This is a genomic window from Actinomadura nitritigenes (assembly GCF_017573545.1).
GTDB lineage: Bacteria > Actinomycetota > Actinomycetes > Streptosporangiales > Streptosporangiaceae > Spirillospora > Spirillospora nitritigenes.
The window spans coordinates 1-57,208 of the sequence record NZ_JAGEOK010000014.1; the positions used below are offsets into that span (position 1 = coordinate 1).

Sequence of the window (57,208 nt, forward strand, 5' to 3'; positions counted from 1 at the left end):
TCATGCGGCTCGCGCCGCGCAAGCGGCCGCACCACCTGCTGCGGATGCTGCGGCGGGCGCGGGCGGCGCTCGGCCCGTCCGCCGGGCTGCGCGCGGTGATCGTCGGCGACGGGCCCGAACGCCGCTCGGTCGACCGCTACCTGCGCCGGCACGCCATGACCGGCTGGGTGGAGCTGCCCGGACGGCTGGAACGCGACCAGATCCGGGCGCTGTTCCGGCGCGCCGACCTGTTCGTCGCGCCCGCCGTGCTGGAATCGTTCGGGATCGCCGCACTCGAGGCGCGGTGCGCGGGCCTGCCCGTCATCGCCCGGACCGAAGGCGGCATCGGGGAGTTCGTCACCGACGGCCAGGACGGTCTCCTGGCCGCGAGCGACGGCGCCATGGCCGAGGCGATCGTGCGGCTGGCGTCCGACGAGGCGCTGCGGGCCCGGATGACCGCCCGTGCCCGCGCGGTCCAGCCGCCGGTGACCTGGCCGGGCGTGCTGCGCCGCACCGAGGACCTGTACGGACTGGCCGTCGAACGGCTGGACAGGGCGCCCGGCGGGCGGCCCGGAGGAAGCGTGGGACGGGCCGTACACACCCGAAGCAGAGACGAACTACGATCGCTGTAGTAGATTGTGGCCGGATGGTCGGTGTGCCCCGTTTACACCGGGCTGAGCAGCGCAAATCCAGGCTGTGGACGCAGCGGACGCCTCGCGCGCGGACGGGCCGCCGACCGATCGAGAAGGCCAGAAAGGCCGACCACCCGACCCTCGTCACCAGGGACCGGCGATGTCCTCATCCGAAAGCCCTGCCCGATCCGGCAACCCCGTCCTCAGCATCATCGTGCCCGTCTACGGGGTGGAGGGCTATGTACGCCAGTGCCTCGAATCGATCCTCGACACGTCCGTCGCCGCCCTGGAAGTCATCGCCGTAGACGACTCCTCTCCTGACAACTGCGGCGCGATCCTCGACGAGATGGCCGCTGCCGATTCCCGGCTCCGCGTCCGGCATCTGGACCGCAACGTCGGGCTCGGGCAGGCCCGCAACATCGGCCTCGACATGGCGGCCGGCGACTACGTCTGGTTCTTCGACAGCGACGACCACGCCACGGACGGAGCCGTCCGGGCGGTCCTCGACCGTCTGAAGGCGGCCCGGCCCGACGTGCTGATCGTCGGCCACGAGCGCGAGCTGTGGGACGGCACCCGCGTACCGAACTCCGGCGGCCGCTATTTCCGAGACCCGCCCGCGCCCGACACCTTCACCTGTGCGGAACGCCCGAGCGTCCTGCGGATCATGATGGCGGTCTGGAACAAGGTGATCCGCCGCGAGTACCTGCTGGAACTCGGCCCGCGTTTCAGCGAAGGGTATTACGAGGACCTCAACGTCTCGTTCCCGCTGCTGATGGCGGCCGAGCGGCTGAGTCTGCTGGACCGGGTCTGCTACGTCTACCGGCAGCGCCGCTCCGGCGGTATCACGAGCAGCGCGAGCCGCCGCCACTTCGACGCCTTCGACCAGTACGAGCGGGTCTTCGCGTTCATGGACGCCCGTCCCGGCACCGAGCCGTTCCGCGGGCTGATGTTCGATCGGGTGATCGGGCACGCGCTGATGATCCTGGAACGCGGCGACCGGATCTCCCCGCCGGACCGGGCGGAGTTCTTCGGTCGGCTCACCGATTTCTATCGCCGGCGACGCCCGGCCGGGAGTCGTGTGCCGGGCGGGCGGCTGAAGACCGTGAAATACCGGCTGATCGACCGGGGCGCGTACGGGCCGTACCGGGCGGCCGTCGCACTCGTTGAGGCTCGGCGGCGGGCTAGGACGCTGCCGCAGGCGGCCGTCCGGTCCGCGCGGCGCGGCGGGCGCGTGGGCAGGCGGCTGCTCGGCCGTCTCTACTACCGCGTGCAACTGCGCATGCCGATCGAGGAGAACCTGGTCGTGTACGCCGCGTACTGGTATCGCGGTGTCTCATGCAATCCGGCCGCCATCTACGAGAAGGCTGCGGAGATCGCGCCGCACCTGGGAGGTGTGTGGGTCATAAAGCCCGGGGGCCCTGGCCCCGTCCCGGACGGTGTGGATCATGTCACGCCCGGTACCCTGCGGTATTGGCGGGTGATGGCACGGGCGAAGTACTTCGTCAACAACGTCACGTTCCCGAACGCGGTCGTCAAGCGTGCTGGGCAGGTGCACGTGATGACGCAGCACGGCACGCCGCTGAAGAAGATGGGGCTGGACCAGATGCCCTTCCCCGTGGGCGCCAAGGGCTTGGACTTCAGGGCGCAGCTCGCCCGCGCGGACCGCTGGGACTTCCTGGTGTCGTCCAATCCGCTGTCCAGCGAGGCGTGGCGCCGGGGGTTCCCGTGCCGCTACGAGATGCTGGAGATCGGATATCCGCGCAACGACCGGCTCGCGGTGGCGACCTTGGACGAGCGGGCCCGGCTGCGCACTCGCCTCGGCGTCCCCGAGGGCAAGAAGGCGGTCCTGTACGCCCCGACGCACCGGGAGTACCGCGACGGCTACCGGCCCATGTTCGACGTCGAGCGGTTCACGCGCGAACTCGGCGACCAGTACGTCCTGCTCCTGCGCCCGCACTACTACTATCCGGCGGCGAGGAACGGCCAGCATCAGGAGCTGGTAATGGATGTCTCGGCTCACGCCTCGGTCGAGGACCTGTGCATCGCCTCCGACGTGCTGCTGACCGACTACTCCTCGATCATGTTCGACTATGCCGTCCTGGAGGACCGGCCGATCGTCGTTCTCGCCAATGACTGGGAGACCTACCGGCTCACCAGGGGAGTCAACTTCGACGTCACGGCGTCGCCGCCCGGAGTCGTCGCCCGCACCGAGGACGAGCTGATCGGGGCGTTCCGGACCGGCGCGCCGTGGAGCGACACCGCGGCCAAGGCCCGCGACGCGTTCCGTGCCCGATTCTGCCCCTGGGACGATGGCCACGCGGCGCAGAGGGCCGTCACCCGGGTCTTCCTCGGCGGCGACTGAGCGCCCCTCGCCTGGGCGACCCGGTCGAGCGGCTGGAGCGGTGGACGAGTCGCGCCACTGATCAGCTTTTCAACGTGGCGGAAGGGCCCGCCTCGACGTTAGCCCTCGCCGGCGTTGCACGCGGCGCGGGCCGAGCCGCCGCCAGGGTCCGGTGTTAGCGGCGGGCGGTGTGGTGGCGGCTGATGTTGCCTTCGAGGAGTGCAGTGGAGTGGGCGACGCCGATGGAGTGCTCCGGCAGCAGTCCGTCGGCCTTCTTCAGGTCCTGGAGCGACTGGTCGATGGCGGTCTGTGCGGCGAACAGGCAGGGGGTGCTGTAGATGGCGACGTCCACGCCGAGGGTGGTGAGGTCGGTCAGTGAGAGCCGCGGCGACTTGCCGCCGGCGATCTGGTTGAACAGCAGCGGCTTGTCGCCGATCACTTCGCGGATTCGCCGGATGGCGTGGGCGCTGTGCACGCCGTCGACCAGGATCACGTCGGCGTCGGTGGCGGCCAGCGCCGCCGCGCGGCGCAGGATCTCCTCGTCCTCGGTGGCGTCGGTGCGGGCGACGACGACCAGGTCGCGGCGGGTCGCCAGGACCATCTCGAGCTTGGCCAGGTACTCCTCCAGCGGCAGGATCAGTTTGCCGTCCGCGTGCCCGCAGCGCCGTGGGCGCTTCTGGTCCTCGAGGATGACGCCGGAGGCGCCGATGGCCTCGAGATGCCGGACGACGTGGCAGGCCACCTCGGAGTCGACGTAGCCATCGTCGATGTCGACGAGCAGGTGGTGGTGCGGGAAGGCCAGGCGGAGCCGGGACACGAACGCGACCATGTCGGGCCAGGCGATGAAGCCGATGTCGGGCAGGCCGTAGTGGGAGGCGGCGAACCCGAAGCCGGAGACGAACAGCCCGTCGAAGTGCTGTGCGGCGATGGTTGCGGAGAACATGTCGAACACCCCGACGAGCGGCGTGACTCCTGCCGCTTCGACGTCCTGGCGGAGCCGGTGCCCGGCGCCGCGGGTCGGTGTTGTCGTCGTGGTCATGATTGGTCCCCCGGATATGTCGGTTACCGACGATTGAGGCCGACACAAAGAGCGGCACTTACGGTGAGCATACGGACGCTCAGCGTGAACGTCTACACGCTTGTAGACTTCTTCTGCAGTCTGATCCCGCGCCGCCCATTCGCCCGCCGACAGCGACACAACGGCGAAGTCCCGCTCGTTGTACGGGCACAAGGGGGTGCAGGCATGGGAGAGGGTGCAGGCATGGGAGAGGCCCCGGACCGCGCAGACGCGGGCTTGCGACGTCGGGCTTTCACCGGTTCCTCGATGACCCGTCTGCTGTTCGGGCTGGCGACCGCCATGGCGGTTCTGGTCATCGGGTTCTTGCACCGGACCGCGGTCGACGCCGGCGGTTCACGCGCTCCCCGACTCAGCCGCGGCGGCCGACGAGGCCAAGGGGCAAGAAATGGGGGAGCCGGGCTCGTGCGGGGTATGCGAGGCGGGACTCCACACCCCGGCGGGTACGCGGCCCCGCCCTCCCGAGTCATCCGGGAAACCGCAGGTCGGACTAGTGAGCACTGGAGGGGCGGGCCGCGGTGAACGCGGTCAGCCCTGGCCCTATCCACCCCCTTCACCGGACACTTTCGCGGACCATCTATATGAGACGGCGTCCGCGCAGGTCGAGCCGGTCCGCTTAGGGCGGTGCGGCCGTCGCCCGATGAGGGATCCCCTTACGAACAGTCGTCAAGAACGTCTGTCCCCCGGGGTCGGGTAGCCCGGGTCTGAGACGCCCCGGGGTACCGGACCCCTCGTCGATGGATGGCGAGGACGTTGGGTAGCGGGCCTTGGTGTTGCGCCAGCGCAGGTAGGCGTGGAGGGCCCGGGTCTGCCCGGTGACCGGCGCCTGCTTCTGACGCATCCGCCGCCACCGCGACGACCAGCGTGGGGCAACAGCGGGGCGGTCGAAGCCATTGGCGCCGGCTTCGACCGCCCGCAGGAGTTCGCGGACACATTGGGCGGTCTGTCAGCCCATGTCCGTCAGGAGGGCGTTCAGTTCCTTCTCCTGCTGCGCAGGAGACATCGGCGGGTTCGAGTGATCGATGCCGAAGGTCTTGAGCACCTTGTCCATCTGGGCGTCGATGGAGGTCCAGCCGGTCTGGTCCAGCGGCTGCAGCGACGCCTGGTCGGCGTCCCACAGGTCGCGCAGCGACTTGGCGGCCGCGTGCGCGCCCTTCGCGTTCCCCGAGCGTGCGTCCTTGAGCGAGGTCGAGGCGAGGGTCCGCAGCGCGGAGACCTTGGCAGGCGGGAACTTCTTCACCGCCACGCCCGGAGCCATCTGGACGGCGGAGGTGTTGTCGGTCTCCGGCGCCGGACCGACGTGCGGCTGGCTGTGGGCCCAGACCAGCAGGCCCGTGGTGGCGACGGCGAGCAGTCCGAAGCCGGCCAGTGCGACGTGCTCCTTGCGCGGGTCGCCGGTGGCGTGGGCGGCGTGGGCGGCGTGGGCGGCCTCGTGGGTCTCGGTCACGTCCGAGCGCGTCACCGTCAGGTAGACCACCGTCGCCAGGATGAGGCTGAGGAAGATCAGGCTGGTGGTGAAGGTGCCCAGCGCGAGACCGGTCGGCTCGCCCGGCTGAGCGACCTTCGGGGAGGCCAGCCAGTCGCCGATGTTGGCGCCCAGCGGGCGGGTCAGGATGTAGGCGAGCCAGAAGGACAGCACCGGGTTCGCGCCGAACTTCCACAGCGCCGTGATCGCCGCGATGAGGCCGAGCGGCAGCAATACTGAGGCGCCCGGGCTCCAGCCGGTGAGTTCGAGGGTCCAGTCGCCTGTCGCGGTGCCGAGTGCGAAGGTGACGAGAACGGCGAGCCAGTAGAACGACTCACGTGGCAGCGTGGTGACCGAGTGGATCGAGAGGGTGCGCTCGCGCAGCCACCACACGCCGAAGACCAAGGCGAGCAGGACCGAGAACACTGCGGAGCTGATCCACAGCGGCACGTTGAGCTGGTCGGTGAGGATGTCGGTGTACAGGGTGCCCGTGACGCTGACAACGACCACGGTCAGCCAGTAGGGGAACGGGACGTACCGCTTCAGCCGCAGCTGGACGGCCAGGACCACCACGAAGACCGCGGTGAAGATCCATGCCGTGTTCACCAGGCCGACGCCCAGCTTCATGTTGATCCAGTCGGCGAAGCTCTCACCCACGGTGGTGCACAGGATCTTGATCACCCAGAACCAGATGGTGACCTCGGGGACCTTGTTGAGCATGAGGCGCCCGCTGCGCGTTCGGGCTTCTGTTGTCGTTGTCATGCAGGGAGGTTTACGGGGGGGAACCTGCAAGCAACCTGACTACGTGGCCGCGCGCGCGGCCGGGAGTGTCACCTCGACGTGACCGCGGCCGTCCGCGATCGCGCGGACCTCCACACCGGCCGAGGCGGCGATGCGCCGGACCACCGGCAGCCCCAGCCCCAGCCCGTACCCGCCGCCGCCGGTCACACCCGCTTCGAAGACCCGGTCGACGTCCGCGTGATCGAATCCGGGGCCGTCGTCCAGGACATCGACCACGACTGCCTCGTCCTGGTTGCGCGCGGTGATCCACACACGGGACTTCGCATGCCGCAGGCCATTCTCCAGCAGGGGTGACAGCAGTGACACGGCGACGTCGGACGCCACGGCCACCTCGACCTTCGCCGGGAAGGCGATCTCGACCGCGCGGGAGCCGATCGCCTGCCGCGCGGCGGAGCGCAGATCGCACCGGGTCTCGTCGTCGGTCCGTGCGCGCGCGGCGCGCAGAATCGTCGTGATCGCCGTATCGAGGCGGTCGACCTCGCTCAGCACCACCTCCGCCACCACCGGCTCGCCGGACAGCTGGGCCAGTTGCGCCTCGCCTCGCAGGACCGTGAGCGGTGTCCGCAGTTCGTGGGCGATTTCATCGGTGAGCCGGCGCTCGTCCGCCAGCGCATTGTCGACGCGCTCCAGGAGGCGGTCCAGGGTCTGTCCCAGTTCCCCGAACTCGTCGCGGGGGACTCCGAGGTTGAAGCGGCGCCCGGGTTCGTGATGGCCCCAGTCGTCGGCGAGGGCGGCCATCTCGTGCACGACCCGCAACGCGCGGTGCACTACGAGATGCGCGACACCGCCGGCCAGGAGGATCGTGAGACCGCCCAGAATCAACGACAAGGTCAGACTGCGCTGCTCGGATATCTCGTAGGGCGTGAGGTCCACCCGGACAACCACCATGACGTGGTGGCCGTCGATGGGGACCTGCCGCGCGTACAGGAGGTGGTCGCCCACCGTCGCGGTCCGCGATCGCTCCGAGTTCGCCAGCTCCTCGACGCGGCCGACCACGCTCGCCGGTACCTTCCCGTCGATCAGGCGGCCGTCGGCATACACCCAGGCGACCTCGTCCAGCGCCTCGCTGCCGTTCTCCGTGAGCACGACACGGCCGCCCTTGGCGCTGACGTTCGCCGCGACCGCCTCGGCGCGGGTCCGGGCCAGATCGTGCGCGTCGGCGTCCGTCACCCTGCTCAGCAGCACGTACGAGACCACCACCAGGACCGCGACCACGGCGGTGGCGATCAGCACAGTGAGCGCGACGACGCTTCTGCGGAATCCCGTCACCGCCATCGGTAGCCCACGCCGCGGACGGTCACCATACGCTCGGCCACACCCAGCGGACCGAGCTTGGCCCGCAGCCGGCGCACATAGGAGTCGAGGGTGTTCTCGCTGACCTGCGCCCCGTGCGGCCAGCCGGCGGCGATGAGAGCGTGGCGGCGTACAGCGTCGCCCTGCGAGGCGATCAGGCGGCCCAGCAGCCGGAACTCGGTCGGGGTCAGGCCCTCGCTCACCGAGCCGTAGGTCACCACGTGCTTCGCCGGATCGAGGACGACCTCGCGCGGTGCGGACGCCACAGCGGCCCGGCGCAGCAGCGCTCGGACCCGGACCAGCAGTTCAGGGATGTCGAAGGGTTTGGTCATGTAGTCGTCGGCGCCGGCCTCGAAACCGCCCACCTTGTGATGCAGGCCGTCCAACGCTGTGAGCATCAACACCGGCACGTCGACACCGCGAGCCCGAAGGGCCAGGCAGACATCGCGGCCGTCGGCGTCCGGCAGCCCGAGATCCAGGACGACCAGCTGGGGCGCCGGTGCGAGCTGCCGCAGCAGGCTGTCGGCCGTGGCGGCGACGGAAACGGTGTGGCCGTCGTACTCCAAGGCGCGCTTGAGGACGCCACGGACCGCCGCGTCGTCTTCGCACACCATGATGAAACCCACGTGCTGACCCTATAAAGAGTCCGGCCCCCGTTTGCCATCTGCCCTGATCAGCCGCCTGACGGTCGAAAAGAGCTGGCCTTCGCGCAGCCCTCGCCACCCAGCCCTCATCGCAGCCAAGACGGCTCCCCGCTCGGGTCCATGCGATGAGCCCCAAAGTAGATCGATCGCCGCAGGTCACGGACGGTACGCGCTGGCCCGGCGGCCGGGACATTTCGGTCCGGGCGCGCGGGGATAAGTCGGGCGGCGGCCCCTGGCGCGGTCGGATAACGCCGCATGGTCGCCTCATACATGGTCGGAAACCCGGAAGCGGCGCAGGTCAGACCGTGGCCGGACCCGGGGTTGAGGATCCTACGGACAGCCGTTGGCACTGAGAATGATCTTGAGGGTAGGTGTTCCGTCGGCAAACGCAGGCGATGTCATGCGGGCCGCCTGTTGAGTGGTCGAATCGTCCATCGCGTCGGTGGGATGGTGGTTCGGTTTCCGTGGCGTGTCAGTAGGTGGTGGCGGCTTCGACGTGATCCTGTGTGCGAGATCCGGCCGGAGTGGTTCCAGGCCCTCCGCTCCCGAACGTTTCCCCGGCCGCCAGGTAGGTCTTGATCGCGCTGCGGGCTTTGCCAGGGTGTCGGGCTCTGCCGCGACCTGATGGACATCCACGCCGTCCGGGACTGGTGCCAGGCCCGCGGCGTCGTGCTACGAGTCCTGCCCGGGCCGCTGTCCAACTTCCACGACCTGGCCGCCGACGACGCCACCACCGCCCTGATCATCAACGTGATTACTGCCGTCGGGCAGTTCCAGCGCGACCTGCAAAACGAACTGACCGCCGAAAGGATCGGCGCGGCCGAAGCCCAAGGCCGCTACCACGGCCGCCCACCCGCACTCACCGGACACCAACTCGAGGAAGTACGGGCGGCGTTCCGCGACAAAGGCGCCTCGATCGCGAGGCTCGCGCGCGGTCACGGGGTGAGCCGGGTCGCCGTGCGCACCGCACTGGCCGACCTGCTGCCCGACCCAAGGACCCCGCCCCCCAGTCCTGATCGACAGATCGGCCACCCGCATCCGAACGGTGGACGGCGGCAACTCCGCCCGAACGAGTGATCGCGGGCACGGCATGAGGGTCCTCGCCGCGCCGAAGAGTCAGGACCCGGGTGTGGTGCTGTTGGGCACGCTTGTCGACTCCGGCGGTGAGCTCGCGCTCGCCGCCGCGCAACTGTCCGACGTAACCGCGACGCTGACCGCCCCTGCGACCCGCCCCCTCCCCCGTACGGCCGAGTCGCATCGTGCGGTGATGCGCGCCCGGCTGGGGGTGACGTGCCATCCGGGAAAGGCCCGCAAGATCGCTGATCGGGCGATCTTGAAGGCCGCGCGGGTGAAGAACAACCCGCCGGCTTGGACCAACGTGGCGTTGGAGTACTTGGTGCAGGCCTCACTGGAGCTGCTGGCGTTCTCGACGCTGAGATGGCCACCCGCGCACTCACCGATGGTGCCCGGTAGGGTCACACCCGCCATCCTCCGGGGCAACCGGGCGAGCGTGTGATCAGCGGATTTCCCGATTCGCCGGTCCCGGGCTTGACCTTGACACGGTGATAAGGTTTCCACTTGCGTGCGGAGGTGGTCCAGATCAACACGACCAACGGAACAGCCCCGCAACACACCCGCGTGGCCGACGCCCTGAGCGCCGAGGACTCGTCGGTCCGGCTTCGAGCGGCCCTGGCGGTCGGCTCCAATCCCGACCTTGCGTTCTTGGAGACGCTCGTCGAGCGGTGCGCGGTCGAGCCGGACTTCTTTGTGCGAGACATGCTGTCCTGGGCGCTGACCCGTCTCTCGCCGGAGATCACCCTGCCCCGGATCCGCCAGGAGCTCGGCTCCGAGCGCACCCAGGCTCGTAGCCAGGCGCTGCACACGCTCTCCAAGATCGGTGACAGGAGGGCGTGGGACTGGATCACCCGCGACATGCTGCGCGACGCCGACGATGAGGTCGCGCGGACCGCGTGGCGCGTCGCGGTCGCCTTCGTGCCCGAGGACGAGAAGGAGGACCTGGTCGACGAACTGGTCCTGCAGCTCGGGCGCGGTGACCGCAGCGTGCAGCTGAGCCTGAGCCGGGCCTTCGTCGACCTCGGCGAGGTGATCAAGCCCGCCCTGGAGAAGGCCGCGGAGAACCCCGACCCGGCGGTAGCCGCGCACGCACGTGCCACCGAGCTGCTCCGGCACAACCCGGAGACCGGTTTCGACGCGGCCATCGAAGAGGCGAAGCGCGTGGCAATACTCGGCGCGGAACGGGCTACCGCCGCTGCGGCTGCGTCAGGAGGCGCCGAGCCCACAGAGACGACCGAGTCGACGGAGGCTGCCAAGGGCGCAGAGGCTTCGGAGACCGCGGATTGCTGATCGGCGATGTGGCCCGCCACTCCGGGGTGAGCACCCGGATGCTCCGGCACTACGACGCCCTGGGGCTGGTACGACCGACGGGGCGCACCGCCGGCGGCTACCGCGAGTACTCCGCCGAGGACGTCCGCAGGATCTTCCAGGTGGAGAGCTTGCGGTCCCTCGGGCTCTCGCTCAAGCAGATCGGGCGCGCGCTGGAGGACCCGGCCTTCACACCATCCGCCCTGGTCAGCGACCTCATCCGGTGGACGCAGGACCGCTTGGCTCGGGAACAGGAGCTGCTCGAGCGGCTCCACGCGATCGACGCGTCGGCACCCACCGACTGGCAGGGCGCCCTGCGCATCGTCGAACTCATGCGGGAGCTCAACTCGAGCAGCGCAGCGCGCAGGCAGCAGGCCGTTCTGGCCCGGTCGGAGGGCGTGTCGGTTCCCGCGGAGCTGTTGGCCGGGGCGGTCCTGGCCGAATCCGACCCGCACGTCGCGGGCGCCCTGCGCTGGGCGCTCGCCCGATCGGGCGGCGAAGTCCTGGCGGCGCTGCACGCCGGCACGCGCTCGAAGGACGTCGACGTCCGGCGGCGCGCGGTGCAGGCGATCGCCGAGATGCCCGAGGTTGCAGGTGCCACCGCAGTTCTCGCGGACGCCCTTGGGGACCCGGATACGACGGTGCGCAGGCACGCCGCTCTTGCTTTGGGCAGGCATGGCGTGACCGCAGCCGTTCCCACACTCCTCAGAATGGTGGTCGAAGGATTTGACGACGTCACCGCAGCGGAGGTCCTGGGAACGCTGTCAAAGGACCCCAAGCGCGCGGACCGGATCATGACCGCACTGGTCGACGAACTCTCCGCGCCCACCGCGGACTCCGCGACGCGGATCCGCCTCATCCAGGCGCTGGTCGAGCTCTCGGGAACCACCGTGCAGGAAGTCCTACGCCAACTGGCCCACGACGACGACCGCACTGTCGCCCTCGTCGCCTCGGCCCTCGTCGGAATCCTTCAACAGCGGTCTCCCGAAGACCGATCCGACGAGGATTCCTGAAAGCGCGCCACCGAGGCCGCCGCGACTCAATCCCGGCGGCTTCGGGTGCTTGCGGACCCTGGAGCATCGGTGGAAAGGCCCTCCGCCGCCCGGGTTCTCGCACCGCGGACTCCCTCTGGTTGCACACGGCTCGCAGCCCCGGTCCCTGCCCTGTCGGGGCGTGGGGGCGCAGGCGTTGGTGAACGTCGAAACGGGACGGCTCCGAGGAGCTCGTGGCCAGAGGTCAGGAGGTGTCGGTGTCCTCCCAGACGTCGTCGTCTTGAGCGAGGTCGTCGCCTTCCACGAGGACGACGGTGCGCGGGGGCGGTGGGCCGAGCCGACCACGGCCGGCGCGGAAGGCCAGCAGCAGCGACAGCCACGCCGCGCCGAGAAGGAACCCGCCGATCACGTCGCTGAGCCAGTGGACGCCCAGGTAGAGCCGCGACGTCCCGACCAGGACGATCACTACCGCGCAAGCCCAGGCTAGCGCCAGGCGAGTCCGCCGCCGCAGGGTCCCGCTCCCGACCGCGAGGACGGCCAGCAGTCCCCAACCGGTCATGGCCTGGACGCTGTGCCCGGACGGGAACGCGTATCCCCCGGCACGGGTGATCATGTCCGCCGCCGGCGGCCGCGCCCGACCGGAGATCACCTTGCCGGTCTCACCAAGGATCACAGCCCCCGCGAAAGCGGCCCACACGAACAGGGGAGTGCTCAAGGAACGGCGGCTCCAGACCAGGTAACCGCCGATGGCCAGCAGCAGCGGTACCAGCACCGCCGTCGAGCCGAGCCAGGTGAGCGTCTCCATCGGCCCGGTGACCGCCCCGTATCGATGGCCGACGAACCAGGCGTGCACCGGCCGATCCCAGCGGCCCGTGTGCTTCGCCGCGACTTCCACGCTCAGGGCTGCCAGAGCGAGCGCGAACCCGAGCGAGAGCACGGTCAGCGCGGCCGCGGGCGTCTCAGCAGCGGCGCTGGCCCGCTTGAGCACCCCCATCACCGGTGGGCTGCCCCGTCGCGATGATGCCGCCTGGACGGTGCACCGGCGCGTCGGCTCCGGCGCACCTCCAGCACGACCGGCAGGAGCGACACCACCACGATGACCCCCACGATGGGAAGCAGATAGCGATCGACCCCCGGGATGCTCGACCCGAGCAGATAGCCGGCGACGGTCACCCCGACCGCCCAGAGCAGCCCTCCGGCGACCTGCCAGAGTGCGAACGTCCTGGCGGGCACGTCCAACGCCCCGGCCAGCGGATTGAGCACGGTCCGCACCACCGGGACGAATCGGGCCAGCACGATGGCCCTGCCATATCCGTACCGGGCCAGGAAGTGCTGCGCCCTGGTCATACCTTCCAGCAAATGTCGGTTGGTCGTCCGGGCCAGCAATGTCCGGCCGCCTCGCCTGCCCAGCCAGAACCCGGTCTGGGCCCCGGTGAGTGCACCCGCCACCGCCGCCACCAGCACCAGTGTCAGCGACAGATGGACTTTGTCGCCCGCGTTCGCGGTGCACAGCAGTCCAGCGGTGAACAACAACGAGTCGCCAGGAAGGAAGAATCCGACCAGGAGCCCCGTCTCAGCGAACAGCACAAGGAACACACCGAAGGCCCCCGCCGAGGACAGCAGCGACGTCGAGTCAAGAGGATTGAGGGCTGCGTACACACCGATCCTTGGGCTCGCCGACCATATTTCTACACGAACGTAGTAGTCCATGGAACAACACCAGGTAAGCAGGCTTCTTACCCGCGCTCAGCCATCGCGAACGAAGCGGCACCGCTGGCATCCTGATGACGACGGCGCGCTGAAGCACCATGTATGACGAGTAGTTGCCTCGTCGGCGCCCATCGGATCCAAGACAGCTTCAGGATCAACCGCCGTCACCACGGGATGACCGAGCATCGGTTGACCAGGCATGCCCGCTGATGCGGCACCCAGCCGCGACCCGTTCATGGAGATCGCCGCCACGGCCACCCGCAAACAGATGCCCTACCTTGGGTTCCTGGCCGACCCCTCTTCGCCGGATGCGAGACCAGGCTCACGCCGATCGGAACACCGGACCAGGACCGCCCAGTTTTCCCGGCAGAAGGCGCTGCGCCCGTTCGACTCGACTCCAACGTCGACCCGCCACCATCTACACCCTGGCCACCTGCGAGTGTCCGCGACACGTTGAGCTCATATGGGCGCCGATCCCAACCCCGGCCTTCATCGCCGGTCGGAGGGTTTGCAACTCGCAGCAGATGGAGCCGTACGACATCCCCGCGCGCCCCCCATCGCCCCTGCGAGGGTTCGCGATGTCGGCGGGCACTCGCGACCGCAGTCATCCAGATCAGGTCTCATTGCCCGCTCAGGTAGCGTCGACGAAGTCGTCGTCATGGCGCGCAGTCCGTCACGATCAGGCCAGAGGGGCGGTCTCCTCCACCCGCCCCTCCGGCGTTCGATGCGTCTAGAGCGATTGGATGTGGGTTCGCAGCGCCATGATCGTTTCCTGCGCCGACAGCAACTCGATCGGCCGGCGAGGAAGTCTTCGCGGGCCGTCGACTTCGATGTAGTGAGTCGGGCCGTAGGCCCAGGGGCCGGAGATGAGCGTGACGACGTTCGGATTCGTTCCGGCCTGGAGGATCTCGTGGACGACATCGCTGTCTTGGCCGGGGCTTGCGAACCAGGCGATCGGCGCGGACGCACGGGAGAGATCATGGATCTCGGTCGCCGCTTCCGGCTTGGTCTTCGACTCTATGAGTTCGATGGCGTCTTCGAGCGCTTCGGCCAGGTAGATCCGATCTCCCAGGGCTTCCAGGTGATCGTCGGCGAGGTGGCCTACCAGGCGGATGAAGTCGGCATCCTCAATGACGACCTGCGCGATGCCGTCCTTGCAGGTAAGCGCCTCGACCAACGCCGCTCGTTCGAGACCTGGAGCTCCGGGTCCGATCACTCCTGCTCCTGTTGGAGCACCGAAGAGACTCATGAGTAGTTCGTCGGGCCGGTTGCATTCGGTGTCCGGCCTGGGGTGTTTGTGGATGGAACGGCGCTGGACGTGCGTACGGAAGCGGCCGATGGCCGCCGGAGCGGACGGCCAGGACGGAAGGCGTGACCTTGCGGCGTCGATGAGCGAAGGCCGCTGCCGTGCCGGAGCTTTGGCGCTGGCCAGAGTGCGCACGGAGTCGTTCGTCATGTTCACTCCCGGTCGGTTGCTGGAGCTGCCAGAGCAGATGAAACCGAAGACCCGCAGGTCACGAGGTGAGCAAAACCCGCCGTGGTCGCAATTGACCAGCGGGGACGAAGGCTCGTAAGCATCCAGACGCACCGGGGTTGCGTTGAGGACGGCCTTGGCGGCTGCGCGGACGAGCGTGGTGACTTCTGCTCATTGACGCGAAACACTCACCCGCAAGGTATGTCACTCTTACGATTCGAGCCGCTACTCTCTGCGTTCGGAGGTGATCGAGTGGGCTCTGAGGTGGAGCAGAAGGCGACGCGGTTGTTGAAGGGCATCGTGTCGGATGAGTTGCTGACCTCGTACACGCGGTTGCTGGCGGAGGGGTCCTGCCCGCGGGACGAGGCGCCGGATCTGCTCGGCGGGGCGGGGCAGGTCAAGGAACTGACGGAGTCGGGGATGGCCCACATCCAGTCGTCCGGGCCAGCCCTGCCGCAGCGGCTTGTGCCCGTTCCCCCTGACCTCGCGCTGCAGGGGACGCTGGCGGATCTGACGCGTCGACTGGTGGCCGATCAGGAGCGCCTGCTGGACGGGCAGCGGCGCATCGCCGAGTCGCATCCGTGGACGAGTTCGGCGGCTACCGAGTCCGCAGACCGTCTGGTGCGGATCATCACCGACCGGGAAGAGATCGGCACCGTCTCGCGCGCCCTCATCAGGGCGGCCCGCCATGACTGGATGACGCTGGACAACCAGTCGATGGAGCGGCCGATAGACGAGTTGACCGCCGTTCCGCCTCCGCAGTCCTTCGACGGCCACGTCCGCTGCCGTGCGATCTACGAGAGCAGTTGTGCCGGGCATCCCGTCGGTCTCAGGTCGATCGAGATCGCGGTCGAGGCCGGCGAGGAGGCTCGCCTGCTGCCCCGGATCGGCATGAAGATGAAGCTCGCCGATGAGTCGATCGCGATGCTGCCGCTGACCCCGACCGGAATGTCCGGGGCGCTGCTGATCCGCTCCTCGGTCATTGCCGGGGCACTGCGCGAGTACTTCGAAATGTTGTGGGAACGCGCGGTGCCGTTCGGGGCCGCCTGCGCCGAGAGCCCGCTGAACGAGAAAGAGCAGAAGGTCCTCAGCCTGCTCGTCGAAGGGGTCTCCGACACCATCATTGCGAAGCGGACGGGAATGGGGCTGTCCACGGTGCGGCGGCACTCGGCGACCATCCGGGCGAAACTCGGGCACAACAATCACCACTTCGCCGCCGGCGTCGCCGCCGCCCGCCGCGGCTGGATCAAGTGATCTTCGCAACCCAGGGAAAGGTCGCCATGCCCGACTACCGGGACTTCGTACCCCGACAGAACTTCCAACCGACCCTGGCGCTGTCCCCGGACGCGAGCACCGTGGCCTATTCCAGCAACGCCAGCGGGCACTTCGACCTGTGGACCGTCCCGGTCGATGGCGGCGAACCGCAACAACTGACCAGACTGGCCGATCAGGCCGTCCGACAGATCGCATGGGCCCCGGACGGCAAGAGCCTAGTGTTCACTGCCGACCGTGAGGGAGATGAGCAGTACCGGCTGTACCGCATCGGGTTGGGCGACGAAGGCCCCATCGAGATCAGTTCAGGACACGACTGCCAGCGCTTTTTGGCGACCTCGCCATTCGACGCCGACGGTCGCTTCCTTGTCTACGCGGCCAACGACCGTGACGCCACCGTGCAGGACGTCATCATCCGGGACCTTGCCGAGGACCTTGAGCGGCGTATCCAGCCACCTGTGGGAGTGGTGTTCGAGCCGGTCGAGATCTCCCCGAACGGGCAGTGGCTGCTCGCCGGCGGCTTCCGTTCCAACAGCCAGGTGGACGCCTACCTGATCGACCTCCAGGACGCGTCAGCCGAGCCGGTGTGCGTCACTGCCGAACACGGGGATGGGTTCTTCGCCCCGGCCCCTTGGGCGGCCGACTCCTCTGGCTTCTATCTGCGCACCGACCTGTGGGGCGAATACACCTCCGCTGCCTTCTACCGTCTCGACACCCGAGCGCTGGAACCGGTCGCCCGGCACGATTGGGACGTCGAGCACATCGACGTCGCCGGCGACACATTGGTGTGGTCGGTCAACGAGGACGGGCGGTCCGTCCTCCATGCTCGTCACGGCCAGAACACAGCGCGGCTTCCTACCATGCCACCGGGCGTGATCGCGGCTCTGACGACCGGCCCCGCAGCCGAGCCGATCGTCGTCCTCCTCAATACCGCCACCCGGCCCACCGAGATCGCCGTCCTGGATCCGGTGAAGGGATTCCGGTATCTCACCGATGCCCGCCCGCCCGCGCTCAGTGTCTTCGAGCCGGTCGAGCCGGAACCTGTCATCTATCCGGCATCGGCGGGAAGAACCGTGCACGCTCTTCTGTACCGGCCGGCATCTCCAGGGCCGCACCCGGTGTTGCTGTCGATCCATGGCGGCCCCGAAGCGCAGGAGCGCCCCATGTATCTGCGCTCGGGCCTGTACCAGCACCTGCTCAGCCGGGGCATCGCCGTCTTCGCGCCCAACATCGCCGGGTCCACCGGATACGGGGCAGCGCACCAGAAGCTCATCTACCGCGACTGGGGCGGCCCCGACCTCGACGACCTCGACCACGCCGTCCGCTACCTGCAAGCCGCCCCTGGAATCGACGGTGACCGAATCGCCGCCATGGGCGGCTCATACGGCGGTTTCGCAGCACTTTCCTGCTTGGCAAGGCTTCCCTACCGATGGGCCGCCGGCGTCTCGCTCTGCGGACCGACGAACCTGGTCACTCTCGCCCGCGCATGCCCGCCGACCTGGAAAAACTTCGTCGCCACCGTCCTCGGCGACCCCGAAACCCACGCCGATCACCTGACCCAACGCTCACCGATCACCTACGTCGACGCCATCACCGCGCCGCTGTTCGTCCTGCAAGGCGCACGTGACCCGCGCGTCCCCCGGGCAGAGGCCGACCAGTTCGTCGCACGTCTGCGCGAACACGGTGTCGATGTTCGCTACGACGTCTTCGAAGACGAAGGCCATGGATTTACCAAACGCGAAAACGAGCTGCGCGCCTACGAAGAGGTCGCACGCTTTCTCTGCAGCCACCTTCGATAGACGGGCGACTGTCACCACGGCAAATCCTTCCACTAATCTTTACAAGAGCGAGAAAAGTGGAGAGCCAACGTAAAGCTTTATTGGCTACCGTTTAGCGGTGCTCAAGTTCCTGTCGCCCTTGGCCTTGTTCAAGGACTCGAAAATAGCGCCGCTGTTCATTGCGCGGCTCGTCTCCAGTGCCGGGGTCGGATTCGGTGAACTGGCTCTGGCCTGGGGCGTCATGGGCCTCGGATACGGCCCTGGCGGGCTGTCTCTCGTCCTTGCCTGCAATTCACTTCCCGCACTTCTCATCATCTTCACCGGCGTCGCTGGTGATCGCTTCAGGCGCCACCACATCCTCATCACCGCCGAAATCATCACCTGTATCGCATGGCTGGGGCTCGGCACCTGCTTCCTGACCAGGCAAGCACCACTTCCTCTGCTGTGCGCCCTGGGATTCCTGTCGGGCATCGCCACGGCGATGTTCCTGCCGACCATCCGAGGAATCATCGCCGACCTGCTGGCGGGCAACGGGCGGCTCGGCGGCAACGCGATCATCAACCAGACCGAATCCGTCGGCCTGCTCATCGGCCTCGCCTCATCCGGGCTGGTCGTCACCGCCCTCGGACCCGGCTGGGCGGCGTCCACGCGAGGTGTCCTGTGCGCGGTGAGCGCGCTGTTCCTGAGCCGTCTCAACACACCGCGCTGGCAGCAAGCCAAGCGCAGCGTCCTGCGTGACCTGCGCGTCGGCTGGCGCGAGTTCACCGCGCACCGCTGGGTCTGGATCATGACGCTGCAGTACACCGTCGTGATCATCGCGATGGTCTGCTACGACGCCGTCGCCGGTCCGGTCTACATGGCCCACGGTCATGGCGGCGCGCGAGCCTGGGGCGTCATCTCTGCCTGCGAGTACGCCGGCGCCCTGGCCGGCGCGTTCATCGGCGCCCGCTGGACACCGTCCCGGCTGATCCTTTCCGCCGCGGCACTCCCCGCCGCCGGAGCGATTCCCATGGTTCTCATGGGCGTCGAAACCCCATGGATACTTCTGGCAGGTGCCGCCGTCCTCCCCGGCGCATGCGAAGCGATCTATTACGTCCTGTGGACGACCTCGCTCCAGGACACCTTCACCCCTGACGTCCTCGTCCGCGTGAACAGCTGGAACATCATCGCCAGCTACGCCCTGATGCCAGTGACTCTCCTGACCGCCGGCCCCCTGGTCGAGCGCCTCGGCCCCCAGCCCGCCGCCCTCGGCGCCAGCCTCATCACCGTGCTCGCAACTGGCTGTTCCCTTCTGATCCTGCGCCTCCGCGGCATCACAAGCTCCCAGCCTGCCGCCCTGCCTCTTTCCGCTCCGGCATACGTCGAGGCACCTCCTCGTGGTGATTGACATGGGAGTGGGCGGCGGCAGGCCGCCACGCCGAGTGTGAGAGTGGCGCCGACGCGTCACCCCGTGCACTATGGAGCGCAAACAGCTTCACATGCTCTCACGTGGAGCGAGACCGTCCCCCGTTACCTACAGAGAGGAAGTCCGCATGGCCCCTGCAACGACGAACCGGAGGACCTCATGGTCGATCACGAGACCCCCACGAACGAACGCACGGAACTTCTTGCGGGCGAGCTGCATGAACGCGCCCGCGCACTCAAGCACCTGACCCAGGGGCCGCCTGGTCTGACGAGACCCGAGGCCGCCTACACCATCCTCGGCAACCTGGCCCAGACCGCGTTCCGGCTCCTTCAGACCGCCGAGCAACTGGACGCCTTCCTCAACCGGGAGCTCGACGCCGGACGGCTCGGACACCATCGTGGCGACGACCCGGTCCCGACCGTCCTGAAAGCGCACGATGCGCTTGCCAAGGCCGGCGAGCATTCCATGGACCTCGGCGAGTCCTTCCGCCAGGCTCAGGGGGCGCTCGCCGACATCTACGGAACCGGGACCGAGCCGGAAGCACAGCAGCGCACCCAGGGCGAAACCGAGACGTTGCCTGACGAGCGGGCTGAGGGCGCCGCGTCCGACATCCGGCCGGCGGCCAAGGACTTCCCGCACAGCATCGGCGACGTGCTGTCCGGCCCGCCCGCAGCCCCATCCTCACCAGATCCTCGTCCGCACCCCAAGCCACCGCATCCACGCAGGGAGATGTAACCCGCGTGGTCGGATGCCCTGCCCGGGCGGGGCAAGGGCATGTCGGCGCGTCAAACGTCGGGCCCTGTTCCTGGTGACCACCCGTGGCGTTCTGAACGCGCGGACCTCCCTCAGTGAACGGAAGCAGCGTCGCCTTTCCCGGGCCTGGGCGAGTCGCCCGAGGGTGTCGAACCCGACGCCCTCGGGCGCTCCCCTGGCCGGGCTGGCGAGGTTGGACCGCGGGTCCGCATTGTCCGCGAGGGGCTCCGCTGGCGCGGGGCAAGAAATGGACTTCCTAAGGATGTCGCTGCTGGCCGGGCGCGGTCAGCAGTGCGGTAAGCGGATCGAGCGCGATCCGGAGTGAAGGAGCTGATGACACAAGACCGAACGACTCGGACACCGAAGGCGGCGACACGGCGCAACCGCAGAGCGTTGCAAAGTCCTCGACGAAGCCGGGCGTTGTTCATCGCGCTATCGGATGAGGAGTACGCCTCGCTGGCGAGAGCGGCCGCGAGCGAGAAGCTGGCGACGGGCGCGTGGGCGGCGTTGACGCTTCTGGCCGCGGTGGAGGGGAAGAGGCGCGCGGATTCGGTGGAACTGCGGGAGGTGCTGCAGGCCGTGTTGCAGGCACGAGGCCAGGCGCAGCGGATCGGGGTCAACCTCAACCAGGCGGTCGCCGCTTGGAATTCGGGGGACCTGTCTCCGACGCTGCGCTGGTATGCCCGGGCCGCGGCGCAGACGGTCCGGAAGCTCGATGATCTGGCCGACGAGCTGAGGAGCCGGCTGCCGTGACGGCATCGGCGTCGGTATCGGCGGCGAGTCCTACAAGTTGATCGGGAAGGTGCTGCGTGGCGTCCGGGTCCAGGGGCTGCTCCGCTACCTCTATGGCCCGGGCGCCAACGGCGAGCATCACAACCCGCACATCGTGGCGGCCTTCAGCGATCCGGCGGACCTGGAGCCGATGATCGGGCCCAATGGCCGCCGCGACCTGCGCCGCCTGGACGGTCTGCTAGTTCAGCCGATGGCGGTGCTCGGTGAGCGCAACTACCGCAAGCCCGTCTGGCACTGCGCCGTCCGGGCCGCTCCCGAAGATCCGATCCTGACCGATGCCCAATGGGCGCACGTCGCGACTGAAATCATGCACCGGACGGGCCTGGCCCCGGATGGGGACGTCGAGGCCGTCCGCTGGATCGCCGTCCGCCACGCCGCCGACCATGTCCACATCGTGGCCACGCTTGCCCGCTCGGACGGCGTCCGTCCAGAGGTGTGGAACGACGGGTATCGGGTCCGGGACGCCTGCCGGGCGATGGAGCAGCGATACGGATTGCGGTCGACGGCGCCGGCGGACCGGACGGCGGCCCGCCGTCCCAAGCGCGGTGAGACCGAGAAGGCCGTCCGCCGCGGCAAGGCAGTGCCATCCCGTACGCTCCTGCACCGCACAGTCCAGACGGCCGCAGCCGGCGCACGCAGCGAAGAAGAGTTCTTCGACCGCCTCAAGGCCGAAGGCGTCTTGGTACGGCAGCGGTACAGCCAGCGGACGACCGGCCAGGTCACCGGGTACGCGGTGGCCCTGGCCGACGACGTGAACGCCAAAGGCCAGCCGATCTGGTACGGCGGCGGCAAGCTCGCCGCCGACCTCACCTTGCCTCGGCTCCGGCGCCGCTGGACAAGCGCGGACGGCTCTGTCCGCGCGCCGTCCGCTGCCGGTCTGCTGGAGGGACGGCATCTGTCCGCGCGGACAAAACGTGTCCTGCTGCGGACAGCCGTCCGCCGCGCCGCGGACAAGTCCCGGACGAGCACCGAGTTCTTGCAGCGCCTCCAGGACGACGGCCTCTGGGTGAAGCCTCGCTACAGCCAGCTCGATCCCGGCCAGATCACCGGCTACGCCGTCGCGTTCCCTACCGAGCACGGCGGAGAGGAACCGGCCTGGATCCCCGGCAGCCGCCTCGCCGACGACCTCTCCCTATCTCGTCTCCGGCAATGCTGGTCAGGGCACGTCACAGACCACACGCCGATCATCGAGCACGACGAGCTGACGCCAGAGGAGCGGCAAGCGTTCTACGACGATGCATCCCGTGCCGCCTCCTACGCCATCGCGCAGATCTACCGGCATCTGGCAACGAACCCGTACGCAGCTCAGGATGCCTGCTGGGCGGCCTCCGACGCTCTGCACGTAGCTGCCAAGGCCACGGGCAACCGGCATCTGCGCCGCGCTGCCGATGCCTATGATCGCGCGGCCCGCGCGCCGTACGGCCGCATCCCGCGACCGACTCCCGCGGGCAATGCCCTGCGCACCGCAGCCCGGCTGCTCGCCCTCACCGGCTCCGCGAGAAACCGGACGACAGTGTCCATTATGGTGCTCGTCGCCAACCTCATCACCCTGCTCGACACCATCGCCGAACTCCGCCGACTCCAGCACCGCCAGGCCCAAGCCGACGCCGCACGAAGAGCAGCCGCCCACGTCCGCGAAGCGAGACGCGCCACCGGCATCCCTGTGCCCCGGCAAAGCGAACCGACGGCCACGCCGTCGCAGGTGAGCCTGGCCATGGCTGGCTTCCCGATGCCCTGGGCTCCAATGCACCCCGCCGTCACCGGTAGGCCGGCGGCAACGAACCCTGCTCGCCCCGTCCGAGACAGAAGGAGCCTCTGAACGAGCTCAGTGTCCCGGATTCCACCGGTTGGCCGGTGTCAGCGACGACTCATTCTGGATCGTCGGTCGGTGGGGCCACCAGCACCTTCGGCTTCGTGCGGGGCTGGTTCCAAATCTGGAGGAGGCACCCGGACGGCTTGGTGTGGAAACGGAGGCGGTAATCCCCGTGCCCCGCGGGGAGCGGTGGTAGCGGCAGCTCGCGTCCGGCGAGCTCGTGGAGGACGGCGCGGCCGGTGTGGAACCGGCAGCTCAGTTCCACGATCCGGTCGTAGGTGTGGTCGGGTTCCGGGGGCGTGGGAGAGATCGTCACGGCGAGGGTCAGTTCGCCGTCGTGGACGGGCGGCCAGAACAGCGCCGCCCCTGGAACGGCGTCGATGAGGTCGGCCGACTCGGCGTAGGCGGGCACAGGGAGGATGTCGCCGAGCGAGCGCGTGCGGTCGAGGAGGAAGAACTGGCCCACCCGGACGCGGAGGGTGAGGTCGAGGTTTTCCTCTGTCGCGGTGGTGCGCCGATCGAAGGCGAAGTCGGCGGGGATGCCGCCGGGGAAGCCGCGCGCGGCGATGAAGTCGGCGAGTTCCTCCTCGGTCACTTGGAGGGCGCGTTCGGTGATGCCGGGGACGTCGCCCGGTTCGGGCCGCTCGTAGGTAGCGACGGCGAAGAATGAGCCGCTGGTGCCCGGCTCGGGGGGTTGCCACCGGGTGACGCGGATCATTCCGCATCTCCGGCAGGCGGTGCGGTTGATGTTGATCGTCTGCCCGGCCTCGTCGGTCTTGGTCTCGGTCGCTTCCAGGCGGGTCCGGCCGGGAATGTCGTGGTCGTGGCCGCAGGCGCCAATGATCTGCTCCATCGCGACGTCGTCCCGGTTCGGGAAGGGCATCATCGGCGGTCACCTCGTGGGCGGGACAGCAGGTTCCGACGGCGCTCAGGCGTGAGGGCGGCAGCCACGAGGGGGTCTGCGAGCAGGGTGACCGGTGCGATGTGGTCGGGGGTGCGCGGACGCCAATGAGCGAACGCGACGTCGATGTCCCGCCAGAGGGCATCGGGATCGGCTCCGTGCTCGTCCACCGCGTTCCGAACCAGGGCGTCGAACTCGGGATTGCCATACGTCATGGGGCGCTCACCGTTGTGGAGCCGGGCCTGGTAGGCGGCGACGAGCAGGTGAAGGTCCGGATTGTTGCCGTTCATCGCCATCTGCAGTTGCGAGCTGCGGCCGGGCGTGGAGCACTCGGCGTGCTGAGCGAACAGCAGAGGCAGGAACTCCTCAGTGAACAGCGGATCGGCCAGGAACCCCTCGGGCACGAAGTCGGGGTGCAGCAACCGTCCGAAGGAGTGCCCGGACCGACGGTCGAGATAGAGCTGGAGTTGCGCGCGCAGGACGGTGGCGCGTTCTCGGCCGAACTCCTCGGCCTCGGCCAGGACCGCGTCGGCGGCGTCGGCGTCGCCGCTGAGGGCGTCCAGGCGAGCTTGTTCGACCTTGGCGTCCCAGGAGTCGCGGGTTTCGCCTTCCGGTTTGCGCATCTGGTGGAACTCGGCGTAGAGGTCCTCCATCAGCGCGGTGAAGGACGCGAACCGCTCGGGCGGCGCGGCCCTCCAGGAGAACAGGTTGTAGGCGGCCCATTCACCGGCGTCGTCGACGTCGCCGGGGTCCAGGAACAAGATCCCCGCGTCGGCCTCCCTGGAGATCAGGAGCCCGCGGCTCAGGCAGGTGCCCTCCTGCTCGTCGTCTTCGCAGAGTTCCGCCCAGCTGTCATCCCAATGAGGCTCAAGCTCGCGGAGCCATCCGACGTCCGACGTATCGCGCATCCGCCAGACGAAGATCCCGGCATCGCGCCAGCCGTCCGTCGTCAGGAGGAACTCTCGGTAGGACGGTGGCAGCCGCATGCCGATCCGCGCCTCGGCCGCCGCGACGGCCTGCTCGGTGGCGGGCTCGAAACCGAGCCAGCCAGTGCGCACCACTTCCGGGTCGGGTTCGGGGTCGGCGCTCCGCACCCATTCTTCACTCCAGCGCCTCAGCCACGATCGCCATTCCATGGGGGCATGCTGCCGACCGCCTCGGACATTCCCGGGCCGCAGTAATGCGGAATCTTGAAGCCACAGCGACGCACGCCTCCGGATCGTTGTTCCGCGGGGATGCACGCCCAATAACTGACGACGGCCGCTCTTCTGCAGGCCGGAGCTAGAGCCGACCCCTTGACGCAGGCGGTTGATCGCAGGAGACCGTCGACACGCCGAACACTTACTGTAGTTGATCAGATGCCTAGCGTGATGCATTGTCTTGCTCACTGACTTTGGTTGACGGAGCCGTGGCCCGTCAACCACTGGCCGACGGGGGAGCGATGGGAACGCTGGTAGCGGTCGAGCAGAGAGAACTGGCGGTGCGGCGGGAGCGTCTGCTGCGGCTGCACTCCGAGCTCAAGCGGCTGGGCGCCTCGACGAGGGTGCGCCGGCCGCGCAACGGGCGATGGCGGTTGAGGGTCCGCTGCGATGGCTGGTCGGAGACGGTCATGTGCGCAGGGGCGGACGGCGCGTACGCCTACGTCACGGCGCACGGGCGGGTGCTCGGGACGGCGAGCGAGGTCCGGCACGTCGCGCGGCTGCTGGTGTGGATGGTGGAGCGGCGGAAGCGATGACCCTCTTCAGACCACGCAGCCATCGAGGGCTCACACCGCAAGACCCACTGGCCAGCTCTGCGAGCGCATCAGCTCAGGTGGCACGTGATCGCGCGGTTCAGGTCGTGGTGGTGCTGGTCGCTCCGCTAATCGCGACTCTCGCAGTGCTCGGCGGACTCGGATCGTTCACCACTGTGCGGGAGCTGGCCGAGCCGCACTTCAAGGGCTTGGCATGGATCGTTCCGGTCGGAATGGACCTGGGCATCTTGATCCTCCTCACCTGGGATCTGCTGATGGAGTACCTGGACCTGCCGTGGCCGGTCATGCGCTGGGTCGCATGGGCCTACATCGGCGGCACGGTGCTGGTGAACGTGTCCGCCGCGCATGGTGAGCTGGCCGGCAGCGTGATGTACGCGGCGATGCCGGTGCTGTTCATCACGGTGGTGGAGGGCGTCAGGCACTTGATCCGCCGGTGGGTCGGGCTGGCATCCGCGCGCCGGGTGGAACGCGTACCGGCGGCTCGATGGCTGCTCGCGCCGGTCTCCAGCTTGCTGCTGTGGCGGCGGATGGTTCTGTGGCACGTCACCGCCTACCAGGACGGGCTGAAGCTGGAGTACCGACACCTACTGGCCGTATCGGTGCTGCAGGAGGAGTACGGGCGGTGGGCATGGCGCTGGGATGCGCCGCTGGCGGACCGCCTCGCGCTGCGCCGGATGCCAACCGGGATCAACGCGAACGGCTCTCCCGAGGGCGGCCCGGCCAGCGTCGCCGAGCAGGCTCCCGGCGAGGACGAGCTCCTGGTGGCCGCGCGGCGTGTCCAGCGGGAGGCACGACGGAGAGGCGTCCGAGTCACTCGTAGCTACCTCGGTGACCGGCTGCGTGAGCTGGGGTACCCGATAGGCACCGCCCGGCTCCAGCAGCTCCTGGCCGTCCTGCGCAACGACTCGCCCCAGGGCGGTGGGGCATGAGCGGACCGTCGTCACCCGAGCACCACGCAGCCGATTCCGAGGAGAAGCAGCAGCGTCAGCTGGACTTCTTGCACGGGATCACCGACTACGGCGTTGCGGCTCTGCTCGACGGACGCCTCGGCTGGGCGGCGTGGCTCGAGCAAGCCAGCCGTTACGGGCGATACGGGTTCACCAACACGCTGCTGATCCCGGCGCAAAGACCCACGGCCACTGACGTCCGTTCCTACGATGACTGGCTGAAGCGGGGACGGCAGGTCCGACGCGGCGAGTCGAGCATCCGCATCTTGTCCCGCTCGGGTAAGCCGCGTCCGGTCTTCGACGTCGAGCAGACCGATGGCGCGGCGCTCGAGGAGGCCGCACCCGTCCCGACGGCCACGGGTCTGGCAAGGCTGGCCCGGCTGACGGGCGACCTCGGCGTCTACCTGGACCGGGGGCAAGGCTGGACCTACCTGGGAGACCCAGATCGGCGGCTGTCGATCGCGCCCGAACTCGAGGACCTCGAGGCGGCCACGCTTCTGGCCCACCAACTCGCGCACGTCCTCGACGTTCGGGGACGGCCAGGTGCGTCGAACCTGGACCAAGAGCCATGCCACGGGGCAAGGCGCGCCTTCGCCGAGTCGGTCGCCTTCCTGCTGCTGGCAGAGGTCGGCTTGCCGACCGGGCATCTGTCTTTCTCCGCTCCGCGTAGCTGGGCGGGGGCCGACGCGCGAGCCAACGCGACGGGAGCCGTCCGGCTGGTCGGGGAGCAGGTGGTCCGTACGGCATCGCGGCTGCGGTTCCGGCTCAGCAAGCTGCAGCCCGTCGATTCTGCCGCTCCCCTCCCGGTGGGTCGGACAAGCGCGCAGGGGAAGGAAGCCCTCCCATCAAGACCGTCGAAGAAGGCGCCAGCGACGGGTAGGCCGCACGATGAGCTGCTTGCTGCGATCGAGGACGCGCATCGCTTCTTCGTTGCCAATCTCGCCGGAAGCTGGGGCGCCTCCTATCTGACCCGCCGCGGCTTCACTGCAGAAGTCCAGGCGCGGTGGCAGGTTGGGCATGCGCTCCGGCCGCGACGGGCACTCGTCCAGCACCTCCGCCGGTGCGGGCATCAGGATGAGGCGATCATGGCCGCTGGTCTGGGCAAGCTCGGACGTGATGGCGAGCTGATCGACGTCTTCCGCGACCGTGTCCTGCTGCCCTTCCGTGACGACGACGGCGCGGTCATCGGATTCGTCGGCCGGAGCCAAGACACCTCAACAGGACCCAAGTACCTCAACACCCCGGACACGGTGCTGTTCCACAAACGGGAGGTGCTCTTCGGCCTGCATGAGGTGGGCGACCGGCTCACCGCCCAGGGCGTTCGTCCCCTCCTGGTTGAAGGCCCGCTGGATGCGATCGCAGTCAACACCGTCATGCCGGAGACCTATGCCGCCGTCGCCACCTGCGGAACCGCCCTCAGCACAACCCACCTGGACGCGCTCAACCACCACACCGACCTCGGCACCCGCGGCCTGGTCATCGCCCTAGACGGCGACGCCGCCGGACGTCTCGGAGCCGTCCGGGCTTGGCGCCACCTGAGCGAGGTCGCCGGCCCGGTCGAAACCGTCCAACTCCCCGCAGACCGGGACCCTGCCGACCTGCTGGACAACCCGGAAGGCGGAGGCATAGAGGCGGCATTGCGGTCGACATTTCCGCTGGCTGACCTGGTCGTTGATGAGAGACTGGAGCGAGCCGGACGAACGCTGGAGTTCGCCGAGAACCGGCTGGCCGCCGTCCGCGCCGCCGCGACCGTCATCGCCGCCCTGTCCCCGGACCAGGCCGCCAGGCAGGTCGCCCGCGTCGCGTCCCGCGCCCAGTGCGACCCAGCCGAGGTCACCGCCGCCGTCATGTCCGCGATCACCCGCGACCCGCCCTCGGACCTGGCACCGGCAGCGCACGACTTCCCCGCGCTCCCCGATCTCCGATCCCCTCCGCCTTCACGTGAGACACCAGGGGCGACGCGAGCACCAGGAACACGCCGCACAAAGTAGCCAACTCAGGGAGACACACCATGACCAGCCAGCATCCGGACCCGATCGCAGAAGGCTTCTCGCACGGCGGCGAGCGCATGATCCAGATCGTCGCGATGGCGGCCGCCCTCAAACAGAGTCATGCACGCCGCGCCGCCCGGTTACGGGCAGCCGAGCTTGCACGGGATGCGGCGGCCGAGCGCACGGAATCCGCGGCCCAGCAGGCAGCGTTCGCCGAGGCCCGCTCACGGTGGGTACGGGCCCACGACCGTCAATGGCTCCAGCAGGCCGGGCTCCTGGGCGTCGCCGAAGCATGGGGAGCCGCCATCCCTTACACCGCCAACAGCTCGTCGGCAGCCGCGGCCGTCCGCAAGTGCGAGAACCGGCTCCGCGACCTGCACCCGCACGCGATGAGCCACTACGACAGAGCCCGCACCGACGGTATGGAACCTCTCGACGCGATGCGCAAGGCCGCCCCGTTCTTCATCTGCAACCCCAACGTGCGCACCGGCGAGCCCGCGACGCCGCGGCCAGCGCTCGCCGAAGGCAACGGGGCCGAGTGGGCAGCGACGATCCACGGCCCGCATCGCACCGACTGGGAGAACGCCCGTCGGCAGCAACGCGCCCACCTCATCGCCGACCAACACCGCGAACGTCAGCTCGGTCCCGACGAGCTGCGAACCGTCCTGGAAACCACCACCAACCTGCCGGACAAGGTGATCGCCGAGGTCGCCCCGGTCGTCCACAGCACGCAGGCGCGGCTGGCCGCCGAAGGCTTCCCCTTCACGATCGACCAGGCCCTGGAGATCAGCGCCAAGCGGCCCTTCGAACCACCGGCCGCACGCAAGCCCGCAACGCAGACACCCGACCGGAACAGGCGCCGCAACCTCTGACCATAAGAAGGGCTCATCCGATGCTCAGAGAAATCCCGCCGGACTGGTACTGGTTACCCATCCTCGCGGTCTTCGTCGGCCTCGCCGTCCTGCCGACCTTCATCGCCCTGGTCCGCGGCGCAGACGAGCTTCTGCTCATCATGCTGGTCAACACCTTGTGCTGCGCCAGCATCATCTACTGGCCGTTCGCGCTGTACATGGCCATCACATGGCCCCGCAAACACCCTCGCCCACCGAAGGCGCCAGCCGCCTACCGTCCTCCGCCGGCCCCCGAACCTCACCCCCGCCGCAAGGTGATCCAGGGAAACGTGGAAGCACCATGACCAGGCAAGGAAGCCTCAGACGACAGCGAGACCGCGTCACCGCCTGCGGACTCCCCCGACACGGGCAGGTTCCCAGGTTCTTGGCCGGCGCAGCACTCACCGTCCTGCTCGGAACGCCGAGTTGGGCAGCGCTCACCGTGCCCGGTCGGGCGGAACAGAACCCCGGCTGCCCACCCCTTAGCCCCATCGCGAAGCGGTATGTCGACCGTAAGACGGTCTGCCGCCGCGCCCGCCAAGAGATGCTGCACAGCTTCAAGACCGGCAAGGATCCCGACTGGGGGAACGTCCTTCGCGACTCCATCCCGGCCAAGCCCCCCGGACGTCACAGACCCACCAAACACGACCACCACGCAACCCTCGGTCACGACTCCCGGCCAAAGCCACGAGAAGGACCCAAGTCGTCTGCACGCCCGAGCCCCACCCCCGCTCAGTCCCGCACGCCCACCCGCCGCACGACCAAGCAGCTACAGCCTCGCCAGAGCGTCGCCACCTCGCCGTCCACGGCACCAACCAACCGCACCGCCATTCTGCATCGTTCGCGGACGGTCCATCCGCACCGCTCGCGGATGGACAAGAAGAGGCCACTCGAGAACACCGCGGGTGCGGCAGCCCTTTTCGTTCTCACAATGCTCGGCGGCGTGGCCATCTGGCGGCGCAAAGCTTTGCCGACTTTGCTGCATAAACCCCGGTCCCATCCCGCCCGACCACGCGTCGAGCCGCAGCCCGCCTCACCCAGCCACCAGAAGGCGGACACCGCTCCTCACGATCCCTTCGACTGGGGTGGAGCTTCACTCGCGGGCCCAGGCGCAGAGGACGCCGTCCGCCACCTGGTCTTGGATGTCCTCACCCACCCGCGGGAGCACGCCATCCAGCTGGTGCTCGCCCGTCCGGACGCATGGCGGCTGCTCGGCATCTCAGCAAACGAACTGCAGGACGAACGAGTCCCCGGCCTGTCCCTCACCGATGACGACCAGCAGGCATACGCTCACCTGCGCCGACCCGGCTTCTCACGCCGCCTCCTGATCACCTACGACGGAAACACCCCGGTTCAGCAAGGCGAACAGTGCGCCGCGGTGAGCGTGGCGACCTGGACCGAGCCATCCGTGCAGATCTCGCCCGATGGCGTCCTCGTGCCGTGCTCGTCCTCCGACTCCACCATCCCGGGAAAGTACACGCGGGCACCGCTGCTCTCCAGACCCGACGCCGCCGAAAAGCTGCGGGCTCTTCCGACGCTCGACCGATGCCGGCGAATGACAGCCGGCCGTGCCGTCGAGGCGGTCAGAAATCGGGCTCCGGCCTGCGGCGAAGGGCTTGTTCGGCCGCGAGCCGGTATCGCTCTTGCGGGCTCGGACGGTGGTACGGATCTCGCGGGTCGGTCGGATCGCTCGGCGGGCGCGCGGACAGGCGATGACGCCGGACGCTGCTGTAGTCCTGGCCAGGGATAGGAGCGACCTCAGTGCCGGGCACGCGCGCGTGCCGTCCGGTGTAGCCGTCAGGGTTCATCTCGATCCACAAGATCCTGGCCCACCATGACCGGTCCGGGTGCCGCTCCCAACCGAGCAGAAACGCCGGACCATCGATGGCGCGGTAGGTGACGGCAGGCGGCACCCGCACCTCAACCACCCAACATGTCGAACATACGTTCCATTATGACCGGGCGTCCGGCACGTTGACGTCCGGGGGCGCCGACCGAATACAGATCACCCGACCATGCCGGAGCCAAGCTTCCGCAGCTCAAGCTGTCCCTATAGGGGTGGCGGAGTCACCACGAGCCGGCCGGTGGGGCTACAGCCATCGGGGCGACACCGAGTGGATGCGCGATGCGCGGACAGCCCAGAAGCCTTCATCAGGCATGCCAATGTTCGACGTCCTTGCCCTTGGCCAGGTCACGGACGACGATCTTGCCGCTGGACGTGCCGAACAGAACGGATCTGCCGTCGGGGCTGAGCGCCGCGGTGGTGACGAAGCCCGTATCGGACCCGGGCAACCCGGAGGCCGAGCGCTGTGGTGACGGGGTCAGCCGCCAGTCCTTGACGTCCCCTCCGCCCTGGGCGAGCAGGTGGGTGCCGTCCGGAGTGAACAGCAGCCGTTCGATGGCCTGGGAAGTGTCGAGGGTGCCGATCTGCCGCTGCAGGGCGACGTTCCAAAGGGTCACCGTCGGAGTGCCCTCCAGGGCGAGACTCCGGCCGTCGGGGCTGAAGGCCATGGTGAGGGGCGGGTCGGTGGTCATCGGTGGGGTCAGCGTGCCGATCTGGCTCCGTGCGGAGACGTCCCACAGCGTGACGCCCGGGCCTTCCATGCCGGTGCAGGCGAGCGTGGTGCCGTCGGGGCTCACCGTGGAGATCACACATCCCTCGTCGGGGACGATCTGATCTGTTCGAGGGGTCTCACCGATGCGCCAGACGAGGTGGTCCCCGTGCTCGCCGAATGCCGTGAGCCTTCCGCCGCCGGAGTCGAAGGTCAGGCGGCTCGCGTCACTGAAATCGTTCGTCTTCGCGATCTGTTTGTGAGTCTCGAGGTTCCACACCGCCGTGGGCCCGTCCGACGGTGACATGGCGAGTTCTCGGCCGTCCGGACTGAGCGCCATGGCGACCGGATCCTCATCGCTGTCGCCGCCGAGGTGAAGCGTCGAGATGCGCCGGTGGGTCCGTACGTCGTAGACCCGGATCTGCTTGTCGCCGAGGGCGATCGCGACCGTCCGGCCGTCCGGGCTGAAGGCCGCGCCGGTCGGGTGAGGGGGGTCCGAAGGGGCGGCGGACGGGGAATCCGTGGAGTCCGACGGGTCCGTGATCAGGTAGCTGGGGAACGGCTCCGGAGAGCCGGTCGCGCTGCCGGCCGATGGGTCGGTGTCAACGTTGAGCAAGGCCGCGAGGCTCCCCAAGCCCACCAGCACGCACACCAGGACCGGCACCAGCCGCCGAACCCGTTCCTGCCGAAGCGGGGTGGGCGGCTGCTTGATCGGCGGCACCGGCCGCGTGGTCACGTACCTGGTCCTCGGCTGCGGCGCGGCGGACGCGGGCGCTGCGGCCGACCTGGGCGGTGGGGTGGACGCGGTGACGGCCGAGCCCGCATTGCCGGCGGGCGGGGAGGGCGCCTTTCCGGCACTGGCCGGCGACGCGGGCACAGCCGGTGCAGCCGGTGCAGCCGGTGCCGCCGGCGTCACCGGCGCGGGCGGCGGGGCGTTCTCCGGGGCGGCGTGGAGGATGCGGTCCAGGGCGGCGGCGACTTCGTCGGCGTCGGCCCGGCGCTCCGGGTCGCGGACGAGGAGCGAGGCCAGCACCGGGCTGAGCGGTCCCGCATTGCGCGGGGCGGGCGGGTCCTGGGTGAGCAGGGTCAGCAGGATCGACGCGTAGTCCGGGCCCTGGTAGGGCGGGCGGCCCTCGACCGCGTTGAAGAGTGTGGCGCCCAGCGACCACAGGTCTGCGGGCGGCCCGGCGGCCTCGTTGCGGGCCTGTTCGGGGGCGACGAACGCCGGGGTGCCGCTCATCTCGCCGGGCGCGCCGGGAGTCCGCTGCCCGCGCTGCCGGGCGATGCCGAAGTCGGTGATGACAACCCGGTCGCGGTCGGTGACGAAGACGTTGGCGGTTTTGAGGTCCCGGTGCACGATCCCGGCCGCGTGGGCCTCGCGGAGGGCGGCGAGCATCTCGGCGCCGATCTCGGCGGCCCGGCGCGGTGGCAGCCTGACCTCCTCGCGGAGGATCTCGGCGAGCGAGCGGCCCTTGAGCAGCTCCATCACGATCATCGGGGAGCCGTCGTGCTCGATGACGTCGAACACGGTGACGATGCCCGGATGGCTGAGCGCGGCCGTCGACCGCGCCTCGTTCATGGCGCGCTCCGCCAGTTCCGCGGGCTCGTCCTCGGCCGCGAGGAGGATCTCCTTCACCGCCACGTCGCGGTTCAGCAGCTCGTCCCGCGCCCGCCAGACCCGGCCCATGGACCCCTGCCCGATGACCGAGAGCAGCCGGTAGCGACCGTTGATCACTTCCCGCCCGGCGTCAGGCACGCCCCGTCACCCCGTCCACCAAGATCTACGACCCAGCGTGCCTTCGACGCCATGCCCATGGCAACAGTTCCCGGGCGGATCACGGCCGGCGGCGACATTTCCCCTGCGCCGTGGCGCCGTCATAGGGAGTTGACCGCGCGGGCCGGGGACGCAGGATGCGGGGGCCGCGCCGCCAGCCGCGGCTATCCCCGCGCGATCAACAACCTGGCCATCCAATCCCTGCTGGCCACCTTCATCGCCGACAAGACCGTCGTCGACGAAACCGCCGCCCGCTCCGCCGTCAACGAGGTCATCGCGACAGAGTGACCACCACCGCGCCAACCTGCACACCACGGCCCCACCAGGACGCCCCTGGCGGGGCCTTCGCGCACAACCACGTCCCCACCAGCAATGACGCCGTCGTCCTCAACTTGAGTGATCGCTAACACCTCAACCAAGAGCCGGAGTTCTCGAGCAGGCACTTAACCCCCGAGAGCAGACCGTTCCGAAGACAGCATGCCCCGGCCTACCCGACCCCACTGCCTCCCAGACGCAGCCTGGGGCCCGACGCAGCGGCTCCGTCCGCCTCGCCCAGACCGCCCTCCTTAGATCCCCCTGCGGTGTAGCAGCACGAAAACGAAGCCGGTCGAGTTTGGCATCGCACACGAACGGAAGGACGCCATGCTCTGGCGAGCCCCGCCCTCAAGAGATGTCGAACTCGCCCCTGCCGAACCGGCCGGCCAATTCGCGCCACGCGTCGCGGTCGATGAACAGCTTGGGCCCGTCAGGATCCTTGGAGTCGCGGATGCCGACCGCCCCGTGGGCCCTGGCCAGTTCAACACAGCCCTGGCTTCCCTGACTAGCTGTCGCCTTGCGCCAGTTCGGGACGGAGGGGGCCGACTCGGTCATTGCTGCTCCTTCTCGAGGCTGCGCAGGAAGGACACCGTTTCGCGAGGGTCCAGCGCGGAGGCCACCAGCAGGTTGAACTTGGTGGTCATGCGGCTGACCTGGTGCGGTTGCTCCAGGTACGCGTTACCGGCCTGACTCTCGACGTAGACGACGTCCGGGTCGGTGGGCTCGGGGAAACCGAGCAGCGAGAACGGCCCGTCGAGCCCAACGTGTGCACCCTTACCGAAGGGTAGAACCTGCAAGGTGATGTTGGGAGCCTCGGCCGCCTCCAGCAGGCGCCGCACCTGCCCCTTGATCACCGGAACCTCTCCGATCGGCCTGCGAAAGACGTTTTCGTCCATGATCACCCAAAGGGCGAAGGGCGGTTCCTTGCGCTCGAGGATCTGCTGCCTGGCGAGGCGCAGCTCGAGCAGACGGTCGATCGTCTTCGGTGCCTCGCCGAAGAGAGTTGTCTGCAGGACCTCGCGGGCGTACCCGGGAGTCTGCAGCAGCCCGTGGACGAGCTGGTTGTCGAAGTGACGCAGCTCGGCGGCCTCGCTCTCCAGCCCGATGTAGGAACCGAACCGCGGCGGGAAGACGTCCTGAAACTCGTTGTACCAGCCTGGCTGCGCCGCCTCCTTCGCCAGCTGGAGAAGGGTGTCCCTGGTCTGTGCGTCCGCCGCTTCGAACAGCTCCAGCAGGTCTCGGATCTCCCTCTGCTTCGGCGGCTGAGCCTTGCCCGTCTCGATGCGACTGACTCGTGAGGGCGAGCACTCGAGGTGCTCAGCGACCTGCTCGATGGTGTAGCCGGCGTTCTCTCGCAGTTTGCGGAGTTCGGAGCCGAGACGACGCATCCGGACCGTCGTCACGTGAGGCTGGGGCATGAATCCTCCCTTGCTTGCATGGCACAAGTTACCTTCCGCAAGTTCGCCTGCGGACATGAAGTGAGCCGTCGGCTCTCGAAGCACTGTCCTCAGGGAATGTTCTTCGCAAATGCCGCAATGCATATCTGCACACTTGTGCGGCACAGTTCTCAGGTGCATGCTGGCATCGGTTCGCCGCTGCGAAGAGTCGGGGGAGCGTCATGAACTGATCAACTTCGACGCGAGCCCACAAAGGCGGACCACGAGGCAAGTCGAAGCGACCCCGGACGCGGTGCTGCAACACCGGCCGGGGTCTTGATCGGACGCAGGAGGTCCGACCCATGCGTGATCGTACGAACCCGTCACCCGTTCTCGAGAGGCCGCCCACCCCCAGACTCGTCTCCGTCCAGGCAGGAGGCCGAGGGCACCATCAAGCGGACCCGGTGATGCCGCCGCCAGCGCCTTGGACAGCGACCCAACGCGATCCCGAGAGCGCCGTCGCCGAACTCAGCGATCAGTTCCCCCGCGCGACGTGCTGGTTCGGGGAGTACACCGGCAGCTACTGGGCCCTGACCTCCGACAACGACACCATCCTTCTCCTCGAAGGGGCCACGCCCGACGCCCTGAGGCGCCAACTGCTGACCCTCGGCCGCCCGGCGAAGCGGCACCAGCCGTCTTCACTCGGCAGCCCGCTCCAGTCCTCAACGCCTGCGCCGCTCCCGCAAACGGTCGCGTCGGCCAAGTCCGCTCGCCGGCCTTTCCGGCGACGTAGCCGAAGTCGGGGCCGTCACTGCGTGGCCGGGGCGCGTGGCCGGGACGTTCGATGCTGACCGGCAGGCCGGCCGACATCACGGTCGGCGGAGCCTGTGCCTTCCAGCTCCCCCGCGACCCCAGCGCCGCCTCCCAAGCCCGCACCCTCGTCGCCGCGACGATGCGCGAGCTCGGCTTCACCACCGACACGATCGACGACGCCAAGCTCGCGGTGTCCGAACTGGCCACCAACGCCCACACCCACGCCTCCTCGGCGACGCATCCCGAGCTATGGATCTGGGCGCGCACCCGCCCGGCCCTGGAGTTGGTGGTCTCGGTCTTCGATACTCACCGAGACACCTGGCCGGTGTCCGGCAACGCCGACCTGCTTGACGAGCACGGCAAAGGCCTGTCCATCGTGGCGGCCCTGGCCACCCGCACCGGTTCGCACTTCACCCGCTCCCGCCTGACCACCACGACCGGCAAGTGTGTCTGGTTCACTCTCCCCTTGCCCGCATGCTGGCCGACAGCCGTCCGCGTGATCGCCCCGAAGCTGGCGTCCGACAACCTTCTGGACGCCCTGCGCGGACGCGGCATACCCGCCACCGGCTGCAGCGACGACCGCGGCATCTCGGTCCTCACCGTCGCAACCCTCAACATCTGGGTCGGACCGACCGGCTTCTCGTGGCGCGACCGCCGAGGCTACGTGCGCCAACCGCTGATCGACCTACAGGAAACCGCCGAGCGCATCGTCAGCCGCAACGAGACCCGACAGTTCCACCATCAGCCCTGAAGAGCCGTCCGCGAACAACGGGACCACCAAGCCCCGGGGGTGCGGCGCATCCTCCCGTCGCCGCGCCCCCGGCCCACGCCCACCACAAGGACCCTTCTCATGCACCCAGCCGCCGACCGCTACACCCGCCTGCTCCGGGCCGTGGAGACCGTCGGGAAACTCGCACAACAGGGCGACATCGAGACCATCGAGCACCTGCTCACCCAGCCAACGACCACCCGCCTCGACGCCTCCACCGCCAACGCCCTGCGCAACGCCCGCGACTCGATCCTCGTGATCAGACGAGCCCTCACCGCACTACTCGAAGCCGCACACGAGGACGGCACGACGCTGAATGTCATCGCTCGCCCAACAGGGGACGACCCCACCTCACTCGGCCACCGCAGCATCGACCGTGCCGAGGCCTGGCGCCGCGCCCACCGGCACCTGCCGAGCCACGGCACCACCTTGCTACTCCTGCACATCGAAGAGTTCCAGGACGGCTTCAGAGCACTCCCGGTCCAGGTAGACATCCCGGAACCGCCCTCCATACCCTCCCTGGAAACGCCCACGACCCTCGCCGTCGACAAGACCACCGGCGCAGTCACCCGCTGGCCCCTGCTCTCCCTCGACGTCCTTTCCCGCCAATACCGCCGCTACCGCCAGGGCGAACCCATGACCCTCGACGCCACGATCGTCTGATCAAACTTCATCGGCGGGCCTTCTCATCCCACGTGAAGCTGCATGAACCGCAGGCTGTAGAAGCGCGGCGAAATGTGGACCGATCCAGACGCAGCCGACCACCGCTGTGGATCGCCGTCCTAGCACGCCGCTTCCAGCTGCAGGACGCGATCGCCGTGCTCGAGCTCGACCGGGTGCTGGACGCCTCCCCGGAGGAGCTCGACGGTCACCGTCTCGGGCTGAAGGCCGCCCGGCAGAACCGGCTGGACCTCATCATGCGGGCGACCGAGCGCCTGATGGCCCGCATGGGCGCGGCGGTCGGCACCGCCAACACCAAAGTGCTGATGCATCCGACCAAGGCCCCGGCTGTCGTGCAGTCGAGCAACCATCTCTCGACCGCCATCGTCGACTTCCACGAAAGGCTTGGGATCGAGCGCGCTCGGGAGGCGGCGGAGGTCCGCCGCTGGACGCACGAGGCCAAGGAGGTGAGGGACAAGGCGCTCGAGACGGGAGCCGAGCACGTCGATACCGCCAAGCGCCTCGGCAACGAGACCTTCGACCTGGCCAAGTCGGCGACGGGCAAGCTCTCCAGTCGGATCGCCGAGCAGACGCGACTGCGGCGCGGGGACGACGAGAAGTCTCGGGAGAAGGGCTGAACGGGAGTAGGCGTGCCTCTCCTCGGCGTTCCGCTGTCATGTCGGCAGGTCGGCGAGGAAGTCCTCTTCGGCGGCCAGTGCTCGCTTGATCGATTCGGGTGCACGGAGGACGTGGCCTTCGCCAGGGAAGGTGAGGAGGCGGGCTCGGGGGCTGAGGGCGGCGGCGAGGGCTCGGGATTGGGCCGGTGGGGTGATGGGGTCGTCGTCGCCGTGGAGGATAAGGACCGGGCAGGTGATGTGCTCGGCGTGGTGGAGCAGGGAGCGTTGCTGGTAGGTGGAGGCGGCGTCGGGCAAGGGGCCGATGAGGGTGTCGGCGTGGTGGGCTTGGAATTTGGGTGCTGCGTCTCGCCAGGTAGCGGGGTCGATGACGGGGCAGTGGGCGATGGCCGCGGCGAAGGTGTCGGTGGTGGCGAGGGCGCGCAGGGCGGTGTAGCCGCCGGCGCTGGCGCCCCAGATGACGGTGCGGTCGGGGTCGGCGCGTCCCGTGTCGGCGAGGTGGGTGGCGGCGTCGGCGCAGTCGTGGGGGTCGAGGACGCCCCATTCGCCGTGGAGTGCTTGGCGGTAGGCGCGGCCGTAGCCGGTGCTTCCGCGATAGTCGATCTCGGCGACGGCGTAGCCGCGGCTGGTGAAGTACTGGGTGTGCCAGTCCAGGCGCAGTGGCGTGTTCGCGGTGGGGCCGGGGTGCGCTTTGACGATCAGCGGCGGTGGGCCGTCGGTGGCGGGTGGGGAGTGGTAGAGGCCGTGGGCCGTGCTGCCGTCACGGGTGGGGAAGCTGAACGGTTCGGGAACTGAAGCCGGCTGCGGATGGGTGGTGTGCGCGGTCAAGGGTTGATGGTGGCCGGTGGTGGCGTCGATCAGGACGATCTGTGGTGACTGCTGCGGACTGGAGGCGATGGCGGCGATCGTCGTTCCCGAGCCTGACAGGTAGGGCTTGATCGAGGTGTACGGGAGGTCGAGGGCTGTGGTCTTGCCGTCGCGGAGGAGCTCGATTCTCTGGGTTCCGCCCTGCTGAACGAGGACGGCGATGGCGTCGTCGAGGAAGGTGTAGGTGGAGTAGCCGAACTCCCATTGGGCGACACCGAGTTCGGCGTGGCGTTGGAGGACCGGTTCAACGCGGTCGCCGGTCCAGCGGTAGAGACTCCACCAGCCGGTGCGGTCGGAGATGAAGTGCAGGAAGTTGTCGGGACTCCACTCGGGCTGGAACACCGATTCGTCCGGGCCGCCGGCGATGAGGTGGGGCATGCCGATGGCGCCGGAGTCGTCGAGGACCTCAGCCAAGTAGAGCGTGGTGCCGTCCCAGGGCATGTTGGGTGCGTTCCAGCAGGTCCACGCCAGCCAGCGGCCGTCCGGGCTGGGACGCGGGAACGAGTAGAAGTCCCATCCGCTCGTCACGGTGTGGGGGGAGCCGGCGGAGGCGGGGATGCAGGCCAGGTCGTTGATGACGCGGTTGTCCTGGTGGCGTTCGCGGACCGTCCACAGGCCATTGGCGCCGGGTCTCATGTCCGCGTAGCGCGCGCCGGTGGCCGGTGTGACGGGGATGGGTGCGTGGTCGGTGGTGCGGTAGATCTGCTGGTCGGCGGCGTTGCAGAACCAGATCTCGGTGTCGGTGGCGTAGTAGGCGCCGCCGCCGTATTCGTGCACGTGGCTGGCCACGTCCGTTCCGGCGGGGAGGACGTCGCGGGCGCCGTCCTCAGGTGTCCAGCGGACGAGAACGTCGTGCCCGTCCGGCCGGCCTTCGAGCCAGTAGACGACGGCACCGCCCTGCAGAACTTGGACGGCGTCCAGGACGGTGGTGGCCTCGGCGACCTGGTCGGCGGGGATCGGGGTCACTGCGGTTCCTGAAGTTGTGCCCGCACGTGCTGGTCCATCTGGTCCGCCTCCCGCTGGTGTCCGCCGTCTCGCAGAAGATCGCGGAAGCGTCGTACCCGCAGCAACCCCGACACCGATCCGCGGGCGGCGAAGACCTCCAGCGAGCGGTGTGCGGCGTCGGTGGCCTGGTCGAGCCGGCCGTCGGAGAGGTGGGCTTCGGCGAGGCCGATGGTGATCTGGGCGCCGCGCCGTTCGCAGGTCGTGGGGAGCGCGGCCAGTCCTTCGCTGAACGCGTTGATCGCATCCTTGGGCTGCCCGAGGCGGAGGTGGCATTGGCCGCGGTAGTCGGCCAGGGCCGTCCGGTCGAACTCGTACATCCATTCTTCGCGGTCCTGGGCGGCGTCGAAGTGCTCTTGCGCTTGGTGGAGGAGGGCGAGGCTGTCGGGGCGCCGGCTGGTGGCGGCGAGGGCGCTGGCCGCCAGTGCGGACAGCCAGGAGCGGGTGAGGCGTGTGGTGGCTTTGGGGGCGGTGGCGAGGGCCTTTTGGGCGTGCTGGACGGCGTCGGCGGTAGTTCCATCGGCGTCACTGGCCAAGGCTTGGTAGCCGCTGATGTAGGACGCCAGGGCCGGGTTGCCCGCTTCGGGGAGCAGGTCGCGGGCCGTGCGGTAGTAGAGGGCGGACTTGTGCGGGTCTCCGAGGTCGTGCCAGATCCAGGCGGCGAAGCCGGCGGCTTCGCTCGCGGCCGAAGCGATGCGGTGACGCAGCGGTGTGGACGGGGCGTTGCCGAGGAGTGAGGTCAGCAGACCGAGGTGCGCCTCGACGGGGACGCTCATCTGCGCTGATGTCAGTTCGTGGTACAGGCGCCGCTGCCGGTCGGTGATCGCCTCCAGTTCCTCAACCAAATCGAGGGTCATCGCTGAGGGGCGTGCGGTGGCTGCAGCCAAGCGGCTCCAGTCGATGTCGTCGCTGGGAGCAGGGGCGCTGTGATGGCGGGCGGCTTCCCGGGCATGGCGTTGGGCGGCCTGTTCGCGGATCACGCCGGGGAGCAGGGAGATCAGCCGTCCGCCGGCCGAGAGCGCGCGTTCGCAGGCGATGATGACGTTCTCTGCGGGGACGACCTGGCCGCGTTCGATGTTCCCGAGGTGCTGCCAGGAGTAGCCGGTCAGCTCGCCGAGCCGGATCAGCGTGAGCTCGCGTTGCAGCCGCGTCCGGCGGAGTTCGGCGCCGAGGTGCGCGAGCAGGGAGGCCGCCGGGTCCAGGCGTTTGGCGGGACGGCCGGGCCTGCGTCCGGGACGTGGCGCTGGGGACGTTGTCATCGAGCCGCTCACGTTCACTGAAGGGTTTGCTCGTCGTTGCGAGCAAACCAAACCCCGGTGTGTGCTGTCAGCCGTACCGCACAGGGCACCGCGCCTCCCGCTGTACTCGGTGAGCAGCACCGGCGCCGCTCCCGAGCAGCGCGGCACGACGATCTGGCTGGAGGAATCCGCAATGACCGAGACGGATGTCGACCCGGACCGCGCCGCCGAGTTGCGCGGGCAGATGGTCGATGCGCTCGTCGCGGACGGCATGATCATCTCCGCGCAGGTCGAGGCCGTGATGCGTACCGTCCCCCGGCACCGGTTCGCGCCGGACGCCTCACTGGATGAGGCCTACGCACCTTACAAGGCGGTGTTCACCAAGAAGGATGCGCACGGAGTCATCACCAGTTCGGTGTCCGCGCCGCAGATCCAGGCGATGATGCTGGAGCAGGCCGAGGTCGCCCAGGGCATGCGCGTCCTGGAGATCGGTTCCGGCGGGTACAACGCCGCGCTACTCGCCGAGCTGGTCGGTGAGGCCGGCGAGGTCACGACGATCGACATCGACCCGGACGTCACCGCTCGAGCCGAACGCCTGTTGGCCGATACGGGCTATGCGCGCGTTCAAGTCGTTGCCGGTGATGCAGAGGATGGCGTTGCCGCGTCCGCGCCGTACGACCGGATCCTCGTCACCGTCGGAGCCTGGGACATCCCGCCTGCGTGGATCGCCCAGCTGGCGCCGAAGGGGCGGCTCGTAGTGCCCCTGCGGATCAAGGGGCTCACCCGCTCCATCGCCTTCGACCATGCCGAGGACCACCTGGTCGGGACGTCCGGGCAGGTGTGCGGGTTCGTGCCCATGCAGGGTGCCGGCCGTCACCAGGAGCAGCAGGTGCTCGTCACCGGAACCGGTGAGATCGCGCTCCGCTTCGACGACGGGCTTCCCGTCGAACCGAGCAGCCTCGACAACGCGGTGCGCACTCCTCGCGCGGAGAGCTGGACCGGCGTGGGCGTCGGGCGGCAGGAGCCGTTCGACACCTTGCAGCTATTCCTCGCCACCGTGCTGCCCGGCTTCTGCATCATGGCCGTCGATCCCGACCTGGACACCGGGCTCGTCTCGCCGAGCAACAAGTGGTTCTCCATGGCGACCGTCGACGACCGGAGCTTCGCCTACCTCACCACGCGGCCCACCGCCGACCCGCAGTCCGTCGAATTCGGCGTCCATGCCTTCGGCTCTGGACGAGCGGCGCTGGCCGAGACCGTGGCCGCGCAGGTGCGCGCGTGGGACCAGGAACAGCGCGGCGGTCCCGGTCCCCGCATCGAGGTCCACCCGGTCGGAACACCGGATGACCAGCTGCCCGCAGGCCGCGTCGTTGACAAGCGGCACAGCCGGGTCACGCTCTCCTGGTCAGCGGCGCCCACAGCCGACGACCAGGCCGTTCCACACACCCCCACTGCACAAGGAGAGTGATCCAGATGCCGCAGACCGGTATCGCGGCCATCCCGACGCTGGCCGGCACGCCCGCCGGCGACTGCATCGAGGACGAGTTCGACCTCGACGTGCGGGTCGTGGTCGCCGCGCACCCCAACGGCAAGCTGATGTGCGACACCGGCGACGGGTGCGGCTCGACCTGCCAGGGCAGCGCCTGCAACTCCTACATCGACGACCCGTTCTGACCACCCGGTGACCGCCGAGGTGTGCCGGAGCCCCCGCCCGGCACACCCCGGTCCCCGGCATGCGAACGCAGCCCAGGGAGGCCGCCCCATGGTGCTCAAGACCCCCGCCAGCTACCAGTGGCAGCCCAGCGCTCTCCTGCGGGCCACCACCGTCCCCGACGGCATTGCCGAACTGCTGCCGCGGGACCTCCAGATCTTCGGCGAGGACGCCGCCGAACGGGGCCGCGAGTGGCTTACCGATGTCTGGCGGAACGACCAGGTACGGAACGCTCTGGAAGCGGCCAGCCCCGCCCTTGTCGGCCGTGTCCAGGACGTCCTGGACGGCAGGTGCCGGCAGCAGCGGCGCGTGCGGCGCGTCGTGCTGTCGGTGGCGTCCTACCTGCTCCGCTGGCAGGGACGTCCGACGCCGTTCGGCCTGTTCGCCGGAGTCGCTCCGGCGCGGATCGGCGATGGTGCGCAGGTGTCATGGGGCTCAAGGCATCTGACGACCGTGCGCACCGATGCCGACTGGCTCGCCGACATCATCGTCCGCCTCCAGCAGTGCCACGAGCTGCTCAGGCGGCTGCCGATAGTGGCGAATGACGCCGGGCGGGTGCGCGGCGACCGTTTCGTCGTCCCCGGAGCTCCCGAGGTCGACCGGGCGAAACCTCTCGCGCCGCTGGAGACGTCGGTGCGGCACACTCGGGCGCTGGCAGCGGCTCTTGAAGCCGCCCGCGAGCCCGCGAGATTCGCCGACCTGTGCGACGGCATCGCAGCCCGCTTCGCAGCCGTGGCGTCGAGCCGGATCGAGGCGATGCTCATTGGCCTGGTCAAGCAGAACGTCCTGATCACGAGCCTGTGGGCCCCGATGACCCGGCTGGACGCGCTGGGCCACGTGTGCGCCGAACTCCGTGCCGTCAAAGCCGAGACGATCGACGACGTCTCCGGCATGGTGCGGCGCCTGTATGAGATCCACGAGAAGCTCGACATCGAGCCTTCACCTGCCTCTTGGCGCACGGGGATCGGCTTGGCCGACCAGATGCGGGCACTCAGCGATGCGGCACCGGTGCCGCTGATCGTCGATACGGCCCTCGATTGCCGGGTCCAGATCCCCGTGCAAGTGGCACGCGAGGCGCAAGACGCCGTCGCGGCCCTGTACCGGCTCACTCCCCAGCCCTTCGGATACCAGCACTGGCGCGACTACCATGGCCGCTTCCGCGACCGGTACGGCGCTGGCGCGGTCGTGCCCGTCATGGACCTGGTGGCCGACAGCGGTCTCGGCTTGCCCGCCGAATACCTGGGCTCCGCTTACCGGCGCACCGCCCGCCCACTGACCGACCGCGACGAGAATCTCCTCGCTCTCGTCCAGCAGACCCTGCTCGACGGAGCCGACGAGATAGTCCTCACCGATCATCTGGTCGAGGACCTGGCGGTCGGGGACGCCGACGAGATGATCCCCGTGCCGCGCGCGGAACTCGCCGTGGAAATCCACGCAAGTTCGTCGGAGGCGATCGCGCGCGGCTCGTTCCGTCTCGTGGTCACCGGGACACCCCGTCCCGGCAGCAGCATGGCCGGACGCTTCGCCCACCTGCTGCCCGAGCCGCACCGCAACCGGCTCGCAGCCACCTACCGGACCGCCGACTCGAAGGTGATCAGCGCGCAGCTGTCCTTCGCGCCTCGGCGCCGACGCAACGACAACGTCGCCCGCACTCCGCAGCTGCTCCCGCACGTCATCGCCCTGTCCGAGCACCGAAGCGATCGCTATGACGTGATCGGGCTCGACGACCTCGCGGTCGCCGCCGACGCCCGGCAGTTCTTTCTTATTCAGCTGTCGACCGGGAGGCGTGTCGAGCCGCGCGTCGTCCACGCCCTCGAAGCCGGTGTCCACACCCCGCCGCTGGCCCGGTTCCTCGCCGAGATCGTCACCGCCCGATGCGCCGTCTACAAGGCTTTCGACTTCGGCGCCGCAGCCCACCTGCCCTACCTGCCGAGGGTGCGGTACGGGCGCACCATTCTCAGCCCTGCCCGCTGGCTGCTGGCGGCCACCGACCTCCCCGGCCGGCGCGCGTCGATGGCCGAATGGGAGGTGGGACTCAGAGCCTGGCAGGCCAGGCTTCGGGCCGGCGATCGCGTCACGATGGTCGACGACGGCCAGCGGCTACCGCTGGACCTCACCCACCGATTCCACCGAGCGCTGCTCAGAACCCGGCTGGACAGCGCCCGCCGGCTCGAACTGCGCGAGACTCCGTCGCCGGACGACCTGGCGTGGATCGGCCGTGCGCACGAGGTGCTCCTTCCATTCACCTCCACAGCGCCCACCACCGCTCGTCCACCCGTTCCCGTGCGGTCCCCGTACTCCGTTGTCGCTCCCGAGGCCGCACAGCTGCCTGGACGGTCGCGGATCGTGTACGCCCAAATGCACGCTCACCCGCTGCGCTACAACGAGATCTTGATCGTCCACCTGCCGGAACTGCTCCAAGCTCTGGAGCCGCAACCGCGCTGGTGGTTCCGGCGGCACCGCCGGATGGCGCACCCCGAAAGCGGCGAATACCTTGCCGTGTATCTGGAGCTTCCCCACCCGGACCTGTACGGCCAGGTCGCCGAGGCGATCCACGAGTGGGCAGCAGGGCGACGCAGCCAACGACTACTCGCCGAGGTCAGCCTGGCCACCTACGGACCTCAGACGGGACGCTACGGGCACGGTCCCGCGATGGACGCCGCTCATACGGTCTTCGCCGCCGACGCCGCCGCGGCCCTCCTCCAGATCAAGACCGCGGAGCAGTCGACGCTGGATCTCCGCGCCCTTGCCGCGACCAGCATGATCGATCTGGCTTCGAGTCTCAGCGCTTCCTCGGAGGAGTGCCTCACCTGGCTGATCGAGCATCTGCCTCGCGGACGTGGTCCGCTCGATCGTGCGCTCCGGCAGCAATGCCTTGACCTCGCAGACTGCCTTCCTGATCTCGGCGGTAACGGGCCTGCGGCCTGGCCGTCCGCCCTCGGACCACAGCTGCCGTCCGCTTGGCGGGCGCGCCGCAGTGCCGCGGCGAAATACAGGACCGCCCTGGAGTCCCAGCGCGATCCGACGTCGGTCCTACGGTCCCTGCTCCATCTCCACTATGTGCGTGCGATCGGTGTCGACCCCGATCTGGAACGTCTCACCGGACGTCTTGCCCGGGACGCCGCGTTGCGCCACGTGGCCATCGGCAAGGGAACACGATGATGATCTCGCCCCGCACCGTCCCGGTCGTCCTTGCAGATCGCCTCGTCCAACGCCATGCCGCCTCGCCCCTTGCCTCGTCGCACGAACCGTGGAAGGCGCAATCCCTCGCCAAGGGCTCTGCCGGCATCGCCCTCATGCATATCGAACGGGCCTACTCCGGCGCAGAAATATGGCACCAGGCACACGTCTCGATCAAACAGGCGGCCTCCGCCGACATCAGCGCGGCCGACAGCACCGGACTCTTCCTCGGCGCACCCGCCATCGCCTTCGTCCTCAACGCCGGCGGCCGATACCGTCGCGCCCTTGAGACACTGGACACCCACGTCCACCAACTCGCCCACCGCCGCGTCGAAGCCGCCATGGCCCGCATCAACCGCGGCGCCTTCCCAGCCTTCGGCGAATACGACATCTTCTACGGCCTTACGGGGATCGGCGCGCACCTGCTGCGCCGTACCCCGAACGGCAGCGCTCTCGAGCGCATCCTGTCCTACCTCGTCATGCTCACCAGACCACTGCGGAACGGCGATGACGAGCTGCCCGGATGGTGGGTCCACCACGATCCTCACGGTCGCGCCCCCACCGGACACCACATCGGCGGCCACGCCAACTTCGGCGCGGCCCATGGCATCACCGGTCCCCTGCTCCTGCTCAGCCAGGCGGCCCGCCGCGGCATCACGGTGGACGGCCAGGACGCGGCCATCGCCTCGATCATCGACTGGTTCGGCCGCTGGCAGCAAGACGGCGAAGCCGGCCCTTGGTGGCCGGAGTACATCACCCGCCATGACCTGCGCACCGGCAAGCCCACCCAGCCCGGACCCGCGCGGCCGAGCTGGTGCTACGGCACGCCGGGGATCGCACGCGCCGGGCAACTCGCCGCCATCGCCACCGCCGACTCCGTCCGGCAACGCTTCTTCGAAGACGCCCTTCATGCGTGCCTCGCCGATCCGGCCCAGACCTCCACGCTTACGTGCGCCGGCCTGTGCCACGGATGGGCCGGCGTGTTCCAGACCGCCTGGCGAGCCGCCCGCGACGCGATCACGCCGATGCTCGCCGCCGTGCTCCCGATGTTGGCCGACAGGCTCGTCGAGCACGCCTCAGCGGCCGGGAACGCCGAACCCGGCCTTCTCGATGGCAGCGCCGGCACCGTCCTCGCCCTGCACACCGCTGCCTCCGATGCAGCACCGCTCTCCGGATGGGACGCATGCCTCCTGATCGACTGAGCCACCCCACACCCGAAACCCCCCAGACCGCAGGCGAGCGACTCATGCGCCCGGCGCCCACCGAGGCAGCCCGGCAGCCGCTCGCAACGATCGAGACCGCCGTCCTGGATGTCCTGGCAGGTGTCCCGCTCGGTCACGCAGCCGATCGCTTTCAATTGGAGGCCACCACACTGGCCGACGCCATCGAGACGTACCAGCGCGCAGGTCGCCATGCACTCGAGCTACACGGCGCTCGTGACTGGTGTCAGCTCTTCATCGAATTCGCTGACTGGCCACGCGCCGAACAGACGGCAACCGAGCACCTCTTGCCGCTATTGCGCAACGCTGAAGCCGAAACCACGATCACCGCATGGTGGTTCATCAGAAAGCATCCCTGCTGGAGGCTCCGCCTCCGGACCAGTCCAGGCCGCGATCTGACCAGCGTCGACAGAGCGCTGGACGAGCTCGCCCGAGAGGGCCGCATTCGCCGCTGGTGGTACGGCATTTACGAGCCGGAGACCGCCGCGTTCGGCGGCGCCACCGGAATGGCCACCGCTCACGAACTGTTCTGCGCCGACAGCCAGGCCACGCTGAGCACATTTTCGGAGGATCGATGCCGACTAGGCCGCCGGGAACTCTCCGTCCTCCTGTGCACCGTCCTTTTTCGATCCGCCGGACTCGAGTGGTACGAGCAAGGCGACGCCTGGCACCGCGTCGCCCAGGACCGCCCCGCGCCCGCCGACGTACCCTCTGACCGTCTCCGCTCCCTGGCCGACACCCTCGGACACCTGATGTCCGCCAACACCGCTCCGGACGGCCCTCTGCTGGCCGAGACCGGGCCCCTGACCTTCGCCACCGACTGGGCCGACGCCTTCCGCCACGCAGGCCAGGCCCTCGGTGCGTCCTCCCGAACAGGAAAGCTGCAGCGCGGCCTACGCCAAGTCCTCGCCTACCACGTCATCTTTCACTGGAACCGCCTCGGCCTCCCGCTCCGCACGCAAAGCATCCTCGCCACCGCAGCGCACACTGCGATCCTCGCCCTGTAGCCGAGGCCAGGCCACGAGCGGACGAGGCAGGCGATCAACGCCGGTGCGGGCCAATGCCAGGCCCCCGACGCAGGTGCTTCTGCGAGCATGGGCGCATGCCGCGACCTCGGACGCGCGACGCCGCCCGCGTGATCGTCCTGGACGAGAACGACCGCGTACTGCTCCTGCGCTACGACGACGACGGCGGCGTCTTCTGGGCCGTCCCAGGAGGTGCCCTGGAGCCCGACGAGACACATGCCGCTGCCGCGGCCCGGGAACTCCGCGAGGAGCTCGGCCTCGATGAGGTTTCGATCGGGCCTCAGGTGGCCCTTCGCAGTGCGATCCACACGCTGTTCGGAGAACAGGTCGCGCAGGTCGAGCAGTACTTCATCACCCGTGTTCGCGCCCAGCAGGTTCGGCCGGAACGAGCCACCCAGGCTGACAACATCCGGGAATGGCGTTGGTGGGGTCTGGGCGAACTCGCCCGGACCGGCCAGACCGTCTACCCGGTCGGGCTGGCCGGTCTCATCAGCGCCTACCTGACCGAGGGAACATTGGCCAAGCCCATCCGACTACCTGGATAGTCCACCCACGACCGCCGCGCACCGGGCGCCACTCAGGAAGGGAGCCGGATGGGCGCTTGGACGCTTCTGCCATGTCAACGGCTACGAGTCGGCGTTCAAGTGCTGCGGTGGGTGGGCGAATCTCGGGAGTTACGTACTCGGCCGCTCGGTGGTGGGCTGGGAAAACGTGGCTGCGCACCGGTCAAGCAGTTCGCAATGTCGGTCGGAAAGCCGGCGGCTGCGAGGCGGCTTTGGTTCGGTGCGGCCTTGGCTGCTGCCCGACGGGCGATCAGGCGTGCTTCATCGGTGTGGCTTGGATCGTGAACTGCCAGGGCTTCGATGGTGCGTCCGAGCGCGGTCACGGTTTCCGCGCCCTGAACCTCCGTGGATTCATAGAGGCCGAGTAGTTGCCGGATCGAACTGGGGACGCGCGGGCTGAAGGTCGGGTGATCCTCCTGCTGTTGGAGGAGGCTGATGACCGCCAGGTCGTTGATCGCGGTCCGATGGTGGGCGGCGATGATGTTGCAGGCCTCGAAGGCCTTGAGGCTCACGGTCGCGACCCGGGCGACGTCGGTCCTGCTGGCGGCGAATTCCTCTGGCGGTTTCACCTGGTAGGAGGCACGCGGACCGGGTGTCCAGGCGGGGTCGGCATGGACCAGCCGTCCGAGGCGGACGATCAGGTCGCCGGCGTCGGTGGCCAGCCCGGCCGCTGGATTTCCGAAAGCCGGATAGGCGTCCCAGCGCCGAGCGATCGCCTTCCACTTTCCGCTCGTGTTCCTGATGAGCGAGGCGACTTGTTTGAGGGTCGCCAGGTGACGCCCCTCGCCCAGTTCCCCCAACCGGCGGGTGAGGTGAAGAATGATCTTGCTGTTGATGTCGCAGGTGATGGCGCCCGCGCGGGCAAGATAGCGCCAGGTGGCGATCGAGCCGGGTGCATGCGGGTTGCCCAGGCGTTGGATGCTCGCGCTGATTCCGACGACGGCTTCGGTGAACCTCTCACCGACTCTCGGTGGGATCCGTTCGGGTATGCGGTGCAGCGGAACCATGTTCACCGGTGGACGTGCATCCATGCCGAAGACCCTGGACAGGACGGCGGCGGTGAGGAGCGGTTTGCTTGCGGTGTTCGAAGGTTCGCCGGTGTGCTTGGTGAGGTGCCCGACGACGGCGACGTGGTCGCTGAGTTGGTGGAGCACGGTGCGGGCGGTGTCGGTCGCGGCGATGGTGGGTGCGTCGGCCGAGGCGCGATGGGACGGGGTGGTCGGGCTGTGGGAGGCGAGCAGGTCGAGGCCGCAACCGAGGGCGATGGAGACGCAGCGGATCTTCTCGGCAAGGACGGTTTCGGGTGTCTCGGAGGTGGGACGGGGGCCGAGGAGGTGTTCGGCCCGCGAGATGAGGGCGGCCGCGCGGCGGGCGGCGTCCCGCACGCCGTGCTCGGGTGTGTGCGGGACACCGAATCCGGTGGCGATCTGGTCGTGGTAGCGGACGAGGACGTGGGCGAGTTGGGACAGTTCGGAACGCACGGGCGGTTCGGCGGCTTGATGGGTGGTATCGGGTGCGTGGATGGCGTTCTTGAGGTCTGTCAGGTGTTCGCCGGCGAGTGCGGTCATCTCTCCGAAGGTGACCATGGGCGGCTACCGGAGGGCTTCGCGGAGCCGGCTGGCGTGCAGGCCTGCCTGCAGGCAGGCCATCTTGTCGTCGGGGTCACTGGCTAGTTCGGCGGCGCGCACCAGGCTCTGGGAGACCTTGCTGGCGAGTTCGAACAGGGCGTCGGCGGTCGCGTTGGCGGTGTCGTGGTCGGTGGGCGCGGCGGCCTGCAGGGACGGGGCCTGGCGCAGGGCGCGGTGGGCTTGGGTGACTTCTCCCTCGGCCATGCCCCAGGCGATGAATCCGTCCGGTTCCTGGGCGGCGAAGGCGGTGATGACGCGTTCGGCGTGCGCCAGTTCGTTGAGCGCGGTGGTGAGGATCTCGGTGAACCAGGTCTGGCGAACCTGGGCGTGCTCGCGTTCGTGGGTCATGTGCTGGTCCTTGGTTCGGGTGAGTGGGGCCGGTGCGGTGGACGGGCGGGGCCGGGCCGGATCCGGGCGTGGCCGCGTTGGCATCGAGCGGTGTTCCGCATCTGGGTTCTCTTGCTGCTTGTCATGCGGCTTGGGCGGGGCCGCGGTGGCGCCTTGCCGGCTTGTTCGGGCGGTTAGCGGGCGCCGCTGAAGTGCCCGGCATGACTTGGGTGATGTCGTGGGGAAAGTCGTTGGCGGCAGCTGCGGCGTCGCTGGGACGGCCCGCGGGAGCATTCGGCGGTGGCTTGGGGCCGAGTTCGTCGCGCAGTTGGTCGGCCGGAACGCCCGTCCAGGAGCTGAGTGCTGTGATGAGGTTGTCGCAGTCGCGTGCGAGTGCGCGGCGGTCGGAGGCCTTGGCGGTCGTCAGGCGGGCCGCGAGGCTGATGTAGCTGCGTTCGGCCTGGTCAGCACGTACGACGGTGCCGAGGACCGTCTCGGTGCGCGGGAACGGCGGTGCTGGTGCCAGGTGCGCGGCCAGTTCGGCGAGGACGTGGGGGATGCCGGGGATCTCGATGAGGTAGGTCGTCTCGCTTTCGGATCTGCTGGTGGTCCAGCCGACGATGGTGCCGCAGCGGTCGCCGTGGCGGGGCATCCGGACCTCGTCGCCGACCTTGTAGGAAGCTTGGTCGGCGGTGTCGCGCGCGGTGGTGGCCAGGCCGCTGGTGACGACTTCGCTGAAGTCGAGATCGTGGTTGGCGGCGTAGTGCTCCAGATCGTTGATCAGGGCGCTGAGCAGGGCTCGGGTGTAGAGCGGGTCGCGGTCGAGCAGGGAGCCGCCGCCGGGGAAGGCGCGCTGTTCGTAGGTTCGGATGATCTGGGTAGCGCGGGCCAGTTGCGTGGCGTTGAAGTCGTGATCGGTCATGGGCGCCTACTTCAGAGCCGCGTGCAGGCGGCCGGCGTGATGTGCGGCTTGCAAGCAGGCGACACGGTCACCGGGATCGGCGGACTTGGACGCGACGTTGAGGATCGCCTCGGTGACGACCAGCACGACGTCGGCGATCGCCTCGGCGAGTTCCCGAGTCTCGTCCGCGCTCATGGGCGCGGCGCCGGGCCAGGCGAGAGTGGGAGCTTGCGACAGCGCCCACCACGCCTCGATGGCGGCGATAGTCGCGGTCTCGGAGTTGAGGCGGGTCTGGTCGTTGCCGATGGCATGCAACGGGGTCGTGGTGCGCTCGATCAGGTCCACGCCGAGGAAGGCGGCGGTGAGTAGCGCGGGGATGGAGTCGGCGGCTTTGATCTGTCGCGTGAGGTACTGGAACTGGTGCTTCAGGAGATCCTCCGTGGTGTTGCTCTTCGTTGATTGGGGGCGACTGCGAGACGGGTCAGCGACTGGGACTGTGCGGCGATTGCCGTGTGCGTGATGCGCGGGTTGTGGCCGGCTTCTGGGTGCTGGCGATGCTGTCGGCCAGAGGGACCGGGAACGCTTGGGCGGCGAGTTGGGCGGGCGTGAGCCGAGCGGTCGATTCTGCGGTTGGTGCCGGAGGGGGCGGCTTGGTGGTGTCATCCAGTTCTGCTGCGTCCAGGTGTTCGGCGACCCTGCTCAGCAGCAAGTCCGTGACGTTGCGTTCATGCATGTCGTTCCAGGTCGTCAGCGCGGCCAGCAGGGTTTGCTGGTCCCGTAGGTCGTCCTGGTCTGGTGCTCGGCTGTGGACGTCTGCCATGGCGATGCGGGTTGCCGAGTTGACCAGGAGCTGTTCGGCCTTGAGCGGGTCATGGACGACACCTTGACTCGTGGGCGTTGTGGGGAAGGGCGGCGCAGGCTCCAGGTCGGCGGCCAGGACGGACTGGTTCTGGGTCTGTCCGAGGAAGTGCACGTAGTACTCGGTCTGGCCCTGCTGGGAGACCAGCACGCCGGTGACGGTGCCTCGGGTCGGCTGACCCAGCAGGATCACCTCGTGGGCGGCGGGGCCTTCGAGCTGGACGGCCGAGCCGATGGCGAAGGCGTTGGGGTTGTCGCGTTCGGTGTCGTAGTAGGCCTGCGCTTGGGCGGCGATGTCGTTGAACTCGATTCCGCGGCGTTCGGCGTAGTGCATGAGGTCGACCAGCAGGTCGCTGATCAGCTCGCGTGCGTCCTTATCGTTGGTGCGGTGGTCGAGGTGCTCGGTCTGCTCGAAGAGGGCTTGGAAGGCATCGAGAGCTGCGGCTCCGAACTCGGCGAACTCTTCGGCGCCGGCTTCGGTCATAGAACCTCCGTCCAGTAGGTGGGCTGGTGCCTTAGGTGTCGTGGTGGTCTAGGGGCGGTGCGGGCGTCGCTGGGAACGTTCCGGCAGCCTGCTGGCGGTGGGCGGGTCGTCGGGCCGAATGGGTGTGGGGCCTTGCGGGAATCCGGTCGCGGCCAGCCGGGCGGCAGCGAAGAGGCCAGGCGGGGCGGCGCTGTCTGTTCGCCGGGCGGCGCGCGAGTCGCGTGCGGGCAGGTGGAGGCCAATCCCTTCAGGCTGGCCGCCTGACCATGTCGCCAGGGCCTCGGATAGACGCGCCAGGTCGTCGTGCCGGTCCTGGTAGGTGGTCGGCCGGGTGTCGGCGTTGCGCTTGAGCCAGGTGGCGAGGGCGGTGATCGTTTCCTCTGCGTCGTGCGCATGGTGCACCACGCCGGCTGTTCTGGTGGCGATGGGCAGGAGAGCGTCGGCCGGTTCGAGCTCGGATGCGGTTACGTGCACGGTGTCAGCGACGGCCGGGACCCGGAGCGTGCACCGGGCATCGCCATCGGATGACTCGACGAGGGACGTAATGAAGCCGCGCCAGCGCGGGTACCGGGGCTTGGCTCCTGTAGCGGTTTCCTGCTGGCGAATCTGCACCTGGGCCCCGAGCCGGAAGTTGTGGACGAGGTCGGGCTCGGTCTCGCTGCGGTCGATACTGCGCTGGTGCAGCTCCTCGAGCGTGTCGTGAACGTCCAAGCCGTGCTGGTCGGCGTAGCGGGCGAGCTGCTCGAGCAACGACTGGACGAATGACTCGGCTAGGGACAGGTCGGTGCGGTGGGTGGGAAGGTCGCCGGGGAGGAGTTCGCGCTGGTAGGCGTCGAGTGCTGCGGCGACGGCGGCATCGGGATCGGGCATTCAGCTACCTCCGTGGGAAGCGACTACGTCCAAGCGGTTGCCTTCGCCGTAGCGGATGAGGTCGATGCCGAGAGAGTGCAAGAGCCCTTCGGCTTCGGCGTGGTTGTTGCGATGACCGTTGGCCTGGTCACCGAAGAGGTGCTGTTCGTAGGCGTCCAGTGCGAGCGCGGTGGCTTCTATGCGATCGGGCATGCGGGTCTCCAGTCAGTGGCGTGAGCCGGGGCAAGGTGCTGTGGGGTCAGGCCTTCCCCAGGAGGGGACCGTTCGGCTCAGGGCCGAGCCAGCCGTCGGGGACTGGGGCGACGCGGGCTTCGTGCGGGCTGAGGTGCTCGTTCTCGGTGCACTGGTAGAAGGGCCCGCGGGGCCCGAGGAGGACGGGGAGTTGGTGGTCGAGGTGGTCTCGGTACCACAGGGCCAAGCCGGTGGCGCCCTGCAGGCGCATGGCCTCCCACGCGTACCAGAGCGCGGTGAGGCGAGAGATCGCCTCGCCGTGGTGCCACCACTGGGCACACCAGCGGAACTCACCGCCGAGCGTGCGCCGGTACATGGGGACGAAGTGGGTGGTCACCCAGCTGGTCAGGCTGGGATACAGCGGCTTGAGCTTCTCGCCCCCGGAGTTGGTCGCGGCGTTTTCGTCGGGCATTGAGCCTCCTGAAGTCTGGTGGTGGGCATGACGACGTCACCGTTCTCTTGGCGGATCGCTCGGGCGGCCAGACGCGGATTCAGGTGTCCAACTCCGGCAGCTGAGTGCGTTCGGGCTGGCCGTGGTGGCGGCGGGCGGCTTCGGCGATGGCGGTGTCGGCGTTCTTGATGGCGGTGCTGATGGCGGTGGCGTGGGGGCCGCGGTACCAGGGGCGCAGGCGGAGCAGGGCGGGTTTGGTGCCGGTGGCCAGCAGCAGCGCGGTGCCGGTGGGCAGGGCGCGGATGTCTGCGGCTTCGAGGATGTCCTGGCGGCGCAGGGAGATCTGTTCGCTGGCGCGTCCGTCGCTGTAGGTGATGGAGCGGACGGGCACGTCGTGTTGGCCGACGAGGGTGGCCAGGTCGCGGACGAGGCGGGGGGAGTCGATGCCAGCGCCGATGAGTTTGCGGGTGGCGGCTCCCCACAGCGCGGCCATCCCAGGTTCGCCCCACACGGTGACGCCCTGCTCATAGCTCTGCAGGATGGTGACGGGGATGATGCCGCGGGATCCGAGGTGGGAGTACAGCTGGGGGAGGTCGGCGATGCGGCAGATGTTGGCGGCCTCATCCAAGGCGACGATCAGGGGCGGGTCGAGGCGTCCGCCGGCTTGTTCGGCGCGGCGTTCGGCGGCGCGCATGGTGGTGTCGGTGAGCGCGGCGATCAGCGGCGCCGCCGCCGAAAGGGATTTCGACAGCAGGTAGAGAGTGTCGCGGGTGCCGGCGAAGGCGTGCGGGTCGAAGACCGGCAGGTCGCGGGCGGGGGTGACCCAGGCGAGGATCTCCTGGTCGCGCAGAGCTTTGGCAGCGGTGCGGGCGGTCTGATAGATCCCGTCGCGGGTCTCGACCGCACCGTTCTGGGTGCCCTTCAGCGAGGAGGCCATCAGCTGGAACCCGGCCTCCTGCAGCAGTTCGATGGGGGTGGGGACGGCGGGTTCGTCGAGCCACTGGGCGACGTGGTGCAGGGAGCGGCCGGAGGTGGCGGCGGCCAGGAACAGCGCGCACAGCAGGTCCTGGGCGGCCGGTCCCCACAGGTCCTTCTTCTGGCCGTCGTCGACGGTCAGGACGAAGTGGCCGGCCAGGCGGTGGGCGTCCTCGACGGTGGTCAGCCCGGCGAGCGGGTTCCACCACCAGGTTTGGGGCTGGTAGGTGATGTGCTGGGGATCGAACAGCCAGGTCCGGCCTTTGGTGCGGTTGGCGCGGACGGTGGAGATGGCGGCCCACAGATCGGCTTTGTTGCTGGTGGCGATGACCGGCCCCGGTGCCGACAGCACGTGCGGGATGGACTGGGTGGTCGTCTTGCCCGAGCGGGGCGCCATGAAGGCGATCACGGTGTCCTCGAACGAGGCGAACAGCGTCGGCCCGCTCCGGTCACCGGCCAGCAGCACGTCGCCCAGGACCAGACCGATGTCGTCGCGGTCGAGCTGCTCGGGCGGCCTGGTCAGGGAGCGGCGCAGCGCGAGGGCCTTCTTCGCGGTCGCGGACGGTTCGAGCTCGGTCAGGCCCGGATTGTCGGCGAGGGCAGCGACGGCATCCCCAGGCTGTGGAAAACGTCGCGCGATCCGCCGCCACGCCATCCATGCGGCACTGATCAGCGCGGTCAGCAACAGCATGAGGACGAGCACGACGAGCGGCGTCGGGGTTCGCGGCCAGGCACGTTGGAACTGGTGGCGGCCGATGGCGAGGGCGAAGTCAGCGCCGAACGGCGCGACGGCTCCGCCGACGGCGGTCGCGGCCAGCTTCGCCGAGGCCCACATCAGTGCCAGTGCGCCGATCGGCGACCAGCAGGCCGCCAGGACCAGCCAGGCGGCGCCGGCGTTGGTGTCGAGGATCGAGGCGCGGGGCCCGAGGGCTCGGGTCATGCGGTCGCCCGGATGGCCTGATCGGTGTCGTAGAGGTCGGCCTCGGGCCCGACGAGGGAGAGCTCGACGGGGATGCCAAGGCGTTCACCGGTCTTGATCAGGTACTTGCCGCGACCGGGGTGACGGGCGCCGGGCTGCCAGGAGTCCGGCGCCGACCACGAGGTGACGAGCTGCTGCTCGGGACCGGTGAGCGGAGTGATCTCATGCACCCGGGCAAGCTCGCGGGGCGGCAGGCCGGCCAGGACGGTGATGGCGGAGCGGTCGGCGAAGCCCTTGGCCTTGGCGCGGTCCTCTTCGGTGGCCAGCGCGTCCAGGTCAGCGAGGGAGTGAGTGATCATGATGGAGGCCATGCCCTTGGCGCGGTTAAGGCGGGTGAGGGCGTCTGCATGCTCCACCAGCCCAGGTGCTCCGCGCAGCGCGCGCCACAGTTCGTCCATCACGCCGAGGTAGGAGCGGCGCGGTGCGGCGTGCAGGTCGGCCAGGGCCGTGACGGCGTCGACCATGCCGAAGGCGTAGGCCCAGGTGCACAGCATCGCCGCGGTGAGAAGCTTGTCGCCGGCGGCGCGGACCCGCGAGATATCGACACTGATCGCCGGCGCCTCCAGGTTCAGCGGACGGGTGGTGGCGGCGTCGAACACCCCAGCGAGAGAGCCGGAGATGAGCAGGTCGAGGGTGAACACCAAGTCGCGGGTCTGGGCGCGGTAGGAGTCGGCGGTGTCGGTGCGGGTCGCCGACCGCAGTTCGTCGGGGCCATGTTCCAAGATGCACAGGACATCAGGGATGGTGGGCTCGTGGCCCAGGCGCTCGTCGAGCAGGTCGA

General features: G+C 68.9%; 52 protein-coding genes (1 of these 52 cut by a window edge). 29 read left to right on the forward strand and 23 right to left on the reverse strand.

The features are described from left to right. Together J4557_RS22120 and J4557_RS22125 are read left to right on the forward strand one after the other, a co-directional pair. Window positions 1-611: glycosyltransferase (locus J4557_RS22120; RefSeq protein ID WP_208268623.1), on the forward strand; the 611-nt coding region annotated here is incomplete at its 5' end. 160 nt (window positions 612-771) lie between these two features. Beyond that, complete coding sequence (locus tag J4557_RS22125; RefSeq protein ID WP_208268624.1) at window positions 772-2,973, forward strand: bifunctional glycosyltransferase/CDP-glycerol:glycerophosphate glycerophosphotransferase; 2,202 nt, start codon at window positions 772-774, stop codon at window positions 2,971-2,973. Window positions 2,974-3,127: 154 nt separating this feature from the next. Here the strand turns inward: J4557_RS22125 and J4557_RS22130 are convergent, their stop codons facing one another. The 4 genes from J4557_RS22130 to J4557_RS22145 all read right to left on the reverse strand — a co-directional run bounded on the left by J4557_RS22130 (window position 3,128) and on the right by J4557_RS22145 (window position 8,212). Beyond that, window positions 3,128-3,991: an isocitrate lyase/PEP mutase family protein gene (locus tag J4557_RS22130; protein ID WP_208268625.1), complete on the reverse strand. Its 864-nt coding sequence runs from the start codon at window positions 3,989-3,991 to the stop codon at window positions 3,128-3,130. 982 nt (window positions 3,992-4,973) lie between these two features. After that, window positions 4,974-6,212, reverse strand: coding sequence for a COG4705 family protein (locus J4557_RS22135; protein WP_208268626.1), 1,239 nt, complete (start codon window positions 6,210-6,212; stop codon window positions 4,974-4,976). 81 nt (window positions 6,213-6,293) lie between these two features. Then, the gene (locus J4557_RS22140; protein ID WP_208268627.1) at window positions 6,294-7,568 is read right to left on the reverse strand and encodes a sensor histidine kinase; all 1,275 of its coding nucleotides are present in this window, start codon (window positions 7,566-7,568) and stop codon (window positions 6,294-6,296) included. Next, window positions 7,559-8,212, reverse strand: a complete 654-nt coding sequence (locus J4557_RS22145; RefSeq protein ID WP_208268628.1) for a response regulator transcription factor — start codon at window positions 8,210-8,212, stop codon at window positions 7,559-7,561. The genes J4557_RS22140 and J4557_RS22145 overlap by 10 nt, the downstream gene beginning before the upstream one ends. Window positions 8,213-8,851: 639 nt before the next feature. On the opposite strand from J4557_RS22145, the gene J4557_RS22150 reads away from it, so the two are divergent. The 4 genes from J4557_RS22150 to J4557_RS22165 all read left to right on the forward strand — a co-directional run bounded on the left by J4557_RS22150 (window position 8,852) and on the right by J4557_RS22165 (window position 11,625). Further along, a complete protein-coding gene (locus J4557_RS22150) occupies window positions 8,852-9,307 on the forward strand; it encodes a serine integrase family protein (RefSeq protein WP_279576144.1) in 456 nt (151 codons plus the stop codon). A gap of 52 nt (window positions 9,308-9,359) precedes the next feature. Then, window positions 9,360-9,746: a hypothetical protein gene (locus tag J4557_RS22155; protein WP_208268630.1), complete on the forward strand. Its 387-nt coding sequence runs from the start codon at window positions 9,360-9,362 to the stop codon at window positions 9,744-9,746. A gap of 74 nt (window positions 9,747-9,820) precedes the next feature. Then, complete coding sequence (locus tag J4557_RS22160) at window positions 9,821-10,594, forward strand: HEAT repeat domain-containing protein (protein ID WP_208268631.1); 774 nt, start codon at window positions 9,821-9,823, stop codon at window positions 10,592-10,594. Continuing rightward, on the forward strand, window positions 10,588-11,625 hold the full coding sequence (locus J4557_RS22165; protein ID WP_208268632.1) for a MerR family transcriptional regulator: 1,038 nt from the start codon (window positions 10,588-10,590) through the stop codon (window positions 11,623-11,625). Before J4557_RS22160 ends, J4557_RS22165 begins: the two co-directional genes overlap by 7 nt. A 223-nt stretch (window positions 11,626-11,848) precedes the next feature. On the opposite strand, the gene J4557_RS22170 is transcribed toward J4557_RS22165, so the two are convergent. The 3 genes from J4557_RS22170 to J4557_RS22180 form a co-directional block, all read right to left on the reverse strand. After that, a complete protein-coding gene (locus J4557_RS22170) occupies window positions 11,849-12,598 on the reverse strand; it encodes a phosphatase PAP2 family protein (RefSeq protein WP_208268633.1) in 750 nt (249 codons plus the stop codon). Beyond that, window positions 12,598-13,314, reverse strand: a complete 717-nt coding sequence (locus J4557_RS22175; RefSeq protein WP_208268634.1) for a DedA family protein — start codon at window positions 13,312-13,314, stop codon at window positions 12,598-12,600. The genes J4557_RS22170 and J4557_RS22175 overlap by 1 nt, the downstream gene beginning before the upstream one ends. A 730-nt stretch (window positions 13,315-14,044) precedes the next feature. Beyond that, window positions 14,045-14,770 carry a hypothetical protein gene (locus tag J4557_RS22180; protein WP_208268635.1) on the reverse strand — a complete coding sequence of 242 codons (726 nt, stop codon included), beginning with the start codon at window positions 14,768-14,770 and terminating at the stop codon, window positions 14,045-14,047. Between the two features lie 270 nt (window positions 14,771-15,040). Here J4557_RS22180 and J4557_RS22185 point away from each other — a divergent pair, with 270 nt between their 5' ends. The 6 genes from J4557_RS22185 (at window position 15,041) to J4557_RS22210 (ending at window position 22,607) form a co-directional block, all read left to right on the forward strand. Next, the gene (locus J4557_RS22185) at window positions 15,041-16,042 is read left to right on the forward strand and encodes a LuxR C-terminal-related transcriptional regulator (RefSeq protein WP_208268636.1); all 1,002 of its coding nucleotides are present in this window, start codon (window positions 15,041-15,043) and stop codon (window positions 16,040-16,042) included. A gap of 26 nt (window positions 16,043-16,068) precedes the next feature. Further along, window positions 16,069-17,859, forward strand: a complete 1,791-nt coding sequence (locus tag J4557_RS22190) for a S9 family peptidase (protein ID WP_208268637.1) — start codon at window positions 16,069-16,071, stop codon at window positions 17,857-17,859. 97 nt (window positions 17,860-17,956) lie between these two features. After that, window positions 17,957-19,225, forward strand: coding sequence for an MFS transporter (locus J4557_RS22195; RefSeq protein ID WP_208268638.1), 1,269 nt, complete (start codon window positions 17,957-17,959; stop codon window positions 19,223-19,225). A gap of 177 nt (window positions 19,226-19,402) precedes the next feature. Further along, window positions 19,403-19,978, forward strand: a complete 576-nt coding sequence (locus J4557_RS22200) for a hypothetical protein (RefSeq protein ID WP_208268639.1) — start codon at window positions 19,403-19,405, stop codon at window positions 19,976-19,978. Between the two features lie 438 nt (window positions 19,979-20,416). Then, a complete protein-coding gene (locus tag J4557_RS22205; protein ID WP_208268640.1) occupies window positions 20,417-20,749 on the forward strand; it encodes a hypothetical protein in 333 nt (110 codons plus the stop codon). A gap of 37 nt (window positions 20,750-20,786) precedes the next feature. Next, window positions 20,787-22,607: a relaxase/mobilization nuclease domain-containing protein gene (locus J4557_RS22210; RefSeq protein WP_208268641.1), complete on the forward strand. Its 1,821-nt coding sequence runs from the start codon at window positions 20,787-20,789 to the stop codon at window positions 22,605-22,607. Window positions 22,608-22,656: 49 nt separating this feature from the next. Here J4557_RS22210 and J4557_RS22215 read toward each other — a convergent pair whose 3' ends face one another. After that, window positions 22,657-23,487, reverse strand: a complete 831-nt coding sequence (locus J4557_RS22215; RefSeq protein ID WP_208268642.1) for a hypothetical protein — start codon at window positions 23,485-23,487, stop codon at window positions 22,657-22,659. Continuing rightward, on the reverse strand, window positions 23,484-24,638 hold the full coding sequence (locus tag J4557_RS22220; RefSeq protein ID WP_208268643.1) for an SMI1/KNR4 family protein: 1,155 nt from the start codon (window positions 24,636-24,638) through the stop codon (window positions 23,484-23,486). The genes J4557_RS22215 and J4557_RS22220 overlap by 4 nt, the downstream gene beginning before the upstream one ends. 305 nt (window positions 24,639-24,943) lie before the next feature. Here J4557_RS22220 and J4557_RS22225 point away from each other — a divergent pair, with 305 nt between their 5' ends. From J4557_RS22225 to J4557_RS22250, 6 genes are all read left to right on the forward strand, one after another. After that, on the forward strand, window positions 24,944-25,237 hold the full coding sequence (locus tag J4557_RS22225; protein WP_208268644.1) for a hypothetical protein: 294 nt from the start codon (window positions 24,944-24,946) through the stop codon (window positions 25,235-25,237). 104 nt (window positions 25,238-25,341) lie between these two features. Beyond that, complete coding sequence (locus J4557_RS22230) at window positions 25,342-26,184, forward strand: DUF2637 domain-containing protein (RefSeq protein WP_208268645.1); 843 nt, start codon at window positions 25,342-25,344, stop codon at window positions 26,182-26,184. After that, entirely contained in the window at window positions 26,181-28,193 is a 2,013-nt protein-coding gene (locus J4557_RS22235) for a toprim domain-containing protein (RefSeq protein ID WP_208268646.1), read from the forward strand. The genes J4557_RS22230 and J4557_RS22235 overlap by 4 nt, the downstream gene beginning before the upstream one ends. Before the next feature lie 20 nt (window positions 28,194-28,213). After that, window positions 28,214-29,065, forward strand: a complete 852-nt coding sequence (locus J4557_RS22240) for a hypothetical protein (RefSeq protein WP_208268647.1) — start codon at window positions 28,214-28,216, stop codon at window positions 29,063-29,065. Window positions 29,066-29,085: 20 nt separating this feature from the next. Continuing rightward, window positions 29,086-29,388, forward strand: a complete 303-nt coding sequence (locus J4557_RS22245; protein WP_208268648.1) for a superinfection immunity protein — start codon at window positions 29,086-29,088, stop codon at window positions 29,386-29,388. A 566-nt stretch (window positions 29,389-29,954) separates the two neighbouring features. Next, window positions 29,955-30,833 carry a hypothetical protein gene (locus tag J4557_RS22250; RefSeq protein WP_208268649.1) on the forward strand — a complete coding sequence of 293 codons (879 nt, stop codon included), beginning with the start codon at window positions 29,955-29,957 and terminating at the stop codon, window positions 30,831-30,833. A gap of 401 nt (window positions 30,834-31,234) precedes the next feature. Here the strand turns inward: J4557_RS22250 and J4557_RS22255 are convergent, their stop codons facing one another. Then, window positions 31,235-33,391: a WD40 repeat domain-containing serine/threonine protein kinase gene (locus tag J4557_RS22255; RefSeq protein ID WP_208268650.1), complete on the reverse strand. Its 2,157-nt coding sequence runs from the start codon at window positions 33,389-33,391 to the stop codon at window positions 31,235-31,237. 129 nt (window positions 33,392-33,520) lie between these two features. Here J4557_RS22255 and J4557_RS22260 point away from each other — a divergent pair, with 129 nt between their 5' ends. After that, the gene (locus J4557_RS22260) at window positions 33,521-33,697 is read left to right on the forward strand and encodes a hypothetical protein (RefSeq protein WP_208268651.1); all 177 of its coding nucleotides are present in this window, start codon (window positions 33,521-33,523) and stop codon (window positions 33,695-33,697) included. Window positions 33,698-34,072: 375 nt separating this feature from the next. On the opposite strand, the gene J4557_RS22265 is transcribed toward J4557_RS22260, so the two are convergent. Together J4557_RS22265 and J4557_RS22270 are read right to left on the reverse strand one after the other, a co-directional pair. Further along, on the reverse strand, window positions 34,073-34,279 hold the full coding sequence (locus J4557_RS22265) for a DUF397 domain-containing protein (RefSeq protein ID WP_208268652.1): 207 nt from the start codon (window positions 34,277-34,279) through the stop codon (window positions 34,073-34,075). After that, the gene (locus J4557_RS22270; protein ID WP_208268653.1) at window positions 34,276-35,142 is read right to left on the reverse strand and encodes a helix-turn-helix domain-containing protein; all 867 of its coding nucleotides are present in this window, start codon (window positions 35,140-35,142) and stop codon (window positions 34,276-34,278) included. Before J4557_RS22270 ends, J4557_RS22265 begins: the two co-directional genes overlap by 4 nt. 802 nt (window positions 35,143-35,944) lie before the next feature. Between J4557_RS22270 and J4557_RS22275 the strand changes: the two genes are divergently transcribed. The 3 genes from J4557_RS22275 to J4557_RS22285 all read left to right on the forward strand — a co-directional run bounded on the left by J4557_RS22275 (window position 35,945) and on the right by J4557_RS22285 (window position 37,980). Continuing rightward, window positions 35,945-36,664: an ATP-binding protein gene (locus tag J4557_RS22275; RefSeq protein ID WP_208268654.1), complete on the forward strand. Its 720-nt coding sequence runs from the start codon at window positions 35,945-35,947 to the stop codon at window positions 36,662-36,664. 99 nt (window positions 36,665-36,763) lie between these two features. Further along, window positions 36,764-37,345 carry an SUKH-4 family immunity protein gene (locus J4557_RS22280; protein ID WP_208268655.1) on the forward strand — a complete coding sequence of 194 codons (582 nt, stop codon included), beginning with the start codon at window positions 36,764-36,766 and terminating at the stop codon, window positions 37,343-37,345. 32 nt (window positions 37,346-37,377) lie between these two features. Then, entirely contained in the window at window positions 37,378-37,980 is a 603-nt protein-coding gene (locus J4557_RS22285; RefSeq protein WP_208268656.1) for a hypothetical protein, read from the forward strand. Window positions 37,981-38,016: 36 nt separating this feature from the next. Here J4557_RS22285 and J4557_RS22290 read toward each other — a convergent pair whose 3' ends face one another. Both J4557_RS22290 and J4557_RS22295 read right to left on the reverse strand, forming a co-directional pair. Continuing rightward, entirely contained in the window at window positions 38,017-39,810 is a 1,794-nt protein-coding gene (locus tag J4557_RS22290) for a S9 family peptidase (RefSeq protein WP_208268657.1), read from the reverse strand. Beyond that, complete coding sequence (locus tag J4557_RS22295; protein ID WP_208268658.1) at window positions 39,807-41,117, reverse strand: helix-turn-helix domain-containing protein; 1,311 nt, start codon at window positions 41,115-41,117, stop codon at window positions 39,807-39,809. Before J4557_RS22295 ends, J4557_RS22290 begins: the two co-directional genes overlap by 4 nt. Window positions 41,118-41,214: 97 nt before the next feature. On the opposite strand from J4557_RS22295, the gene fxlM reads away from it, so the two are divergent. The 6 genes from fxlM to J4557_RS22325 all read left to right on the forward strand — a co-directional run bounded on the left by fxlM (window position 41,215) and on the right by J4557_RS22325 (window position 48,765). Next, window positions 41,215-42,552 (forward strand): methyltransferase, FxLD system, encoded by a 1,338-nt coding sequence (gene fxlM, locus J4557_RS22300; protein ID WP_307800133.1) that lies wholly within the window; start codon window positions 41,215-41,217, stop codon window positions 42,550-42,552. Window positions 42,553-42,557: 5 nt separating this feature from the next. Further along, entirely contained in the window at window positions 42,558-42,758 is a 201-nt protein-coding gene (locus tag J4557_RS22305) for an FxLD family lanthipeptide (protein ID WP_208268659.1), read from the forward strand. Between the two features lie 88 nt (window positions 42,759-42,846). Beyond that, the gene (locus tag J4557_RS22310) at window positions 42,847-45,957 is read left to right on the forward strand and encodes a lantibiotic dehydratase (protein ID WP_208268660.1); all 3,111 of its coding nucleotides are present in this window, start codon (window positions 42,847-42,849) and stop codon (window positions 45,955-45,957) included. Continuing rightward, entirely contained in the window at window positions 45,954-47,177 is a 1,224-nt protein-coding gene (locus J4557_RS22315; protein WP_243776185.1) for a lanthionine synthetase C family protein, read from the forward strand. Before J4557_RS22310 ends, J4557_RS22315 begins: the two co-directional genes overlap by 4 nt. A 44-nt stretch (window positions 47,178-47,221) precedes the next feature. Continuing rightward, on the forward strand, window positions 47,222-48,202 hold the full coding sequence (locus J4557_RS22320; protein WP_208268661.1) for a thiopeptide-type bacteriocin biosynthesis protein: 981 nt from the start codon (window positions 47,222-47,224) through the stop codon (window positions 48,200-48,202). A gap of 95 nt (window positions 48,203-48,297) precedes the next feature. Continuing rightward, window positions 48,298-48,765 carry an NUDIX domain-containing protein gene (locus J4557_RS22325; RefSeq protein WP_208268662.1) on the forward strand — a complete coding sequence of 156 codons (468 nt, stop codon included), beginning with the start codon at window positions 48,298-48,300 and terminating at the stop codon, window positions 48,763-48,765. A gap of 95 nt (window positions 48,766-48,860) precedes the next feature. On the opposite strand, the gene J4557_RS22330 is transcribed toward J4557_RS22325, so the two are convergent. From J4557_RS22330 to J4557_RS22355, 6 genes are all read right to left on the reverse strand, one after another. After that, complete coding sequence (locus J4557_RS22330; RefSeq protein ID WP_208268663.1) at window positions 48,861-50,351, reverse strand: hypothetical protein; 1,491 nt, start codon at window positions 50,349-50,351, stop codon at window positions 48,861-48,863. A gap of 24 nt (window positions 50,352-50,375) precedes the next feature. Further along, window positions 50,376-50,759, reverse strand: a complete 384-nt coding sequence (locus J4557_RS22335; RefSeq protein WP_208268664.1) for a hypothetical protein — start codon at window positions 50,757-50,759, stop codon at window positions 50,376-50,378. 121 nt (window positions 50,760-50,880) lie between these two features. Beyond that, window positions 50,881-51,660: a hypothetical protein gene (locus J4557_RS22340; RefSeq protein WP_208268665.1), complete on the reverse strand. Its 780-nt coding sequence runs from the start codon at window positions 51,658-51,660 to the stop codon at window positions 50,881-50,883. A gap of 6 nt (window positions 51,661-51,666) precedes the next feature. Next, window positions 51,667-51,984, reverse strand: coding sequence for a hypothetical protein (locus J4557_RS22345; RefSeq protein ID WP_208268666.1), 318 nt, complete (start codon window positions 51,982-51,984; stop codon window positions 51,667-51,669). Between the two features lie 136 nt (window positions 51,985-52,120). Next, a complete protein-coding gene (locus J4557_RS22350; RefSeq protein WP_208268667.1) occupies window positions 52,121-52,981 on the reverse strand; it encodes a hypothetical protein in 861 nt (286 codons plus the stop codon). A 48-nt stretch (window positions 52,982-53,029) separates the two neighbouring features. After that, the gene (locus J4557_RS22355) at window positions 53,030-53,851 is read right to left on the reverse strand and encodes a hypothetical protein (protein ID WP_208268668.1); all 822 of its coding nucleotides are present in this window, start codon (window positions 53,849-53,851) and stop codon (window positions 53,030-53,032) included. A gap of 12 nt (window positions 53,852-53,863) precedes the next feature. Here J4557_RS22355 and J4557_RS22360 point away from each other — a divergent pair, with 12 nt between their 5' ends. Continuing rightward, a complete protein-coding gene (locus J4557_RS22360; RefSeq protein ID WP_208268669.1) occupies window positions 53,864-54,067 on the forward strand; it encodes a hypothetical protein in 204 nt (67 codons plus the stop codon). A gap of 22 nt (window positions 54,068-54,089) precedes the next feature. Here J4557_RS22360 and J4557_RS22365 read toward each other — a convergent pair whose 3' ends face one another. The 3 genes from J4557_RS22365 to J4557_RS22375 form a co-directional block, all read right to left on the reverse strand. Further along, the gene (locus J4557_RS22365; RefSeq protein WP_208268670.1) at window positions 54,090-54,494 is read right to left on the reverse strand and encodes a DUF4913 domain-containing protein; all 405 of its coding nucleotides are present in this window, start codon (window positions 54,492-54,494) and stop codon (window positions 54,090-54,092) included. A gap of 79 nt (window positions 54,495-54,573) precedes the next feature. After that, a complete protein-coding gene (locus tag J4557_RS22370) occupies window positions 54,574-56,388 on the reverse strand; it encodes a type IV secretory system conjugative DNA transfer family protein (protein WP_208268671.1) in 1,815 nt (604 codons plus the stop codon). Continuing rightward, on the reverse strand, window positions 56,385-57,208 hold the 3' portion of the coding sequence (locus J4557_RS22375) for a putative type IV secretion/conjugal transfer ATPase (protein WP_243776186.1). It continues 604 nt past the right edge of the window; only the last 824 of its 1,428 coding nucleotides appear in the window; its start codon lies off the right edge, out of view; its stop codon occupies window positions 56,385-56,387. The genes J4557_RS22370 and J4557_RS22375 overlap by 4 nt, the downstream gene beginning before the upstream one ends.

What these genes read in the sequence shown, in the direction of transcription:
- J4557_RS22125 (WP_208268624.1), top strand. Translation starts at nt 772, where the DNA reads ATGTCCTCATCCGAAAGCCCTGCCCGATCCGGCAACCCCGTCCTCAGC.
- J4557_RS22130 (WP_208268625.1), bottom strand. Translation starts at nt 3,991, where the DNA reads ATGACCACGACGACAACACCGACCCGCGGCGCCGGGCACCGGCTCCGC.
- J4557_RS22135 (WP_208268626.1), bottom strand. Translation starts at nt 6,212, where the DNA reads ATGCTCAACAAGGTCCCCGAGGTCACCATCTGGTTCTGGGTGATCAAG.
- J4557_RS22140 (WP_208268627.1), bottom strand. Translation starts at nt 7,568, where the DNA reads ATGGCGGTGACGGGATTCCGCAGAAGCGTCGTCGCGCTCACTGTGCTG.
- J4557_RS22170 (WP_208268633.1), bottom strand. Translation starts at nt 12,598, where the DNA reads ATGGGGGTGCTCAAGCGGGCCAGCGCCGCTGCTGAGACGCCCGCGGCC.
- J4557_RS22175 (WP_208268634.1), bottom strand. Translation starts at nt 13,314, where the DNA reads ATGGACTACTACGTTCGTGTAGAAATATGGTCGGCGAGCCCAAGGATC.
- J4557_RS22180 (WP_208268635.1), bottom strand. Translation starts at nt 14,770, where the DNA reads ATGACGAACGACTCCGTGCGCACTCTGGCCAGCGCCAAAGCTCCGGCA.
- J4557_RS22190 (WP_208268637.1), top strand. Translation starts at nt 16,069, where the DNA reads ATGCCCGACTACCGGGACTTCGTACCCCGACAGAACTTCCAACCGACC.
- J4557_RS22200 (WP_208268639.1), top strand. Translation starts at nt 19,403, where the DNA reads ATGGTCGATCACGAGACCCCCACGAACGAACGCACGGAACTTCTTGCG.
- J4557_RS22215 (WP_208268642.1), bottom strand. Translation starts at nt 23,487, where the DNA reads ATGATGCCCTTCCCGAACCGGGACGACGTCGCGATGGAGCAGATCATT.
- J4557_RS22220 (WP_208268643.1), bottom strand. Translation starts at nt 24,638, where the DNA reads ATGGAATGGCGATCGTGGCTGAGGCGCTGGAGTGAAGAATGGGTGCGG.
- J4557_RS22225 (WP_208268644.1), top strand. Translation starts at nt 24,944, where the DNA reads ATGGGAACGCTGGTAGCGGTCGAGCAGAGAGAACTGGCGGTGCGGCGG.
- J4557_RS22235 (WP_208268646.1), top strand. Translation starts at nt 26,181, where the DNA reads ATGAGCGGACCGTCGTCACCCGAGCACCACGCAGCCGATTCCGAGGAG.
- J4557_RS22240 (WP_208268647.1), top strand. Translation starts at nt 28,214, where the DNA reads ATGACCAGCCAGCATCCGGACCCGATCGCAGAAGGCTTCTCGCACGGC.
- J4557_RS22245 (WP_208268648.1), top strand. Translation starts at nt 29,086, where the DNA reads ATGCTCAGAGAAATCCCGCCGGACTGGTACTGGTTACCCATCCTCGCG.
- J4557_RS22250 (WP_208268649.1), top strand. Translation starts at nt 29,955, where the DNA reads ATGGACAAGAAGAGGCCACTCGAGAACACCGCGGGTGCGGCAGCCCTT.
- J4557_RS22265 (WP_208268652.1), bottom strand. Translation starts at nt 34,279, where the DNA reads ATGACCGAGTCGGCCCCCTCCGTCCCGAACTGGCGCAAGGCGACAGCT.
- J4557_RS22270 (WP_208268653.1), bottom strand. Translation starts at nt 35,142, where the DNA reads ATGCCCCAGCCTCACGTGACGACGGTCCGGATGCGTCGTCTCGGCTCC.
- J4557_RS22275 (WP_208268654.1), top strand. Translation starts at nt 35,945, where the DNA reads ATGCTGACCGGCAGGCCGGCCGACATCACGGTCGGCGGAGCCTGTGCC.
- J4557_RS22280 (WP_208268655.1), top strand. Translation starts at nt 36,764, where the DNA reads ATGCACCCAGCCGCCGACCGCTACACCCGCCTGCTCCGGGCCGTGGAG.
- J4557_RS22305 (WP_208268659.1), top strand. Translation starts at nt 42,558, where the DNA reads ATGCCGCAGACCGGTATCGCGGCCATCCCGACGCTGGCCGGCACGCCC.
- J4557_RS22310 (WP_208268660.1), top strand. Translation starts at nt 42,847, where the DNA reads ATGGTGCTCAAGACCCCCGCCAGCTACCAGTGGCAGCCCAGCGCTCTC.
- J4557_RS22315 (WP_243776185.1), top strand. Translation starts at nt 45,954, where the DNA reads ATGATGATCTCGCCCCGCACCGTCCCGGTCGTCCTTGCAGATCGCCTC.
- J4557_RS22320 (WP_208268661.1), top strand. Translation starts at nt 47,222, where the DNA reads ATGCGCCCGGCGCCCACCGAGGCAGCCCGGCAGCCGCTCGCAACGATC.
- J4557_RS22325 (WP_208268662.1), top strand. Translation starts at nt 48,298, where the DNA reads ATGCCGCGACCTCGGACGCGCGACGCCGCCCGCGTGATCGTCCTGGAC.
- J4557_RS22330 (WP_208268663.1), bottom strand. Translation starts at nt 50,351, where the DNA reads ATGACCGCACTCGCCGGCGAACACCTGACAGACCTCAAGAACGCCATC.
- J4557_RS22335 (WP_208268664.1), bottom strand. Translation starts at nt 50,759, where the DNA reads ATGACCCACGAACGCGAGCACGCCCAGGTTCGCCAGACCTGGTTCACC.
- J4557_RS22340 (WP_208268665.1), bottom strand. Translation starts at nt 51,660, where the DNA reads ATGACCGATCACGACTTCAACGCCACGCAACTGGCCCGCGCTACCCAG.
- J4557_RS22350 (WP_208268667.1), bottom strand. Translation starts at nt 52,981, where the DNA reads ATGACCGAAGCCGGCGCCGAAGAGTTCGCCGAGTTCGGAGCCGCAGCT.
- J4557_RS22355 (WP_208268668.1), bottom strand. Translation starts at nt 53,851, where the DNA reads ATGCCCGATCCCGATGCCGCCGTCGCCGCAGCACTCGACGCCTACCAG.
- J4557_RS22365 (WP_208268670.1), bottom strand. Translation starts at nt 54,494, where the DNA reads ATGCCCGACGAAAACGCCGCGACCAACTCCGGGGGCGAGAAGCTCAAG.
- J4557_RS22370 (WP_208268671.1), bottom strand. Translation starts at nt 56,388, where the DNA reads ATGACCCGAGCCCTCGGGCCCCGCGCCTCGATCCTCGACACCAACGCC.